At 74.0% G+C, this 55,534-nt stretch carries 52 protein-coding genes (1 of these 52 cut by a window edge); 21 read left to right on the plus strand and 31 right to left on the minus strand.

What is annotated here, in order from left to right; genetic code table 11:
• Positions 1–76 precede the first annotated feature (76 nt).
• Complete coding sequence (locus ACFWJB_RS28405) at positions 77–1,228, minus strand: acyl-CoA dehydrogenase family protein (protein ID WP_386925727.1); 1,152 nt, start codon at positions 1,226–1,228, stop codon at positions 77–79.
• A 103-nt stretch (positions 1,229–1,331) separates the two neighbouring features.
• On the opposite strand from ACFWJB_RS28405, the gene ACFWJB_RS28410 reads away from it, so the two are divergent.
• From ACFWJB_RS28410 to ACFWJB_RS28420, 3 genes are all read left to right on the plus strand, one after another.
• Positions 1,332–1,973, plus strand: a complete 642-nt coding sequence (locus ACFWJB_RS28410) for a TetR/AcrR family transcriptional regulator (RefSeq protein ID WP_385470726.1) — start codon at positions 1,332–1,334, stop codon at positions 1,971–1,973.
• A gap of 46 nt (positions 1,974–2,019) precedes the next feature.
• On the plus strand, positions 2,020–2,733 hold the full coding sequence (locus ACFWJB_RS28415) for an ArsR/SmtB family transcription factor (RefSeq protein ID WP_386925730.1): 714 nt from the start codon (positions 2,020–2,022) through the stop codon (positions 2,731–2,733).
• Positions 2,734–2,796: 63 nt separating this feature from the next.
• Entirely contained in the window at positions 2,797–3,759 is a 963-nt protein-coding gene (locus ACFWJB_RS28420) for a DMT family transporter (protein WP_386925791.1), read from the plus strand.
• On the opposite strand, the gene ACFWJB_RS28425 is transcribed toward ACFWJB_RS28420, so the two are convergent.
• The 9 genes from ACFWJB_RS28425 to ACFWJB_RS28465 form a co-directional block, all read right to left on the minus strand.
• Positions 3,756–4,853, minus strand: coding sequence for a Zn-dependent alcohol dehydrogenase (locus ACFWJB_RS28425; RefSeq protein WP_386925732.1), 1,098 nt, complete (start codon positions 4,851–4,853; stop codon positions 3,756–3,758). The genes ACFWJB_RS28420 and ACFWJB_RS28425 overlap by 4 nt on opposite strands.
• Before the next feature lie 20 nt (positions 4,854–4,873).
• Positions 4,874–6,262, minus strand: a complete 1,389-nt coding sequence (locus ACFWJB_RS28430) for an aldehyde dehydrogenase family protein (protein ID WP_385470721.1) — start codon at positions 6,260–6,262, stop codon at positions 4,874–4,876.
• 122 nt (positions 6,263–6,384) lie between these two features.
• The gene (locus tag ACFWJB_RS28435; RefSeq protein WP_386925734.1) at positions 6,385–7,722 is read right to left on the minus strand and encodes an ABC transporter ATP-binding protein; all 1,338 of its coding nucleotides are present in this window, start codon (positions 7,720–7,722) and stop codon (positions 6,385–6,387) included.
• 445 nt (positions 7,723–8,167) lie between these two features.
• Entirely contained in the window at positions 8,168–8,359 is a 192-nt protein-coding gene (locus ACFWJB_RS28440; RefSeq protein ID WP_386925736.1) for a hypothetical protein, read from the minus strand.
• A 33-nt stretch (positions 8,360–8,392) separates the two neighbouring features.
• Positions 8,393–9,670, minus strand: coding sequence for an MFS transporter (locus ACFWJB_RS28445; RefSeq protein WP_386925738.1), 1,278 nt, complete (start codon positions 9,668–9,670; stop codon positions 8,393–8,395).
• 60 nt (positions 9,671–9,730) lie between these two features.
• Entirely contained in the window at positions 9,731–11,173 is a 1,443-nt protein-coding gene (locus tag ACFWJB_RS28450) for a CitMHS family transporter (protein ID WP_385469008.1), read from the minus strand.
• Between the two features lie 151 nt (positions 11,174–11,324).
• The gene (locus ACFWJB_RS28455; protein ID WP_386925740.1) at positions 11,325–13,562 is read right to left on the minus strand and encodes a molybdopterin oxidoreductase family protein; all 2,238 of its coding nucleotides are present in this window, start codon (positions 13,560–13,562) and stop codon (positions 11,325–11,327) included.
• 121 nt (positions 13,563–13,683) lie between these two features.
• A complete protein-coding gene (locus ACFWJB_RS28460) occupies positions 13,684–14,301 on the minus strand; it encodes a TetR family transcriptional regulator (RefSeq protein WP_385469002.1) in 618 nt (205 codons plus the stop codon).
• Complete coding sequence (locus tag ACFWJB_RS28465; RefSeq protein WP_386925743.1) at positions 14,298–14,909, minus strand: hypothetical protein; 612 nt, start codon at positions 14,907–14,909, stop codon at positions 14,298–14,300. The genes ACFWJB_RS28460 and ACFWJB_RS28465 overlap by 4 nt, the downstream gene beginning before the upstream one ends.
• Positions 14,910–15,070: 161 nt before the next feature.
• Between ACFWJB_RS28465 and hmgA the strand changes: the two genes are divergently transcribed.
• From hmgA to ACFWJB_RS28480, 3 genes are read left to right on the plus strand one after another with little or no spacing between them, the layout of a single operon-like run.
• Complete coding sequence (gene hmgA / locus ACFWJB_RS28470) at positions 15,071–16,387, plus strand: homogentisate 1,2-dioxygenase (protein ID WP_386925745.1); 1,317 nt, start codon at positions 15,071–15,073, stop codon at positions 16,385–16,387.
• 27 nt (positions 16,388–16,414) lie between these two features.
• On the plus strand, positions 16,415–17,164 hold the full coding sequence (locus ACFWJB_RS28475; protein ID WP_385468993.1) for a GntR family transcriptional regulator: 750 nt from the start codon (positions 16,415–16,417) through the stop codon (positions 17,162–17,164).
• Positions 17,165–17,186: 22 nt separating this feature from the next.
• Entirely contained in the window at positions 17,187–18,344 is a 1,158-nt protein-coding gene (locus tag ACFWJB_RS28480; RefSeq protein ID WP_385468990.1) for a type ISP restriction/modification enzyme, read from the plus strand.
• 149 nt (positions 18,345–18,493) lie between these two features.
• On the opposite strand, the gene ACFWJB_RS28485 is transcribed toward ACFWJB_RS28480, so the two are convergent.
• The gene (locus tag ACFWJB_RS28485; protein ID WP_385468987.1) at positions 18,494–19,198 is read right to left on the minus strand and encodes a TetR/AcrR family transcriptional regulator; all 705 of its coding nucleotides are present in this window, start codon (positions 19,196–19,198) and stop codon (positions 18,494–18,496) included.
• Positions 19,199–19,261: 63 nt separating this feature from the next.
• Between ACFWJB_RS28485 and ACFWJB_RS28490 the strand changes: the two genes are divergently transcribed.
• Positions 19,262–20,206, plus strand: coding sequence for an ATP-binding cassette domain-containing protein (locus ACFWJB_RS28490; RefSeq protein WP_386925748.1), 945 nt, complete (start codon positions 19,262–19,264; stop codon positions 20,204–20,206).
• Positions 20,203–21,012 (plus strand): ABC transporter permease, encoded by an 810-nt coding sequence (locus ACFWJB_RS28495; RefSeq protein ID WP_385468981.1) that lies wholly within the window; start codon positions 20,203–20,205, stop codon positions 21,010–21,012. The genes ACFWJB_RS28490 and ACFWJB_RS28495 overlap by 4 nt, the downstream gene beginning before the upstream one ends.
• Positions 21,013–21,169: 157 nt before the next feature.
• Here ACFWJB_RS28495 and ACFWJB_RS28500 read toward each other — a convergent pair whose 3' ends face one another.
• The 3 genes from ACFWJB_RS28500 to ACFWJB_RS28510 form a co-directional block, all read right to left on the minus strand.
• Positions 21,170–21,436, minus strand: a complete 267-nt coding sequence (locus tag ACFWJB_RS28500; RefSeq protein ID WP_385468978.1) for a hypothetical protein — start codon at positions 21,434–21,436, stop codon at positions 21,170–21,172.
• A 115-nt stretch (positions 21,437–21,551) separates the two neighbouring features.
• The gene (locus tag ACFWJB_RS28505; protein WP_386925751.1) at positions 21,552–22,364 is read right to left on the minus strand and encodes an anti-sigma factor domain-containing protein; all 813 of its coding nucleotides are present in this window, start codon (positions 22,362–22,364) and stop codon (positions 21,552–21,554) included.
• Positions 22,361–22,903: a sigma-70 family RNA polymerase sigma factor gene (locus ACFWJB_RS28510; protein ID WP_386925753.1), complete on the minus strand. Its 543-nt coding sequence runs from the start codon at positions 22,901–22,903 to the stop codon at positions 22,361–22,363. The genes ACFWJB_RS28505 and ACFWJB_RS28510 overlap by 4 nt, the downstream gene beginning before the upstream one ends.
• 223 nt (positions 22,904–23,126) lie before the next feature.
• Here ACFWJB_RS28510 and ACFWJB_RS28515 point away from each other — a divergent pair, with 223 nt between their 5' ends.
• Positions 23,127–24,779 carry a serine/threonine-protein kinase gene (locus tag ACFWJB_RS28515; protein ID WP_386925755.1) on the plus strand — a complete coding sequence of 551 codons (1,653 nt, stop codon included), beginning with the start codon at positions 23,127–23,129 and terminating at the stop codon, positions 24,777–24,779.
• Here the strand turns inward: ACFWJB_RS28515 and ACFWJB_RS28520 are convergent.
• Positions 24,749–25,555 (minus strand): SGNH/GDSL hydrolase family protein, encoded by an 807-nt coding sequence (locus ACFWJB_RS28520; RefSeq protein ID WP_385468967.1) that lies wholly within the window; start codon positions 25,553–25,555, stop codon positions 24,749–24,751. The two genes, ACFWJB_RS28515 and ACFWJB_RS28520, sit on opposite strands and share 31 nt — an antisense overlap.
• A gap of 619 nt (positions 25,556–26,174) precedes the next feature.
• Here ACFWJB_RS28520 and ACFWJB_RS28525 point away from each other — a divergent pair.
• From ACFWJB_RS28525 to ACFWJB_RS28545, 5 genes are all read left to right on the plus strand, one after another.
• On the plus strand, positions 26,175–27,002 hold the full coding sequence (locus ACFWJB_RS28525; RefSeq protein ID WP_386925757.1) for a glycosyltransferase family 2 protein: 828 nt from the start codon (positions 26,175–26,177) through the stop codon (positions 27,000–27,002).
• On the plus strand, positions 26,999–28,009 hold the full coding sequence (locus ACFWJB_RS28530) for a glycosyltransferase family 2 protein (protein WP_385468961.1): 1,011 nt from the start codon (positions 26,999–27,001) through the stop codon (positions 28,007–28,009). Before ACFWJB_RS28525 ends, ACFWJB_RS28530 begins: the two co-directional genes overlap by 4 nt.
• 7 nt (positions 28,010–28,016) lie before the next feature.
• Positions 28,017–28,817, plus strand: a complete 801-nt coding sequence (locus tag ACFWJB_RS28535; RefSeq protein WP_386925793.1) for a polysaccharide deacetylase family protein — start codon at positions 28,017–28,019, stop codon at positions 28,815–28,817.
• A gap of 84 nt (positions 28,818–28,901) precedes the next feature.
• Positions 28,902–29,996 carry a DUF5925 domain-containing protein gene (locus ACFWJB_RS28540; protein ID WP_385468955.1) on the plus strand — a complete coding sequence of 365 codons (1,095 nt, stop codon included), beginning with the start codon at positions 28,902–28,904 and terminating at the stop codon, positions 29,994–29,996.
• 16 nt (positions 29,997–30,012) lie between these two features.
• A complete protein-coding gene (locus ACFWJB_RS28545; RefSeq protein ID WP_386925760.1) occupies positions 30,013–30,801 on the plus strand; it encodes a DUF72 domain-containing protein in 789 nt (262 codons plus the stop codon).
• Positions 30,802–30,879: 78 nt separating this feature from the next.
• Here ACFWJB_RS28545 and ACFWJB_RS28550 read toward each other — a convergent pair whose 3' ends face one another.
• Positions 30,880–31,248 carry a GntR family transcriptional regulator gene (locus ACFWJB_RS28550; RefSeq protein WP_385468949.1) on the minus strand — a complete coding sequence of 123 codons (369 nt, stop codon included), beginning with the start codon at positions 31,246–31,248 and terminating at the stop codon, positions 30,880–30,882.
• Between the two features lie 164 nt (positions 31,249–31,412).
• Between ACFWJB_RS28550 and ACFWJB_RS28555 the strand changes: the two genes are divergently transcribed.
• A complete protein-coding gene (locus ACFWJB_RS28555) occupies positions 31,413–31,913 on the plus strand; it encodes a DUF402 domain-containing protein (RefSeq protein WP_385469014.1) in 501 nt (166 codons plus the stop codon).
• Here the strand turns inward: ACFWJB_RS28555 and ACFWJB_RS28560 are convergent.
• Positions 31,894–32,541 carry a class I SAM-dependent methyltransferase gene (locus ACFWJB_RS28560; protein ID WP_386925762.1) on the minus strand — a complete coding sequence of 216 codons (648 nt, stop codon included), beginning with the start codon at positions 32,539–32,541 and terminating at the stop codon, positions 31,894–31,896. The genes ACFWJB_RS28555 and ACFWJB_RS28560 overlap by 20 nt on opposite strands.
• Before the next feature lie 112 nt (positions 32,542–32,653).
• Here ACFWJB_RS28560 and ACFWJB_RS28565 point away from each other — a divergent pair, with 112 nt between their 5' ends.
• Positions 32,654–32,788 carry a hypothetical protein gene (locus ACFWJB_RS28565; RefSeq protein WP_385468943.1) on the plus strand — a complete coding sequence of 45 codons (135 nt, stop codon included), beginning with the start codon at positions 32,654–32,656 and terminating at the stop codon, positions 32,786–32,788.
• A 277-nt stretch (positions 32,789–33,065) separates the two neighbouring features.
• Positions 33,066–34,082 carry a lytic polysaccharide monooxygenase gene (locus ACFWJB_RS28570; protein ID WP_386925765.1) on the plus strand — a complete coding sequence of 339 codons (1,017 nt, stop codon included), beginning with the start codon at positions 33,066–33,068 and terminating at the stop codon, positions 34,080–34,082.
• A gap of 80 nt (positions 34,083–34,162) precedes the next feature.
• Here ACFWJB_RS28570 and ACFWJB_RS28575 read toward each other — a convergent pair whose 3' ends face one another.
• Together ACFWJB_RS28575 and ACFWJB_RS28580 are read right to left on the minus strand one after the other, a co-directional pair.
• Entirely contained in the window at positions 34,163–35,026 is an 864-nt protein-coding gene (locus ACFWJB_RS28575) for an esterase/lipase family protein (RefSeq protein ID WP_385467930.1), read from the minus strand.
• A 172-nt stretch (positions 35,027–35,198) separates the two neighbouring features.
• Positions 35,199–35,645, minus strand: coding sequence for a MarR family winged helix-turn-helix transcriptional regulator (locus tag ACFWJB_RS28580; RefSeq protein ID WP_385467933.1), 447 nt, complete (start codon positions 35,643–35,645; stop codon positions 35,199–35,201).
• Between the two features lie 99 nt (positions 35,646–35,744).
• Between ACFWJB_RS28580 and ACFWJB_RS28585 the strand changes: the two genes are divergently transcribed.
• Positions 35,745–36,119, plus strand: coding sequence for a cupin domain-containing protein (locus ACFWJB_RS28585; protein ID WP_386925768.1), 375 nt, complete (start codon positions 35,745–35,747; stop codon positions 36,117–36,119).
• Between the two features lie 12 nt (positions 36,120–36,131).
• Here the strand turns inward: ACFWJB_RS28585 and ACFWJB_RS28590 are convergent, their stop codons facing one another.
• Positions 36,132–37,100 (minus strand): hypothetical protein, encoded by a 969-nt coding sequence (locus tag ACFWJB_RS28590; RefSeq protein WP_385467940.1) that lies wholly within the window; start codon positions 37,098–37,100, stop codon positions 36,132–36,134.
• A complete protein-coding gene (locus tag ACFWJB_RS28595; RefSeq protein WP_385467942.1) occupies positions 37,097–40,636 on the minus strand; it encodes a DNA polymerase III subunit alpha in 3,540 nt (1,179 codons plus the stop codon). The genes ACFWJB_RS28590 and ACFWJB_RS28595 overlap by 4 nt, the downstream gene beginning before the upstream one ends.
• A gap of 165 nt (positions 40,637–40,801) precedes the next feature.
• Here ACFWJB_RS28595 and ACFWJB_RS28600 point away from each other — a divergent pair, with 165 nt between their 5' ends.
• Entirely contained in the window at positions 40,802–41,860 is a 1,059-nt protein-coding gene (locus ACFWJB_RS28600) for a DUF3533 domain-containing protein (RefSeq protein ID WP_385467944.1), read from the plus strand.
• Between the two features lie 66 nt (positions 41,861–41,926).
• On the opposite strand, the gene ACFWJB_RS28605 is transcribed toward ACFWJB_RS28600, so the two are convergent.
• From ACFWJB_RS28605 to ACFWJB_RS28640, 8 genes are all read right to left on the minus strand, one after another.
• Complete coding sequence (locus ACFWJB_RS28605; protein WP_385467946.1) at positions 41,927–43,009, minus strand: S1 family peptidase; 1,083 nt, start codon at positions 43,007–43,009, stop codon at positions 41,927–41,929.
• Between the two features lie 390 nt (positions 43,010–43,399).
• Complete coding sequence (locus tag ACFWJB_RS28610) at positions 43,400–44,311, minus strand: S1 family peptidase (protein ID WP_385467949.1); 912 nt, start codon at positions 44,309–44,311, stop codon at positions 43,400–43,402.
• A gap of 210 nt (positions 44,312–44,521) precedes the next feature.
• Positions 44,522–45,307 (minus strand): DUF1684 domain-containing protein, encoded by a 786-nt coding sequence (locus ACFWJB_RS28615; RefSeq protein WP_385467952.1) that lies wholly within the window; start codon positions 45,305–45,307, stop codon positions 44,522–44,524.
• Between the two features lie 4 nt (positions 45,308–45,311).
• The gene (locus ACFWJB_RS28620) at positions 45,312–46,628 is read right to left on the minus strand and encodes an NtaA/DmoA family FMN-dependent monooxygenase (protein ID WP_386925772.1); all 1,317 of its coding nucleotides are present in this window, start codon (positions 46,626–46,628) and stop codon (positions 45,312–45,314) included.
• On the minus strand, positions 46,625–47,713 hold the full coding sequence (locus tag ACFWJB_RS28625) for an LLM class flavin-dependent oxidoreductase (RefSeq protein WP_385467960.1): 1,089 nt from the start codon (positions 47,711–47,713) through the stop codon (positions 46,625–46,627). The genes ACFWJB_RS28620 and ACFWJB_RS28625 overlap by 4 nt, the downstream gene beginning before the upstream one ends.
• 62 nt (positions 47,714–47,775) lie before the next feature.
• Positions 47,776–48,537, minus strand: coding sequence for an amino acid ABC transporter ATP-binding protein (locus ACFWJB_RS28630; protein WP_385467963.1), 762 nt, complete (start codon positions 48,535–48,537; stop codon positions 47,776–47,778).
• Positions 48,534–50,321, minus strand: coding sequence for an FAD/NAD(P)-binding protein (locus ACFWJB_RS28635; RefSeq protein WP_386925775.1), 1,788 nt, complete (start codon positions 50,319–50,321; stop codon positions 48,534–48,536). Before ACFWJB_RS28635 ends, ACFWJB_RS28630 begins: the two co-directional genes overlap by 4 nt.
• The gene (locus ACFWJB_RS28640) at positions 50,318–51,175 is read right to left on the minus strand and encodes an amino acid ABC transporter permease (protein WP_386925777.1); all 858 of its coding nucleotides are present in this window, start codon (positions 51,173–51,175) and stop codon (positions 50,318–50,320) included. Before ACFWJB_RS28640 ends, ACFWJB_RS28635 begins: the two co-directional genes overlap by 4 nt.
• Positions 51,176–51,574: 399 nt before the next feature.
• Here ACFWJB_RS28640 and ACFWJB_RS28645 point away from each other — a divergent pair, with 399 nt between their 5' ends.
• Complete coding sequence (locus tag ACFWJB_RS28645; protein ID WP_386925779.1) at positions 51,575–52,522, plus strand: ABC transporter substrate-binding protein; 948 nt, start codon at positions 51,575–51,577, stop codon at positions 52,520–52,522.
• 7 nt (positions 52,523–52,529) lie between these two features.
• On the opposite strand, the gene ACFWJB_RS28650 is transcribed toward ACFWJB_RS28645, so the two are convergent.
• Entirely contained in the window at positions 52,530–53,696 is a 1,167-nt protein-coding gene (locus ACFWJB_RS28650; protein ID WP_386925781.1) for a DUF5685 family protein, read from the minus strand.
• A 293-nt stretch (positions 53,697–53,989) separates the two neighbouring features.
• On the opposite strand from ACFWJB_RS28650, the gene ACFWJB_RS28655 reads away from it, so the two are divergent.
• Positions 53,990–54,427 (plus strand): cell division protein SepF, encoded by a 438-nt coding sequence (locus ACFWJB_RS28655; protein ID WP_385467977.1) that lies wholly within the window; start codon positions 53,990–53,992, stop codon positions 54,425–54,427.
• A gap of 39 nt (positions 54,428–54,466) precedes the next feature.
• On the opposite strand, the gene ACFWJB_RS28660 is transcribed toward ACFWJB_RS28655, so the two are convergent.
• On the minus strand, positions 54,467–55,534 hold the 3' portion of the coding sequence (locus ACFWJB_RS28660) for an acyl-CoA dehydrogenase family protein (RefSeq protein ID WP_385467979.1). The gene runs 123 nt beyond the window's last position; 1,068 of the gene's 1,191 nt are visible here — the last part of the coding sequence; its start codon lies beyond the right edge, outside the window; its stop codon occupies positions 54,467–54,469.

The raw sequence follows: 55,534 nt of genomic DNA on the forward strand, positions 1-55,534 counted from the left end.
TATATTACACCGGTGGGGCACCCGGGGGGGCGTTTGGGCCGCCGCCCACATCCGCCGACGTACTCAGGTCGGGTACTCAGAAGGCCGAGACGCCCGTCAGCGCGCGCCCGATGACCAGTTTCTGGATCTGGCTGGTGCCCTCGTAGAGGGTCATCACGCGGGCGTCGCGCAGCAGCTTGCCGGCCGGGTACTCGTCGATGTAGCCGTAGCCGCCGAAGACCTGGAGCGCGTTGTTGGCGGCGCGGACGGCGGCCTCCGAGGCGAAGAGCTTGGCCTTGGAGGACTCGACGGCGAAGGGCCGCCCCCGGTCGATCAGGTCGGCGACCCGCCAGGTCAGCAGCCGGGCCGCGTCCACGTCGAGGGCGATGTCGCTGATCAGTTCCTGCACCAGCTGGTGGTGGGCGATGGTCCTGCCGAACTGCTCGCGTTCGCCCGCGTACCGCACGGCCGCGTCCAGGGCGGCCTGGGCGATGCCGACGCAGCCGGCCGCGACCGACATCCGCCCCTTGGCGAGCGCCGACATCGCGACCGAGAAGCCCTTGCCCTCGGGGGCCAGCATCGCGGAGGCGGGGACGCGGACGTCCTCCAGGACCAGTTCCGCGGTGGCCTGTCCGCGCAGCCCCAGCTTGCCGTGGATGGTGCGGCGGGTCAGGCCGGGGGTGTCGGTGGGCACCAGGAAGGCGGAGACGCCCTTGTGGCCGGGGGCGTCCGTGGAGCGGGCGAAGAGCAGGACGACGTCGGCCCAGGTGCCGTTGGTGATGAACATCTTGGTGCCGTTGACGACGTAGTCGTCGCCGTCGCGGACCGCGCGGGTGGACAGGTTCCCGGCGTCCGACCCGGTGCCGGGCTCGGTCAGGCCGAAGCAGCCGACGTACTCGCCGGAGGTCAGCCCCGGCAGCCAGCGGCGCTTCTGCTCCTCGTCCCCCCAGGCGGCGATCGTCTTGGCGACCAGCCCGAGGGAGACGGAGACGATGCCGCGCACGGAGCTGTCGCCGCGCCCCAGCTCCTCCGTCACCAGGCAGTACGCGAGGTGGTCGCCGCCGGAACCGCCGTACTCCTCGTCGACGGTGAGCCCGAGGAAGCCGACCTCGCCGAGTTTCCTGACGATGGACCGGTCCACCTCCTCGGCGCGGTCCCAGGCGACGACGTGGGGGGCGATCTCGCGCTCCACGAAGTCCCGGGCGAGCTGCCGCACGGCGGTCTGCTCCTCGCTGAGCTCCAGGTTCATGACGGGTCACCCCACAGAAGACGGATCCGGGCGGCCGTAGCTTGAAAGCCAGACATTTAAATTAGCACTGCTAGTTTACGGCCGCAGCCCTACTATGTGCGCCATGGCCCGACCGCGCAAGCCCCTGCTCAGCACCGACCGGATCGTCGAGACGGCCCGCGCGCTGGTGGACGCGGAGGGCCTCGCCGCCGTCTCCACGCGCCGGCTCGCCGCGGAACTGGGGGTCAGCGGGCCCTCGCTCTACAACCACTTCCGCACCAAGGACGAGATCCTGGAGGCCGTCGCCGACTCGGTCAGCGCGCAGGTCGACCTGTCGATGTTCGAGGACGGCCGGGACTGGCGGACCGCGCTGCACGACTGGGCCGTCTCCTACCGGGCGGCCCTGCGCGACCACCCCAACATCGTCCCGGTGCTGGCCCACGGGCCCGGCCGCCGCCCGGCCGCCCTGCACCTCGCGGACGCCGTCTACGGGGCGATGGTCGCGGCGGGCTGGCCGCCGGCCCAGGCCACGTCCATCGGCGCGCTGATGCGGTACTTCGTCATGGGGTCCGCGCTCGGCTCCTTCGCGCGGGGGTTCCCGGACGACGCCGGCGCCTACGACCCCGCCGACTATCCCCACCTCGGCAAGGCGCACCTCCTGGCCGAGCAGCAGGAGAAGATCGACGAGCGGGCCTTCGAGACCGGTCTGACGGCCCTGCTGGACGGGCTGGCGCGGCAGTACGAGCAGGCGGCGCGGGAGGCGTGAGGACACTTCGGCGCCCGCCGACATGTCCGTGCCGCATCCTGGACGCATGACGGAAAAGGACGGTGAGGCGCCCGGACTCGCGCGGCTGGCCGGGCTCATCGCCGACGAGACCCGGGCCGCCTGCCTGCTGGCGCTGCTCGACGGGCGGGCGTGGACCGCGGGCGAGCTGGCCCGGCATGCGGGCGTCGCCCCGTCGACGCTCAGCGAGCACCTCGGCAAGCTCGTCGCCGGCGGCCTGCTCAGCGAGGAACGCCAGGGACGGCACCGGTACGTCAGGCTGGCCGACGAGCGGATCGCGCACCTCGTCGAGGACCTGGCCGCGCAGGTCGCGCCCGAGGCGGCGGCCCGGCGTCCGCGCACCCTCCGCGCGTCGAGCGCCGGGTCGGCGATGGCCCGCGGGCGCACCTGCTACGACCACCTCGCCGGGCGCCTCGGGATCACGGTCACCGACGCGCTGACCGGGCGCGGGCTGCTGCGCCAGGACACCGGCTTCGCGCTCACCGACGCGGGACTCGGCTGGTTCGACGCCGCCGGGATCCGCCTCGACCGCACGAAGCGCCGCCCACTGGCCCGAGCCTGCCTGGACTGGACCGAACGCCGCCCCCACCTCGCGGGCGTCGCGGGCGCGGCCCTGTGCCGGCACGCCCTGGACGCCGGCTGGTGCGTGCGCATCGGCTCGGAGCGGGCGGTCAGGGTGACGCCGGCCGGCGAGGACGCGCTGTCCGAGCTGCTGGGCATCGACCCGTCGGCGCTGCGCTGAGCGCGCTCCCCGTCCGGAATCCGCCGGTCCCCCGCCTCCCGCCCTCCTAGCCTCTGGAGCATGATGAGCACCGCCCCGTCCCGCCGTGCCGGACTTCTCGCCGCCGGCGCCGCCACGGTCACCGTCGTCCTGTGGGCCTCGGCCTTCGTCTCCATCCGCAGCGCGGGCGAGGCCTACTCGCCGGGCGCGCTGGCGCTCGGGCGGCTGCTGTCGGGCGCGCTGACGCTCGGGGCGATCTGCCTGGTGCGCCGGGAGGGGCTGCCGCCCCGGGCGGCCTGGCGGGGGATCGCGATATCCGGGCTGCTGTGGTTCGGCTTCTACATGGTCGTCCTGAACTGGGGCGAGCAGCGGGTGGACGCCGGTACGGCCGCCCTGGTGGTGAACGTCGGGCCGATCCTCATCGCGCTGCTGGGCGCCCGGCTGCTCGGTGACGCGCTGCCGCCGCGGCTGGTGACGGGGATGGCGGTGTCGTTCGCCGGTGCGGTGACCGTGGGCCTGTCGATGTCCGGCGGGGGCGGTTCCTCGCTCTTCGGGGTGGTGCTGTGCCTGCTGGCGGCCGTGGCGTACGCGGGCGGGGTGGTCGCCCAGAAGCCGGCGCTGGGCCGGGCGAGCGCGCTCCAGGTGACGACGTTCGGGTGCCTGGTCGGGGCGGTGCTCTGCCTGCCGTTCGCCGGGCAGCTGGTGCGGGAGGCGGCGACGGCGCCCGGCTCCGCGACGCTCAACGTGGTCTACCTGGGCGTGTTCCCGACCGCCCTGGCGTTCACGACGTGGGCGTACGCCCTGGCCCGGACGACCGCCGGCCGGATGGGGGCGACGACGTACGCGGTGCCCGCCCTCGTCGTCCTGATGTCGTGGCTGGCGCTCGGCGAGGTGCCGGGGCCGCTGACCCTGGCGGGCGGGGCGCTGTGCCTGGCGGGCGTGGCGGTGTCGCGGTCCAGGAGGCGCGCGGCGGCGGCCCCGGAGCCGGGCGGGGCCCCGGAGCCGGGCGGGACTCCGGAGCCGCGTCCCGCGGACGCGAGGCGTTAGAAGACCACCAGCGCCCGGCCGCCCTTGCCCGCCAGCATGTTCTCGAAGGCCGCCGGGATGCCGTCCAGGGCGATGCGTTCCGTCACCAGGGTTCCCAGGTCCAGCCGGCCGGTGCGGATGTGCTCGGCCAGCACCGGGAGGTCCCGGGCCGGGTCGGCGTTGCCGTAGACGCAGCCGGACAGGGTGCGGCCCCAGTGGAAGATCTCCAGGGCGTTGAAGGTGACCTGCTGGTCCTTGCCGCCGATGCCGACGACCGTGGTGCGGCCGCCGCGCCGGGTGGAGTCCCAGGCCGTCCGGATGGTGACCGCGCGGCCGGCGCACTCGACGGCCACGTCGACGCCCTGCCTGCCGGTGAGGGCGCGGATCTCGCGGGCGGTGTCGTCGGAGGCGACCAGGTAGTCGGTGGCGCCGGCGGCACGGGCCAGTTCCTCCTTCTCCGGGGAGACGTCGACCGCGACGATCGTCGCGGCGCCCGCGATCCGGGCCGCCTGGAGGGCGGCGAGGCCCACTCCCCCGACGCCGAACACGGCGACCGTCTCGCCCTCCCGGACCCGGGCCGAGTGGTGGACGGCGCCGTATCCGGTGAGCACGGCGCAGCCCAGCAGGGCGGCGTCGGTGAGCGGGACACCGTCCGGGCTGGGCAGGACGCAGGACGCGGACACCACCGTCTCCTCGGCGAACGCGGCGACGTTCAGGCCGGGGTGCAGGGCGGTGCCGTCGTCGGCGCGGTGGGCGTGCGTGTTCGCGGCGCCGGCCAGGGCGTCGGCGCACAGCCAGACCTCGCCGAGCGAGCAGGGATGGCAGGTGCCGCAGGACGGGGCCCAGTTGAGGACGACACCGTCGCCGGGCGCGACGTGGGTGACGCCCTCGCCGACAGCGACGACGGTGCCGGCGCCCTCGTGGCCGAGGACGGCGGGGAGCGGCACGCGCATGGTGCCGTTGGACAGGGACAGGTCGGAGTGGCAGACCCCGGCGGCGGCGAGCCTCACCCGGACCTGGCCGGGGCCCGGCTCCGGCAGCTCGATCTCGGTGACCTCCAGCGGGGAGCCTACGGCGGGTACGACGGCGGCGCGGACAGCGGTACGGACGGCCATGAGGTGGGCAACTCCCCTGACTAGAACTGGAGGGACTTGGTCTGGAGGTACTCGGTGAGGCCGTGCGCGCCCAGTTCGCGGCCGACGCCCGACTGCTTGTAGCCGCCGAAGGGGGCCAGCGGGTTGAAGCGGCCGCCGTTGATGTCGACCTGGCCGGTGTCCATGCGGCGGGCGAAGGCGACGGCCTCCGCCTCGTCGGCGGCCCAGACGGCCCCGGCGAGGCCGTAGACCGTGCCGTTTGCGATCCGCAGGGCGTCCTCCTCGTCCTCGTAGCGCAGCACGCACAGGACCGGCCCGAAGATCTCCTCCTGGGCGACGGTCATGTCCTCGGTCACGTCGGCGAGGACGGTCGGGCGGACGTACCAGCCCTGCTCGCGCGGGGCCTCGGGGCCGCCCGCGACGAGGCGCGCGCCCTCGGCCACGCCCTTCTCGATGTAGCCGCGCACCCGCTCCCACTGCCTGGCGTTGACGACCGGGCCGATCCGGTCGCCGTACTTCGCGGCGGCCTCGGCGGCCAGCCCGACGGCCTCGTCGTACTGGTCGCGGTGGACCAGCATGCGCGTCCAGGCGCTGCACGTCTGACCGGAGTTGGACATGACGTTGGCGACGCCGACGTTCACGGCCTTGGCCAGGTCGGCGCTCGGCAGGATCACGTTGGCGGACTTGCCGCCGAGTTCGAGGGCGACCTTCTTGACGGCGGCGCCGGCGATGGCGCCGATCCGGCGGCCGACGGCGGTGGAGCCGGTGAACGAGACCAGGTCGACGTCGGGGTGCTCGGCGAGGGCCTGGCCGGCGACCGGGCCGAGGCCGGTGACCAGGTTGAAGACGCCCGCCGGGACGCCCGCCTCGTGCACCGCCTCGGCGAAGAGCCGGGCGGTGAGCGGGGTGTCCTCGGCTGGCTTCAGGACGACGGTGCACCCGGCCGCGAGCGCCGGGGCGACCTTGGCGACGATCTGGTGGAGGGGGTAGTTCCAGGGGGTGATGGCGCCGACCACGCCGATCGGCTCGTGGTGGACGACGGAGTTGCCGACCTTCTCCTCGAAGGCGTACGTCGCCGCCAGCTCGGCGTAGGAGCCCGCGACCGCGATCGGTGCGCCGGCGTGCACGGCCTGCGAGAACTTCAGCGGTGAGCCGAGTTCCGCGGTGACGGTCCCGGCGATCTCGTCCTTGCGGGCCACCAGCACGTCCCGCAGGGCCGCCAGCCGCGCGGCGCGTTCGGCGGGCGGGGTGGCGGCCCAGCCCGGCAGGGCGGCGCGGGCGGCCCGTACGGCGGCGTCCACGTCCAGGGCGGTGCCGGCGGGGACCGTGCCGATCACCTGCTCGTCGGCCGGGTTCACGACGTCGATCGTGTCCCGTCCGTCGGCGGGGCGCCAGGCTCCGTCGATGTACATGCCGTCGTGTGCCTTCATCGCGTTCCTTCCGGGCGGGCCTCGTCGTCCGGCCCCAAACTAGCGCCGATAGTTTTACGGCACCAGAGGCGGCCGCCATGGTGGCGCGGCTCACCCTCCCGGAGGGCCGGCAGCGGCCGGAATCACTCCTCCAGGTCCGGCAGCCGGGCCGGGTCGGGGCAGATCCGTTCGCCGTACTGGTCGAAGACGAACAGGTGGGCGAGGTCGACGAGGAGAGGCACCTGCATGCCGTGGCGGAGGTGGATGTCGGGGGTGGTCCGGACGATCAGGTCACCGGGCAGACGGCCGTCGGGGGCGGTGACCGCGGGCCCGGGTTCCGGCGGCTCGTCCAGGGCGACCACGGGACCGGCGCGCAGGGCGCCCGCCCGCTCCCTCAGCCGGCCGAGGACCGTGCCGTCGCGGCGGCGGCGGCCCGCGGGGCGTGCGGCGGGCCGCGGGGCCTCCAGGTCGGGGACGACGGCGGGCCGGGAACCGGTGTTGAAGTGGACGAGGACCTCGTGGCCCTGGAACTCGACGTGTTCCACCAGGCCGGTGAGCAGCACCTCGCCGGGGCGGGCGGAGGCGGGGTCGGCGATCCGGACGGCCTCCGACCGCAGGCCCACGATGACCTCCCGGCCCTGCTGGACGCGGAGCAACTGGTGGTCCAGGGAGAGCGGTTCGGGCAGGCGCAGGAACTGCTTGCCCAGGCTGACGGTCATCGCCCCGTCGAGCGGGGCGCGCACGAGACCGCGCAGCAGATTGATGCGGGGGGTGCCGATGAAGGCGGCGACGAAGACGTTGCGCGGCAGGGCGTAGACGGTGCGCGGGGCGTCCACCTGCTGGAGCACGCCGCCGCGCAGCACGGCGACCCGGTCGCCGAGGGACATCGCCTCGGACTGGTCGTGGGTCACGTAGACGGTGGTGACGCCCAGTTCGCGGGTCAGCCCGGTGATCTCGGCGCGCAGGTGGTTGCGGAGTTTGGCGTCGAGGTTGGACAGGGGCTCGTCCATCAGGAAGGCGGTGGGCCGGCGGGAGATGGCCCGGCCCATGGCGACGCGCTGGCGTTCGCCGCCGGAGAGCTGGGCGGGGAAGCGGTCGAGGAGGTCCTCGATGCCCAGCATCCGGGCGGTGGCGTCCACGCGGGGGCCGTGGTCGGCCTGGGGTGCCTCGACGCGCAGCGGGAAGCCGATGTTCCCTCGGGTCGTCATGTTGGGGTACAGGGCGAAGTTCTGGAAGACCATCGCCATGCGCCGTTCGGCGGGGAGCAGGTCGTTGGCGTACGCGCCGTCGAGCAGCAGTCTGCCCTCGGTGATCTCCTCCAGTCCGGCGATCATGCGCAGCAGGGTGGACTTGCCGCAGCCGGAGGGGCCGAGCAGGACGAGGAACTCGCCGGGCGCGATGTCCAGCGACAGCCGGTCCACCACGCGGACGCCTCGCGCGTAGGTCTTGCTCACGTCGTGCAGGGAGATGGCGCGTGTCATGGAGTGCCCCCGGGGGCTCACTGGCGCTGGGACTTCGTGGACGGACACCCCGCACGGGACGCACGGGGCGTGTGAGTCACGGAAGTTAACGGACTGTGCGCGGCCGGGGAAGAGACCGGACCGCATCTCACGCGAGTGTCCGTCCAGTGAGAAAGCGGACGGCCGGATTCGGGGCGGGGGGCGTCTCAGGGAATGATCAGGGCGGAGCCCGTGGGGAGTTGCTCGCGGCGGCCGACACCACCGGGACCGTGCGTCGCGACGGTGCGACGGCGGGCGATCGAGGCTGGCTCGGCACCACCGGGCGGTCGGCGGGCCGGGCCCGCGCCGCGGCAGTGCGCGCCCCGGAGCGGGAGCCGTCCCGGCCCCGCACCACCGGGCGGTCGGGCCCGCCCCGCAGCTGCGGAGCCGTCCGGCGCGGCGCCGACGCCAGTCGTCCGCGCCGACGCTAGTCGTCCGCGCCGCCGCTCCGGCCCGGGCCGGCGCCCGGGCGCCGCGAGGTGCGGACCAGCTCGCCCGCCGCCAGGGTCGCCGCGGCGACCACCCCGGTCCAGCGGGGGCCTCCCCGCGCGGCCAGGACGACGCAGACGCATCCTCCGGCGACCAGCAGCAGGACGCCGGTCAGGACGAGTACGGCCATGGTTGCTCCCCGATCCCCTGATGGTGACCGCCATCATCTCCCCCGGTCCGGCGGACCCTCGCACCGGCCACCGCCCCGACCCGCCGTACGGTGCGACGGCCGGCCCCGGTCGGGGCCGTCGGCAGCGGACGCGCGCTCGGGCGCCGGCCCGGCCGGGGAGCGCAGGGCGACGCCCGAGGACAGCAGGAGCAGCGCGCCGAGCATCACGAAGGGCGCGGCCACGCCCGCGACACCGGCGATCAGACCGGCCGCGGCCGGCGCGGCGACCTGGCCGAGGCGGTTGCCGGTCAGGCGCAGGGCGAGGGCGGTGGAGCGGGCCCCGTCGGGGGCGGCCTGGACGACGGTCGTCATGGACAGCGGCTGGCCGACGCCCAGACAGAAGCCGAGGACGGCGAGCATCACACCCAGGGCCCACACCGGCACCGGCAGCGCGACCCCGGCGCACAGCACGGCCGCCACCAGACAGGTCACCGTGAGCAGGACGGTGCGGCCGAGCCACCGCAGGAGGGGCGTCAGCACCAGCCGGCAGGCGATCGTGGCCGCCGCGCGCAGGCTGAGCAGGACGCCGATCACGGCCGGGGAGATGCCCCGGTGCTCGCCGACCACCGGGAGGTAGGCGGTGAGGATGTCGGTCGCGGACAGCACCGACAGGCTGATCAGGATGCCCGCGGGCACGCCCCGGGCCCGCAGGATGCCTCCCACCGGGACGCGCGGCCCCTGCTCCCGGCGGGACCCGGCGGCCGCCGGGTGCTCGATGCGCCACAGCGACGTGAACGCGACCGCCGCGCCCGCGCCCGCGACGACCAGGGCGAGCGCGCTGCTGCCCGCCATGTCCGGGCCGCCGATCAGGGCGCCGGCCGCGACGGGCCCGACCAGCTGGCCGAGCGAGGCGCCGATGGTGAAGTGGCCGAAGTTGCGGTCCTGTTCGTGCGGCGCGGACTGGCGGGCGACCAGCGACTGCGCGCCGATGACGAAGCAGAGGTGGCCGAGGCCCATGACGCCGCTCCACAGCGCCATCGCCCACAGCGACCCGGCGACACCGCTCAGCGCGCAGCCGCCGGCGATGAGCACCACGCCGGCGGGCAGCAGCGGGGCGCAGCGGCCGTGGTCGGTGCGGCGGCCCAGCGGCACGGCCGCGAACAGCGGCAGCAGCGCGTACACGCCGGCGATGACACCGATCGCCCGCTCGTCCGCGCCCAGGGCTAGGGCCCGGTAGGAGACGGCGGGCCGGGCCATCGACACCGCCCCCTGAGCGAAGCCGAAGGCGATGACGAGGCGGAGCAGCCAGCCGCGGTTCCCACCGGGCGTCATGGTCGTGTCCTTCCTGGGCGTCCGGCCCCCGCACACGGTCGGTGGGAGCCGGGCCGGTGATCAGATGATGCCGAACAGGATGCCCGCCGCGAGGATCACCAGGCTGGTCAGGACCGCCCACTTCACGACGAACCGGGTGTGGTCGCCGAACTCGACCTTGGCCATGCCGACCAGGACGTACACGGCGGGGACGAGCGGGCTGGACATGTGCAGCGGCTGGCCGACGATCGAGGCGCGGGCGATCTCCAGCGTCGACACGCCGTGCGCGTGGCCGGCCTCGGCGAGCACCGGCAGGACGCCGAAGTAGAAGCCGTCGTTCGACATGAAGTAGGTCAGGGGCAGGCTCAGCAGGCCGGTGACGAGCCCCATGTGCGGGCCCATGCCGTCGGGGATGGTGTCCACCAGCCAGTTGGCCATGTGGTCGACCATGCCGGTGCCGGTGAGGACGCCGGTGAAGACGGCGGCGGCGAAGACCATGCCGGAGACGTTGAGGACGTTGTCGGCGTGGGCCGCGATCCGGGCCTTCTGGTCGGGGATGTGCGGGAAGTTGACGGTGAGGGCGAGTGCCGCGCCGATCAGGAACAGCACCGGGATCGGCAGCAGCTCCATGATCATGGCGGTCAGCAGGGCGACCGTGAGCAGCGCGTTGAACCAGTACAGCCTGGGACGCAGGGTGGCGCGGTGCGGGTCCAGGCCCTGGAACGTGTCGTCCGCCTCGCCCGCCCCCGCGGCCGGGCCGCCGGCATCCGCGGACGCCCTGCCGACGCCGGTGCCGGCACCGGCACCGGTGCGGGACGCGCCGCCCGGTCCCGTGCCGGCCGCCGCACCCGCGCCGACCAGCACCGTCTCGCTCTCGTCCTCCCGCACCGGCGTCTCGTCCAGCGTCAGGGTGCCGAGCCGCCGGCGCTCGCGCACACCGAGGACGTAGGCCAGGACGACGACCGCGGCCAGGCCCACGGCCAGGGCCGGGATCATCGGCACGAAGATGTCGGTGGCGTCGACCTTCAGCGCGGTGGCGGCGCGGGCGGTGGGGCCGCCCCAGGGCAGGGTGTTCATCACGCCGTTGGCCATCGCGGCGACACCCGTCATCACGACGAGGCTCATCTTCAGCCGCTTGTACAGCGGGTACATGGCCGAGACCGTGATCATGAAGGTGGTCGAGCCGTCGCCGTCCAGGGAGACGATCGCGGCCAGCAGCGCCGTGCCGACGACGATCCGCATCGGATCGGCCTTGCAGAACTTCAGGATCGCCCGGACGATCGGGTCGAACAGCCCGACGTCGATCATCACCCCGAAGTAGACGATCGCGAACATGAGCATCGCCGCGGTGGGGGCGAGGCTGGACACGCCGTCGATGACGTAGTCGCCCAGATGGGCGCCCTTGCCGACGAACACGCAGAACAGCGCGGGGATCAGCACGAGCGCCGCGATCGGCGACATCTTCTTCATCATGATCAGGACCAGGAAGGTCGCGATCATGGCGAAGCCGAGGATGGTCAGCATGAATGGATACCTAACGTTCGCCCTTGAACATCCCACCGGGGCAGGCGGTGCGAGCGACGTTAGGTGGCGCGAAGCCGCGTTAACAAGACGTTGACATGCGAGCAATAAGCGCAAAACTCCAGGTCACAGCTTTGCTCAGGTCGGGGGCGGGTCAGGGCCGGGCCGTCGGGGCGAGCTCGACGGGGATGCCGTTGAGGACCGCGTTGCCCGAGAGCGGGTCCAGCAGGCTGCCGTCGAGGAGCTGGTTGACGTTGACGCCGGGGTCGCCGGCGGCGTGGGCGAGGCGGGTGCCGGGCCGGTCGTGGCCCCAGCCGTGCGGGAGGCTGACCACGCCCGGCCGGACGGTGTCGGTGACCTCGGCGGGGGCGGTCACCTCTCCCCCGGCCCCCTTGACGCGCACCGGCTCCCCGTCCCGCAGGCCGAGCCGGCCGGCGTCGTCGGGGTGGACGTGCAGGGTGCAGCGGTTGGAGCCGCCGGTGAGGGCGGGGACGTTGTGCATCCAGCTGTTGTTCGACCTCAGGTGGCGCCGGCCGACCAGGAGGAGCCCCTCGGGGCGCTCGTCCATGGCGCGCCTCAGACGCGGCAGGTCGCCGACGATGGGCGCGGGGAGCAGCTCCACCTTCCCGCTGCGGGTCCTCAGCGGCTGCGGCAGGCGCGGGCGCAGCGGACCGAGGTCGATGCCGTGCGGGTGGGCGAGCAGCCGGTCCAGCGTCAGCCCGTCGGGGCGGGCGCCGAACCCGTCGCCGTAGGGGCCGAGGCGCAGCATCATGTCCAGCCGCCGCTCGGGGCCGTCGACGCCGGTGAGGCGGGCGGCGAGGTCGCTCGGGTCGCGCCCGTGGACGGGAGAGTGCGGGTCCCGTACGGCCTTGCCGAGGGTCTGCTCGATCACCATGGCGTCGACGGCGGCGGGATCGGCGCCGTGCCCGCCGGAGACGGCGAGCACCAGCCGGGCCAGGATCTCGGTCTCGGCCGTCCGGCCGGGTTCGAGGGGGACGGCGGGCCGGGTGTATCGGACCTGGTTGCGCACGGCGAGGCCGTTGAAGGCGAAGTCGTGGTGCGGGCTCTGGGCCGGCGGGGGCGGCGGCAGGACGACGTGGGCGTGGCGCGAGGTCTCGTTCAGGTACGGGTCGACGCTCACCATGAAGTCCAGCGAGGCCAGCGCCTTGTCGAGCCGGTCGCCGTCGGGAGCGGACAGCACGGGGTTGGCGGCGACCGTGATCAGTGCGCGTACCGGCTCGCCCTCGCCGGTCGCGGTGTCGATCTCCTCGGCGAGGGCGGACAGCGGCAGCTCGCCCTTCGCCTCGGGGTACCCGCTCACCCGGGAGTGCCAGCGGCCGAGCGCGAAGCCCCGGCCGGGCCCTGCGGGGCGCGGGGTCCGGTCGGTGGCGGCCTGCGGGAAGAGGGCACCCCCGGGCCGGTCGAGGTTGCCGGTGAGGACGGTGAGGACGTCCACGAGCCAGCTGGCGAGGGTGCCGTGCGGGACGGTGCAGCTGCCGATGCGGCCGTAGACGGCGGCGGTGGGGGCGGCGGCGAGTTCGCGGGCGAGGGCACGTGTCGTCCCGGCGTCCACGTGGCAGGCGGCGGCGACGGACTCCGGAGTGAAGTCCCGTACGGCGTCGCCCAGTTCAGCGACGCCCTCGACGTGCGGCGCGAGGGCGCCGAGGTCCACCAGGCCCTCCTCGTACAGGACGTTGGCCATCGCGGCGAGGAGCAGGGCGTCCGTGCCGGGGCGGATCGCCACGTGCCGGTCGGCGAGCTTCGCGGTGCGGGTGCGGCGCGGGTCGACGACGGTGAGGGTGCCGCCGCGGGCCCTGAGGGCTTTCAGCCGGCCGGGGAAGTCGGGCGCCGTGCACAGACTGCCGTTGGACTCCAGCGGGTTGGCGCCGATGAGGAGCAGGTGGTCGGTGCGGTCGAGGTCGGGCACCGGGATGGCGCCCGCGTCGCCGTACAGCAGGCCGCTGGAGACGTGCTTGGGCATCTGGTCGAGCGTGGAGGCGGTGAAGAGGCTGCGGGTGCCGAGCGCGCCGAGCAGGACCGGCGGGTAGAGGGCGCCGGCCACGGTGTGCACGTTGGGGTTGCCGAGGACGATGCCGGCGGCGTGCGGGCCGTACCGTTCGACGACGGGGCGGACGCCCTCGGCGACCGCGTCGAACGCCTCCTCCCAGGTGGCCTCGCGCAGCTCGCCGTCCCGGCGCACGAGGGGTGCGCGCAGCCGGTCGGGGTCGGCGTCGAGGGCGCCGAAGGAGGCCCCCTTCGGGCAGATGAACCCGCGGCTGAAGACGTCGTCGCGGTCGCCGCGGGCGGCGGTGACCCTGGTGCCCTCGACGGTCAGGGTCAGGCCGCAGGTGGCCTCGCACAGGGGGCAGATACGCAGGGCGGTGCGGGACACGGGTCCTCCCGGAGGACGGCGGCGGTGGCGCGCGGACGTGGAACCTCGGGGCGAGCATACCGACCGGTAGGCATGGCGGGGAGACCTTGGCGGAACCCGGCGGCGACGGCCTTGCCGCGCGTCAGTCGAGCACGCGCCCCAGATACGCCGCCAGCAGCTCCCGGGCCTCGCCGATGATCGCCTCGTCGCCGTCCGGCGCCATCCGGAAGGCGAGCTGGACGAGGGTGTCGGCGGTCTCCACGGCGACCAGGAAGGCGCGGCGCAGGTCGTCGTCGGGGTGGCGGCCGAGGTAGCCGGCGAGCAGTTCGGTGACCCGGTCGGCGACGCGGTGGTTGGGCTCGGCCTGGCGTCCGCCGACCGGTATCTGGTTGCCGAAGTCGACCAGCGAGAAGCCGGGCGCGGTCCGCTTCATCGCCAGGTACTCGTCGAGCACGGCGTCGAGGGCGTCCCGCCAGCCCCCGTCACCGGCCTCCGTCAGCCGCTCGGTCACGCGCTCGGCGTAGCGCTCGAGGTTGCGCTGCGCCAGCGCGTCGGCCATCTGCCGCTTGTTGCCGAAGAAGCGGTACACCGAGCCGATGGGGACGCCGGCGCGCTGGGCCACGGCCCGGGTGCTCAGCCCGTCGTAGCCGACCTCGTCGAGGAGGGCGGCGCAGGCGTCGAGGATCCGGGTCAGCCGTTCGGCGCTGCGCCGCTGCACGGGGGCACGACGGAGCGGGGTCGCGTGGGGCACGTGCATCATGATGCCTTTCCGCCACGGTCCGGGGAACCGTGGTCTCCGGTACCCGTGCGGACGGCGGCGGGCGGGGCCGCGTCCTCGCGGAGCGCCGGTTCCGTGGCCCCGGTCGGCTCCGCCTCCGAGGCCGTGATGTCCGCCGTGCTCTCCACCGGCTCGCCGTCGACGGCCCAGACGGTGCCGTCGTCGGCGTACAGCCGTGCGGTGACGTGGTGGGTGCCGCGCGGGACGAGTTCGGCGGTCAGGCGGTACCGGGGGCCGCGCAGGACGGTGACGAGGTCCCCGTCGACGAAGAGGTGCGCCACACCGCGGCCGGCCACCGCCGCGGCCTCCGTGCCGGGCGGCGAGAACCGGAAGTGGCGGACGGTCAGCCTGACGTCCCAGGTGTCGTCCGTGTCGGGCTGCACCTCGATGCCGACCTCGGGTGCCTGCCCGGCGTCCGCCTCCCGGTAGCGCCGGCCGCCCTCGTCGGTGTTCTCGAGGAGCCGGCCCGCCGACGTCGGCGACGCCCCGGCCTCCGGCTTTTCCCCGTCACTGGAGCCGCAGCCCGCGGATCCGGTCAGCAACAGGACACAGACCGCGAGCGCGGCGGCTGCTTCCCGCGTCCACGACATGCCGGGAGAGTAGAACACCGGTCCGACAGTCCGGATCCCCCAGAGGTCTGGTTCCGGTCATCGTCCCCCAGGAGGAGGACGAAGGTCCGCTCGCCCTCTTGCGCCCGGGAAACCGCAATCCTACGGTGACGCATAGGAATCAGATTGCGAGGGAGCGATCAATGAGCGGGGACGCGCGGAAGACCGCGGAGGGCCTGACCTACCTGTTCGGCTTCGGCAACGAGCACAGTTCGCAGGCCGTTCCGGGGGCCCTCCCCGAGGGCCGGAACTCGCCGCAGCGGGCGCCCCTGGGGCTGTACGCCGAGCAGCTCAGCGGCTCGGCCTTCACGGAGCCGCGGGCGCACAACCGGCGCTCGTGGCTGTACCGCATCCGCCCGTCGGCCGCGCACCCGGCGTTCACCCGGACCGGCAACGGCGCGCTGCGCACCGCGCCGTTCACCCAGTGCGTGCCGGACCCCAACCGGCTGCGGTGGAACCCGCTGCCCGAGCCCGAGGCCGGGACGGACTTCCTGGCGGGCCTGTGGACCCTCGGGGGCAACGGCGACGCGACCCAGCGCACCGGCATGGCCGTCCACCTGTACCGCGCCGACACCTCCATGGAGCGCGTCTTCAGCGACGCCGACGGCGAGCTGCTGATCGTGCCGGAGCGCGGCGGCCTGCTGCTGCGCACCGAGTTCGGGCTGCTGCACGCCGAGCCGGGCCACGTGGCGCTGATCCCGCGCGGGGTGCGCTTCCGCGTGGAGCTCCTCGACGACGACGCCCGCGGTTACGTCTGCGAGAACTACGGCGCCCCCTTCCGCCTGCCCGACCTCGGCCCGATCGGCGCCAACGGCCTCGCCAACGCCCGGGACTTCCGGGCGCCGGTCGCGGCGTACGAGGACGTGGAGGGCCCGGTGGAGGTGGTCAACAAGTTCTGCGGCAACCTCTGGACGGCCGTCTACGACCACTCCCCGCTCGACGTGGTCGCCTGGCACGGCAACCACGTGCCGTACGTCTACGACCTGCGCCGCTTCAACGTGATCGGCACGATCTCCTACGACCACCCCGACCCGTCGATCTTCACGGTGCTCACCTCCCCGTCCGACACCCCGGGTCTCGCGGGCGTCGACTTCGTGGTCTTCGCGCCGCGCTGGCTGGTGGGCGAGGACACCTTCCGGCCGCCGTACTTCCACCGGAACGTGATGAGCGAGTACATGGGCCTCATCGAGGGCGCCTACGACGCCAAGGCCGAGGGGTTCGTGCCGGGCGGCGGCTCGCTGCACAACATGATGTCGGCGCACGGCCCGGACCGGGAGACCTTCGACCGGGCGAGCGCCGCCGAGCTGAGGCCGCAGAAGATCGACGACGGGCTGGCGTTCATGTTCGAGACCCGGTGGCCGGTGAGCCTGACGCCCCAGGCGACCCGCGCCGAGCACCTCCAGCAGCGCTACGACGACGTCTGGCAGGGACTGGAGCGCCACTTCCGCCCCTTGCACTGAGGATTCCCCTACCGGTACGGATGGCCCGTGACCTCCTTCGCCCCGGACTCCATCGTCCTGAACCGCAAGCTGCCGCTCTGGTACCAGGTGTCGCAGTCCCTGCGCGCCTCGATACTCGGCCGCTCGCCCCGGGACCCGCTGCGCCTGCCCACGGAGGAGCAGCTGGCCGGGCACTACGGGGTGAGCGTGCTGACCATGCGGCAGGCGCTCAAGGAGCTGGAGGACGAGGGCCTGATCACCCGCCACCGGCGGCGCGGCACGTTCATCGAGCCGCACGCCCGGCGGGGCGCCCCCGTGCGGCTGCTGGGCTCGGTGGACGCCATCGTGGCCCAGCAGTCCGGCATGAAGGCCGAGCTGCTGGGCCACGGCACCGCTCCCGTGCCGCCCGAACTCGCCGAGTACTTCCCGGACCTGGCCGATGCGGCGACGTACCACCGGCTGCGCTGCGACGAGAAGACCGGCGAGCCCACCAACCACGCACGCAACTACATCCGTCCCGAACTGGCCGCCCGCATCGACCCGGACGACCTCGCGCGGTGGCCGATGACCAAGGTGCTGCGGGACGTGGTCGGCATGGACATCAGCCGGATCACGGACACCGTCGAGGCCCGGCTCGCGGACCCGGAGACGGCGCGGCTGCTCGAGGTGCCGCTGCTCAGCCCGATCCTGCACTACACGGGCATCACCTACGACACGGCGGGACGGGTGCTGGACGTGGCCGTCATCCACTACCGGGGGGACCGCTTCTCCTTCACGGTCACCCTGGACGCCACGTGAGGACGCGGCGCGCCGTCGTACGATGCCCGGCGTGACGCACGACGACGCTCCGCCGCTGGCGGACCTCATGCCGTGGTCCGTCGCACCGCCGCGGCTCGGCCGGGGGTGGCCGGCGGCCCCCGACCCGGCGTCCCCGAGGGCCCGCTGGGACGCCCTGGTGAAGGCGGAGGGACCCGACCGCGAGGCCCTGTTCCAGCCGACGCGCTCGCGCACGCCGCACACGGCGGTCGGGCAGCTGCCGGGCACGTCGGGCGGCACGGAACGGCTGGCGCGCGCCTCGGGCCCCTGCCCGGAGCCCGTACGGGTGCTGCGGGCGCCCTTCGACGAGCAGTGGCTGATTCCCGACCACCGGCTGATCGACGCGGCCCGTCCCGAGCTGTGGCGGGTGGCCGACGAGCGGCAGGTCTTCGTCGTGGAGACGTCCGACGCCGCCGGCCCCCTCCTGCTCGCGACCTCGCTCCTGCCCCTGTTCGGTCCGGCCCGCGTCCGCCCGCTGCACCGGCGTCCCGGCGGGGCCGAGCCGAACCTGGCCCCCGGGCTGCTGGACCACCTGGCCGGCCGGCTCGGGCTGCGCCCCGGTCCGCTGGACGTGCTGGCGTGGATGGTGGCGGCCGTCCGTCCCGGCCCCGTGGTGCCGCTGACCGCCGACCCCGCGCAGTGGGAGCACGGCGTCTCGCTGGGCCGCCGCGCGCTGTGGCTGATGCGCCGCGACGGCGAGCGCCCCAAACTGCCCGGCGGACGCCGCCCCTACGTCCGCGCCCCGCTGCCCGCGCGCCCGCTGACCCTTCACTACGACCGGGACGAGGAGGCCCTGCACCTCGACGGGGGCCGCGTCTCCCCCGTGCCGTCCGGCGCCTGGGACTTCGAAGTGGGCGGGGTGCGGGTCCTGGAGCAGTGGTTCGCGGCCCGCACCGCCGAGGGCGAACCGGGCACGCTGGCGGCGATCCGCCCGGCCGGCTGGCCGCAGGCCTGGACGTCCGAGCTGCTGGAGCTGATCACGGTCCTCGCCCTGCTCGCAGAGCTGCGCCCGCGCTGTGCGGAGCTGACGGTGACGGATCCGGTCACGGCCACGGAACTGCACGCCGCGGGCGTGCTGCCGGCCCCCGGGACCGCCCGTGGACCGGCCTCGGTCCTGGACGGACCGGAGGAGGGCCCGGAGGGTCAACTGGCTCTGCTGTAGGGATCGGTCACCGCTCCGGCAGGGCGGTCTCCTCGTCGGTGAGCCGCTCGAAGCAGGCCTCCTCGGCGAGTTGCCGAGACCCCGCCCGAAAGACCCTGATTCGCGACGGGCGGGCCCCGTCGGAGGCCCGGCCGCAGGCCAGTTGGGGTTCATTCGAACCCGTTCAGCACCCGCTGAAGCGCCCGCTCGAACACCGCCTCCATGTCGATGGGGCCGGCGTCCTGGGCGAAGGAGGCGGCCAGGCGCGGGTAGGCGCCGCTGGCCAGCCGGCTGCCCAGGTACGCGATCCGCGCCGCGTTCTCCTGCTCCTGGGACCAGGGCAGCGAGCGGGTGCGCTCGACGGTGGCGAGTTCGCTGCCGACGTAGGTCGTCACGACGCCGTTCACCATCGCCACCAGCTCCATCTTCGTGCCGTAGGGCGCGTCGAAGGGGTCGAGGCAGGCCAGGCAGTGCTCCAGGTAGCGCAGGGCGTTGGGGCTGAAGCCGTGGACCGCGGACATCAGCCGGGGCAGCCAGGGGTGGCGGTGCATCAGCGCGCGGGTCTGGTGGGCGACCCGGAGCATGTCGGCGCGCCAGTCGCCGCTCGGCTCCCACAGCTCGTGCTCGCCGCTGACGGCGTCCATCATCAGCTCGTGCAGGTCCTCCTTACGGGGGACGTAGTTGTACAGCGACATGGTGCCGCAGCCCAGTTCGGAGGCGACGCGGCGCATCGAGACCGCGTCCAGGCCCTCGGCGTCGGCGATCCGCACCGATGCCGCGGCGATGTCGGCGCGGGTGTACGCCGGTCTCGGTCCCCGGCCGGTGCGCTCGGGGCGCGCCCAGATCACTTCGGGTTCGGCCGCTCGGCCCGCCATCTGTCATCACCTCGGCCTCCATCGTAGTTACGTACACCGTACGTAGTGCGCTATGGTCGACCCATGACTACTACGTACGCTGTACTTAGTGAAGGTCTGGAGAAGCGTTTCGGCGACGTGCGCGCCCTGCGCGGGCTGGACCTCGCGGTGGCCGAGGGCACCGTGTGCGGACTGCTCGGGCCGAACGGGGCGGGCAAGACCACGGCCGTGCGGCTCCTGACCACGCTGCTGCGACCGGACGCCGGCTCGGCGCGGATCGCCGGGCACGACCTCGTGCGGGAGGCCGCGGCCGTCCGGCGCCGGATCGGCGTGACCGGGCAGTACGCCTCGGTCGACGGGGACCTCACCGGACGCCAGAACCTGCGATTGTTCGCCCGGCTGCACCGGGTGCGGGACGCCTCCGCGCGGACCGCCGAACTGCTCGACCGGTTCGGCCTCGCCGAGGCCGCCGACCGGCCCGCGTCGACCCTGTCGGGCGGCATGCGGCGCCGTCTCGACCTGGCCGCGAGCCTGATCCGCCGGCCCGAGGTGCTCTTCCTGGACGAGCCGACGACCGGGCTGGACCCGGCCAGCCGGAACCAGATCTGGGAAGCGGTGCGCGCCCTGAAGGAGGACGGCACGACCGTGGTGCTGACCACGCAGTACCTGGAGGAGGCCGACCGCCTCGCCGACGACATCGCCCTGGTGGACCGGGGCCGGGTGGCGCACACGGGATCGCCTGCCGAGCTGAAGGCGCTGGTCGGGGCGCACGCGGAGGCCGTCGTCGCGGACGCGGACGCCATGGAGAGGGCGGCCGCCGTCCTCGACCGGCTCACCGGGGCGGCACCGGTGCTCGACCACGAACGCCGGACGGTCGGCGCGGCGAGCACCGACCCGACCCTGACACTCCCGCGCCTGGTGCGCGAACTCGACGCGGCGGGCGTGCCGCTGGTGGACGCGAGTCTGCGCCCGCCGACCCTGGACGACGTCTTCCTCCGCCTGACCGGCAGCAAGGAGCTCGCGGCATGAGCGCGACGACGGGAACGACCACGCCGTACGACCTGGCGTACGACGGCACGGCGATGCTGGGCCGGCAGTTGCGGCGGCTCCGGAACAATCCGGGGCTGCTGATCCTCACCCAGTCGATGCCGGTCACGATGCTGCTGTTCTTCGGCTACGTGTTCGGCAGCGCGCTGGCGATGCCGGGCGCGGAGTACCGGTCCTTCCTCGTGCCGGGCCTGCTGGTGGCGACGGCGGCGAACGGGATCATGACGGGCATGTTCCAGGCCGCCCAGGACACGCACCGGGGCGTGACGGACCGGCTGCGCACCCTGCCGGTGAGCCGGGCGGCGGTGCCGCTGGGGCAGTCGGTCGCGGACGTGCTCGTCACGGCCGCCGGGACGGTGCCCCTCCTGCTGGTCGGGCTCGCGGTGGGCTGGCGGGTGGAGGGCGGTGCGCTCGGCGCGGCGGGCGCCGTGGGGCTGCTGCTGCTGTTCCGGTTCGCGACGACGTGGATCGGGATCTTCCTGGGACTGCTCACCCGCAGCGAGGAGGCCGCCGGCCAGCTGGGCGGGGCGACCTTCGTCCTGCCGCTGCTGTCCAACGCGTACATCCCGACCGAGGGGCTGCCCGGGTGGCTGCGCACGGTCGCCGAGTGGAATCCGATCAGCGCGGTGACCACGGCGCTGCGCGATCTCTTCGGCAACGCACCCGTGCCGGAGGGGGCCGCCTGGCCGGTGGCGCACCCCGTCGCCGGATCACTGGCCTGGTGTGCGGTGCTGCTCGCGGTGTTCGCGCCGCTCGCCGTGCGCCGGTACGCGCACGGGGAGCGCTGAGCGGGCGGGTTCCCGGGTCGTCGCCGGGCGGGGACACGGCGGGACAGGGGACGTGCCCGCGCCGCGGATCACACCGGGGGCGCCACCGCGGGCCGTGGGGACGACGGGCGGGTGAGCGGCGCCGCGCCGGGACGGTGTGACCGCCGTGGCGCGGGCCTCAGTTGCCGAACAGCGAGCGGCGCAGCCGGCGCAGTGGCGCGAAGAGCGAGACCCGGCGGACCCGGGCGCCCCTGCTGCTGTGCCGGTGCGCGGGCTCACGCGCGGTCAGCTCGCGCATCAGCGACGTCGCCTCCAGCGTCTCCCGCTGCGGAAGCGCGGGGCCTCCGAGCACCGCGAGATGGCGGTCGAGGCGCGAACTGGTCGCGCTGCTCCCGCAGGTGATCGCGGGCACCCTCGCCCTGCTGCGCATCGTTATCTGTTCCATGTCACTCCCCACCCGTACGAGTCCACCCGGCCCGGGCAGGGTAACCCTATCGCCCCGGTGAGGCAGCCGTGTATCGCGGTCACAGGATTCACCTTCCCCGTAAGGGTGTTGACGATCACTCTCCGAATCCGACAGATTCCAGGGCGAGTTGGACAACAGGCCCGCTCGTCGGCCGGGCCGAGCCCCCGCCGGGCTCGACGGTCACGGCCAGTGACGTCGCGGAGCGCTCCAGGTTCGACGCGATCAAGGGCGTGTCGCCGTCGAGGAGCCCGAGGGAGCGCGGGCCGGCGCCGGGGCGCACGAGCCACAGCTGGTGCACGCGGCCCCGGGGCGGCTCGCCGTACCCGAGCAGGGTGACGACCGCGCGCCCCTCGGCGGCCGAGGCGACCACCGCGACGCCCCGGCCCCGGCCGTCCAGGCCGCTCGTGGCGCGGGCGTCCGGAGCCGCGAGGACATGGGCGATCTCACGCGCCCGGTCCCGCGCGGTGTCCAGCTCGTCCTGGGCCCGGCCGGCCTGCACGGCGAAGAGCGCGGCGACGACGAGGGCCGCGGCGGCGGTCACGGTGGCGAACGGCACCGGGAGGCGCGGTCGGGCGGCGCGGGAGCGCGCCGGGGGCGGCTGGACGCCCCGGACGCGCCGCGGCGACCGGCGCGCGGACCGCCGTACGGGCGCGGGGTCCTGGGGGGTGGCGCGCACCGCGGCCAGGACCCGGTCGCGCAGGGCGGCGGGCGCGGGGGCGGCCGTGGACCGGGCCAGGCGCACGGCGTCCTCGGACAGGTCCCGCACCTCGGCCGCGCAGCGGTCGCAGGTCCCGAGGTGCTTCTCGAAGCGGACCCGTTCGGGCCCCTCCAGGGCGTCGAGCGCGTGGGGCGCGGCGAGCGAGTGCAGGTCGCCGCGGCGCGCGGGCATCCGGCCGAGGAGGCTCATGCGGCTCCTCGCAGGCAGTCGCGCAGGCGGTTGAGTCCGTCCCTCATCCGTGTCTTCACCGTGCCCAGGGGGAGGGAGAGCCGTTCGGCCACTTCCCGGTAGGTGTAGCCGTCGTAGTAGGCGAGCGTGACCGACTGGCGCTGGAGGGCGGTCAGCCGGTCCAGGCAGCGGCGCACCCACTCGCGTTCGAGACCGGCCTCGACCTCCTCCAGGACCTGGTCGAAGGCGGGGTGGTGGGCACGCCGCGCCTCGCGCTCGTCGCGTTCACCGGCGGCGCGGGCGCTGCGCACCCGGTCGACGGCGCGGCGGTGGGCGAGGGTGAGGACCCAGGACAGGGCGCTGCCCCGGGCCGGGTCGAACCGCGCGGCGGACCGCCACAGTTCGAGCAGCGCCTCCTGGGCCACCTCCTCCGACTGGGCGGGGTCGCGCACCACACGGCGGACGAGTCCGAACACGGGCCCGGACACCAGTCCGTACAGCTCCTCGAACGCCTTCTGGTCACCGTCCGCCACGAGCACCAGCAGCTCGTCCGCCGTCACCCGGCCCCCTTTCCTCCGCGGGCCGCGCCGGCCCGCCCACGTCGGCCGGTCGCGCGCAACGCCCGGGCCCTTCGGAGGAATTACGGATCAGCGGGCGGAAAACGCGGGTCCGCCGGCGAGCGACGGCACGGGGGGCGGCATCCGCGCCGGGCTGAGCTACTTTGGGAGGAATCTCCGGGATCGGCGCGGGGCGGGTCCGCGCGAGACGTCAGAGGGGGCGCCGGTGTTCGAAGACCCCGGCAGTGAACGTGTGGTCGCCGGCCGCTACCGGCTCCTGTCCCCTCTCGGCGAGGGCGGCATGGGCACGGTGTGGCGGGCGCGTGACGAGGTGCTGCACCGCGAGGTCGCCGTCAAGGAGGTCCGCGCGCCCGCCGGGCTCCCGGACACCGAGGTGCGGCGGATGTACGCCCGGCTGGAGCGGGAGGCATGGGCCGCCGCCCGCGTCGCCCACCGCAACGTCGTGACGGTGTACGACGTGGCCACCGACGGCGGCCGGCCCTGGATCGTGATGGAGCTGGTGCGCGGACTGTCCCTGGCCGATCTGCTGGACGCGGAGGGACCGCTCGCACCGCGGCGGGCCGCCCTCGTCGGGGCCGAGGTGCTGGCCGCGCTGCGGGCCGCGCACGCGGCGGGCGTGCTGCACCGGGACGTGAAGCCGGGCAACGTGCTGCTGGCCAACGACGGTCGGGTGGTGCTCACCGACTTCGGGATCGCCACGGTCGAGGGCAGCTCCGCGCTGACCATGACCGGCGAGGTCGTCGGCTCCCCCGAGTACCTCGCCCCGGAACGGGCCCTGGGCCGCACACCCGGCCCGGAGGCCGACCTGTGGTCGCTGGGCGTGCTGCTGTACGCGGCGGTCGAGGGCGCCTCGCCGTTCCGTCAGGACACCCCGCTGAGCACCCTGCGGGCGGTCGTCGACGAGGAGCTGCCGCCGCCGCACCGGGCCGGTGCGCTCGCGTCCGTCGTCGAGGGCCTGCTGCGCAAGGACCCGGCGGAGCGGCTGCCGGCCGAGCGGGCCGAGCGGGACCTGAGGCTCGTCGCGGCCGGCGGCACGCCTGCCGGGGAAGGTACGACGCGCGTGGACGTGGCGCCGGCCGGCGCGTACGCCCCGACGGTCGCGGCCCGCTCCGGGCCGCTGCCGCCGACGCCGCCGGTGCCCGTGCCCCCGATGCCGGCGGAACCGGGGCCCGGCGCGCCCGGACACCGGGAGGGCCGCGCACGGGCCGTACTGGTCGTGGGGCTGGCCGTGCTCGCGCTCGCGCTGGCCGGACTGGTGTACGCGCTGCTGCACCGCTCGGACGGCGGTGGCGGGACGGAGGGTGCGGGCGGGGACCGGCCGCGGGGGACGAGTCCGTCGGCGCCGGGCCGGACGGACGGTGCCTCGGGGCCGAGCCCGTCGGCCGGTTCCGGCAGCCACGGCCCGGGGAGCAGTCCCCCGGCGCAGTCGGTGGAAGTCTCCGTGACCGGTGCGCACACCCACTACTCGGGGAGCTGTCCCCCGCCGCACGGCCGGGCGCCCGCCTTCACGGCGACGTTCACGGTGGGGCGGTTGCCGGCGCGGGTCGGCTATCGCTGGGTGACGGAGGACGGGACGGTCTCCGACCCGGGGTGGAGGACGTTGTCCTTCCCCGCGGGCGGCGGCCGCGCGCGACAGGACACCGTCGTCGTGACGACGCGTGCGGACAGCGGCGCGTTCGAGAGCGCCGTCCGCGTGGAGGTGCGGGAGCCGGTGACGGCCACGTCGGACGCGGTGGCGTTCTCGGTGACCTGTGCGACGGAGACGGAGACCCCGACGGGCGGGGCCTCCCCCTCCTCCAGCTCTTCCGCTTCTGCTTCCGCTTCGGGTCAGGCGGCGCTGTTGAGGGTCGGCAGGTAGCCGCCCGACTGACCCGACGCGGTCGGGTGGTACGACTCACCGATGTTGAGCCAGTTCACGCTGTGCAGCCAGGAACTGCTGGAGCAGATCTCGTGTCCGGTGAAGGGGCCCCGCACGTCGCCGAAGGTGAAGCCGTAGCCGGCCGCGCGCTTGGCGATGGTCGTGTTGAGCAGGTCGGAGGCGTCGTTGATCGCCTTCCGCTTGGTCTCGGAGAGGCCGACGCAGGTGGTGCCGAGCTTGTAGAAGCGCGGGTAGCCGATGACGACGACACGGGCGTTCGGGGCCTTGCTGCGGATCGCCGAGTAGACGCCGTCGAGGTTGCCGGGCAGGGTCGATTCGACGTACGTCCGCGCGGTGGCGACCCGGGACAGGCAGGAGCTCTCGGACTGGAGCACACAGGTCGTCATGACGTCGGCGAAGCCGGCGTCGTTGCCGCCGATGCTGATCGAGACGAGACCGGTGGAGGAGCTGAGCGGGCCGAGCTGTCCGGCGAGGACATCACCCGTACGGGCGCCGGAGCAGGCCGTGAAGTCGAACGACGAGGGTGAGTTGGCGGCAGCCCACAGGTACGGGTAGGCCTTCGTGCTGCGCTTGCAGTCACCGCTGGAGCTGAGGTAGCTGCCGGCGCCGACGCCGGAGGAGTAGGAGTCGCCGAGGGCCACATAGCCGCCGGTGGCCGCGGTCGTGGACGCCTGGGCCGTCGCCGCCCCGGTGAGGGCGGCGCCGGCAGCCAGGATGACCGAGGTCAGAAAGCCGACAATTCGGGAACGTCTCATGGAACCTCCCTTAGCAGGATCTCCGCTTGAACGTTGGTATCAGCTACGCGTGTTGACAGGAAGTGTTCATGCCAAGAAAGGGACTGACGGTGATTCAAAATCGGACGAAAGTCAGTGGGAACACCAGTGCCGTCTTGACGCTCTCCGACGGGCTGGGCCACATTGAGCCCGGCATCTTGGGCTTCAGGGGGCAAAGCGGAACGGTCAGAGGACCCATCACCCGCACAGGATCGCCCCTCGAGAAGCACGGATGACGGCAAAACATCAAAAACGTGAGGCCATGTTTCAGGTCTTGCCATAGGGGTTCAATCGTCAATACCGTCATACATCTCCCGCATCGGCACGTCGGCACGCGGCTCAGGGGAGGGCTCGAGGCCGCGGCGGACCGGGCGGGGCGCGGTAGGGGGGTGCCGTGCTCGGTGACCACATCGGTGGCCGGGCCGTGCCGCGCGGTCGGCTGCCGTTTCTCTTTGCCGGCGTCGACAGGCTTTGCCAGCTCGCCTGGCACGTACGGGGGTCCGCTCCGTCGTGCCGTGGGTGAGAACCCCCCTTTCGAACCGGATACAGAGCCGGACCGCCCCTGGGGCGGGCGGTCCGCCGGACGAGAGGGACCAGACTCATGAGCTCAGTTCTGCAGCCGGTGGTGACGGACGACGATCCGTCACCCGCCGGCGCCTACCGGCCCGTTTCCTCGCACCTGGCCATCGCTCCGCCGGTGAGCGTGGTCATTCCCGCCATGAACGAGGCGGAGAACCTTCCCTACGTCTTCAAGACGCTGCCCGACTGGATCCACGAGGTCGTCCTGGTGGACGGCAACTCCACCGACGACACCGTCCGGGTCGCCCGGGAACTGCGGCCGGACGTCAAGGTCGTCGAGCAGCGCGGCAAGGGCAAGGGCGACGCGCTGATCACCGGCTTCAACGCCTGCACCGGCGACATCATCGTCATGGTCGACGCCGACGGCTCGGCCGACGGCCAGGAGATCGTCTCGTACGTCTCGGCGCTCGTCTCGGGCGCCGACTTCGCCAAGGGGTCCCGCTTCGCCAACGGCGGCGGCACCGACGACATGACCTTCGTACGCAAGCTCGGCAACCGCGCCCTGTGCGCGGTCGTCAACCGGAAGTTCGGCGCCCGCTACACCGACCTGTGCTACGGCTACAACGCGTTCTGGCGGCACTGCCTGGACAAGATCGACCTCGACTGCACCGGCTTCGAGGTCGAGACCCTGATGAACATCCGGGTCGTCAAGGCCGGCCTGAAGGTGCAGGAGATACCCAGTCACGAGTACCTGCGCATCCACGGCATGAGCAACCTGCGGGCCGTGCGGGACGGGCTGCGGGTGCTCAGAGTGATCCTCGAGGAGCGCTCCAACCGGCGTGCCCTGCGCAGCCGCAGGCACGCTCCGACGCTCGTGTCGGTCGGCTCGGCCCGGGGGAAGGTGTCTTGAGCACTGCCGGCACCCCGCTCACGGTCTCCGTGGTGGTCTGCGTCTACACCGAGGACCGCTGGGAGGACATCCTCGCGGCGGTCTCCTCGGTGCGGGCGCAGTCCCGTCCGGCCCTGGAGACGCTGCTGGTCGTCGACCACAACGAGGCGCTCCGGGACCGGCTGCTGAAGGAGTACGAGGACGTCCCCGGCGTGCGGGTGCTCGCGAACGCGGGCCCCCGCGGGCTCTCCGCCGGCCGCAACACCGGCATCGCGGCCTCGCGCGGCGAGGTCGTCGCCTTCCTCGACGACGACGCCGTGGCCGAGCGCGACTGGCTGCGGCACCTCGCCGAGGGGTACGCCGACCCGGCGGTCGTCGCCGTCGGCGGGCGCACCGAACCGGTCTGGGCCTCGGGGCGCCGGCCCCACTGGTTCCCGGAGGAGTTCGACTGGGTGGTGGGCTGCACGTACCGCGGCCTGCCGCCCGGCCGAATCCGGGTGCGCAACGTGCTCGGCGGCAACGCCTCCTTCCGGCGCGAGGCGTTCGACGCGGCGGGCGGCTTCGCCACCGGCATCGGACGCGACGGCGACAAGCGTCCGCTGGGCTGCGAGGAGACGGAGCTGTGCATCCGGCTCTCCCGGGCCCGGCCCGACGCGGTGCTGCTGATCGACGACCGGGCGGTGATCCACCACCGGGTGCCCCGGGCGCGCGAGCACTTCGGCTACTTCCGCACCCGCACCTACGCCGAGGGCCTGTCCAAGGCGCTGGTGGCCCGGAGCGTCGGGGCGGGCAAGGGGCTGGAGTCCGAACGCCGGTACGCCACCCGCGTGCTGCCGGCCGGGGTGGTGCGGGGTCTGCGCGACGCCGCGCTGGCCCGGCCGGGCGGTGCGCGCCGGGCGGGGGCGATCGTCGCCGGGGTGCTCACGGCGGCGGGCGGCTACGTGGTGGGCAGCGTACGGGCGCGGCGGGGCGGGGCCGCCTTCTCGGTGGGGCCCGTCGGACCGGACGGAGGGGGTGCGCATGGCTGAGGTGTCCGTGGCGGACGCGCGGGTGCCGATCCTCATGTACCACGCGGTCGCGGCCGACCCGGACGAGGCGACCCGCGCCCTGTCCGTGACCCCGCGGGCCTTCGCCGGGCAGATGGCGGCGATCGCCGACCGCGGCCTCACCCCGGTCGGCACCGCGGAGCTGGCCGCGGCCTGGCGCTCCGGCCGGCCGCTGCCCAGGCGGCCGGTCCTCATCACCTTCGACGACGGCTACGAGGGGGTGCACCGGCACGCGCTGCCCGTGCTCGCCGAGCACGGGTTCCCGGCCACCCTGTTCGTCTCGACCGGCTGGCTGCGCGGCCCGTACGACACCGGGGGCGCCCCGGACACCATGCTCGACTGGGGCCAGGTCCGCGAACTGGCCGCCGCCGGCGTGGAGATCGGCGGGCACAGCCACACGCATCCGCAGCTCGACCAGCTCGGCGAGGACCGGCTGCGGCACGAGCTGATCCACTGCCGGGAGATCCTCACCGACCAACTGGGCGCCGCACCGGCCTCGTTCGCCTACCCGTACGGCTACTCGGACCGCCGGGTGCGGCGGGCGGTGCGCGAGACGGGGTACACCCAGGCGCTCGCCGTCGGCAACGGCCTGGCGCGCCGGCGGCAGGGGCCGTACGCCCTGCGGCGGGTCACCGTGCGCCGCGGCACGGGGCCCGACGAGTTCGCCCGGCTGGTCGAGGGGCGCGCGATCGCCCGTACGTTCGTCCGCGACCGCGCCCTCACCAAGGGGTACGCCGTGCTCCGCGGAGCACGCCGGGCGCGGGCGCGGATGCCGGGGGCCGGTGCCTGAACCACCGGCCGCCAGGTGCCGCGTATGCCGCGTGTGCCCGGGAAACCGGGTGCACGCGGCGTCCGCGTGCCCGATCATGGCGGCATGTCCGTGAACCCGCACGACGCCCTGCCGATCCGGCTCAACGTCGACGACAGCGACTCCCCCTCCGACGTGGTCGACGCGCTGTTCCTCGGCCGTTTCGCCACCGGCGAGCAGCCGTTCGCGCACGCGGCGAACATCGACCGCGTGCGGTCCGGGGCGACGCTGCTGCCGCCCGGCGCGCGCGTGCTGCGCGTGGCCCGCGACGACGACCGCAGCGCGACCCTGGCGGAGGGTGACGGCTGGACCCTGCTCGTCTCCCGCTGGAGCCGGGGCGCCGACATCACGGTGACGGCGACCAGCGCCGGCCTGGCCGAGAAGGTCCTCGGCGACGCGACGGACGGCGCGGCGGACGAGCCGGAACCGCAGCCGGAGAACGTCACGATGGGGTTCTGGTACGTCTCCCCGCGGCGCGGCCCGCACCGCACCACCCGGCAGATCTCGGCCGGCACCTGGGACGAGGTCCGGGCCAACTACACGGCGCCGGTCGCGGAGGCGATGGACGGCCTGATGAAGACGACCCCCGAGGACATCGCGGGCCGGCTGCTGCTCCTGCACGGGCCGCCGGGCACCGGCAAGACGTCGGCGCTGCGGACGCTCGCCCGGTCCTGGCGGGACTGGTGCCAGGTGGACTGCGTGCTGGACCCCGAGCGGCTCTTCTCCGACGTGGGCTATCTGATGGACATCGCCATCGGCGAGGAGGACGCGTCGGGCAGGGACCGCTGGCGGCTGCTGCTGCTGGAGGACTGCGACGAGCTGATCCGCGGCGAGGCCAAGCACACCGCCGGGCAGGCCCTCTCCCGGCTGCTGAACCTCACGGACGGTCTCCTCGGCCAGGGCCGCAACGTCCTGGTCGGGGTGACGACCAACGAGGACCTGGAGCGGCTGCACCCCGCCGTCGTCCGCCCGGGCCGCTGCCTGGCCCGCATCGAGGTGGGCCCGCTCACCCGCCGGGAGGCGGTGAACTGGCTCGGCACCGAGGAGGGCGTCGGCCGGGAGGGCGCGACGCTGGCGGAGCTGTTCGCGCTGCGCCGGGGCACCTCCCCGACGGCCCTGCCCGAGCCGCGGGCCGGCGCGGAGGCGGGGCTGTACCTGTAGCTGTTTTGATGGGGGTATGACCCTGTTCGTGGGTACGTCGGGCTGGCAGTACCGGGACTGGCGGGCCGTCCTGTACCCGCCCGGCCTGCCCGTACGGCTGTGGCTGGAGCGGTACGCGGCCGGCTTCGCGACGGTGGAGATCAACAACGCGTTCTACCGGCTGCCCCCGCGGGAGACCTTCGAGGCGTGGCGCGAGCGGGTGCCGCCGGACTTCGTGGTCGCGGTCAAGGCGAGCCGCTACCTCACCCACATCAAACGCCTGCGGGATCCGGCGGAGCCGGTCGAGCGCCTGATGACCCACGCGGCCGGCCTGGGCGACCGTCTCGGCCCGGTCCTGCTGCAACTGCCGCCCACGCTGCGCGGCGACGCGGGCCTGCTGGACGCCTGTCTGGCGTGCTTCCCGTCCGGCACGCGGGTCGCGGTGGAACCCCGGCACGAGTCGTGGTGGACGCCCGAGGTGCGCGGGGTGCTGGAGTCCCGGGGCGCCGCGCTGTGCTGGGCGGACGTCCTGGCCCGCCCGGCCACTCCCCTGTGGCGCACCGCCGACTGGGGCTACGTCCGCTTCCACCAGGGCCGGGCCGCCGCCTGGCCGCACTACGGCCGGCGGTCGCTGACGACGTGGCTCCACCGCATCGCGACGACGTGGCCGGCCGACCGCGACGTCTACGCCTACTTCAACAACGACCCGAACGCGGCGGCCGTACGGGACGCGGTGGCCTTCGCCCGGCTGGCGCGGAGGCAGGACCTGCCGGTCACGCGCACCCCGGAGAACGGCGGGAGGCGTTCCGGCGGGGCGCGGGACTGAGGACACCGTGCGGCTCGGGCCGTGAGCGCGACCGGCCGCGAGCACCCGTGGGCCGGGACCGTCCTCGCGCGGCGGCGCTCAGTCCTCGTAGGCCGCCCGCAGCGCGTCCCGTACAGCGGCCGCCGCGTCGCTCTCCGCGAGCCCGAGCCGACGCGCCCGCGAGGCGTAGGTCTGCGCCGCCGACGCCAGCTCCCGCTCCGCCGCGGAGCCCGCCGCGGCGACGAACGTGCCGTTGCGGCCCCGCGTCTCGATCACCCCGTCCGCCTCAAGGGCCCGGTACGCCTTGGCGACCGTGTTGGCGGCGAGCCCGAGGGACTCGGCCAGTCCGCGCACGGTCGGCAGCCGGTACCCGACCGGCAGCGCGCCCGACCGCGCCTGTTCGGAGATCTGCGCGCGTACCTGCTCGTAGGGCGGGGCGCCGTCGTCGATGTGGATCTGCAAGGTCACCCGGCGATTGTCCCGCACGCGCCGGAAATTCGGAGGCATCGCACCCGCGGCCCCGCGTAGCGTGCGACACCGTGGAGGACGGCGGGATCACCGGCACCGGCGACGGCCCGGTGCCCGCCATCGGCAAGGGGCTCGGGTACGAGGTCCGTACAACGGAGGTGCGCATGTCCGCGAACTCGGCCGGATCACCGCGGGCGGTGGACGTCGTCCTGGTCAAGGCGGGCCGCACGAAACTCCGTTACCCGGGCGAGCTGCTGGGCGACGACGGCACCCGGGTCGTGGTCCGGGCCCCCTGGGCCGGTGACGGCGTCCGTGACTTCGGTTTCGTGCGCTTCGAGGCCGGTGACGTCTTCACCGAGTACTACTGGCGCGACCGCTGGTACTCGGTGAAGGAGGTCCGCACCGCCACGGGCTCGGTGAAGGGCTGGTACTGCGACGTCGCCCGCCCCGCCGTGCTGACGGGGACGGAACTGGTGTCCGAGGACCTCGACCTGGACCTGTGGCGCTCCGCGGACGGCACGGACGTGCACCGGCTGGACGAGGACGAGTTCGCCGCGAGCGGCCTGGCCGAGCGGGACCCGGGGGCCGCCGCCGCGGCCGTGGCCGCACTGGACGAGCTGGAGCGGCTGGCCCGCGGGAACGGCTTCACGGACCTGCTGGCTTAGGCACCGGGGGGCGTGCGGGCAGCGCGACCACCGCGTACCGCTCGTCGTCGACCTCCTTGCCCCACAGCGACTGGTCGTCCGACAGCCGTTCCACCCGGACCTGCCCGCCGAGCGGGGCGAGGAGTTCCGTGAGCCGGTCCGCCGGTATGCCGACCGGGGTGACGCTCCCCCACACGCCCTCGACGAGGACCAGCCGCCCGCCCGGCCGCAGCAGGTCCCGCCAGCGCGCCAGGACGCGGCCGGGCTCGGGCAGCGTCCACAGCACGTGCCGGACCAGGACGGCGTCGAAGCGCTGCCCGCCCACGGGCGGTGCCCCGGCGTCACCGACGTGGAACACGGCGTCGCGACCGGCGAGTTTGGCCCGGGCCAGCGCCACCATGGCCGGGGACAGGTCCACACCGGTCACCCGGTGTCCCTGCTCGGCCGCGAGGAGCGACAGGCTGCCGGTGCCGCAGCCGGGGTCGAGGACCTCGCCGGGCCGGCCGGGCAGCCAGGAGCGCAGCCGGGCGGCCCAGGCCCGGCGCACGCCGGGGTCGCGCAGCCCGTGGTCGGACTCCTCGTCGAAGGTGGCGGCCCTGGAGTCCCAGTCGATACGGGGTGGAGTCGTGCTGTCACTGGTGCTCGTCATGTGCTCGAGAGTGACATCCACCACTGACAGCGATGCATCGATGAGCAACTCTCAGGGAAGGGGTCTACCTCCGTGAGAACGCGGAACCCGGTGGATCCGTGAGGAGGCAGCCATGCGCCGTCTGACCGTGCAGAAGCCCCTGAAGAAGACCGACGCCCGCCGAGTCCGCGAGGAGGCCGAGGAGCGGCCCGCCGGGCGCCCGGAGGTCCGCAAGGACATCGCACGCACGTGGTGGCCGGACCACTGACCGGGCAGCCGGCCATGAGACGCCTGAGAACAGTCGCGCACGGTGGTGGACGAGGCCGTCGGGCCCGTCCACGCCGCGCTCCACGCTCCCGTACCCGTCGCTTCGGGCAGTTCGCCGAGCGCAGCCTGAGCGCAGTCTGAGCACTCCCTTAACGCGAGCATAAGGATCTTCGGTACCCGCTCCGAGCAGGGGATTCAGCGGATTCCAGGGACTAGCTTGCTGGTCACCCCCACGGGTTCCGGCCCATGTCCCAGTGACCGTTTCCGAGGAGTTCCCCATGCCCGCATCCCGCAGGGCCGCCGTCACCGTCGCGGCCGGCCTCGCTCCGCTCGCCCTGACCGCGCTGGCCGCCGTGCCCGCGTCGGCGCACGGCTCGATGGGCGACCCGGTCAGCCGGGTGTCCCAGTGCTACGCCGAGGGCCCGGAGAGCCCGAAGTCGGCCGCGTGCGCGGCGGCGGTCGCGGCCGGCGGCACCCAGGCGCTCTACGACTGGAACGGCATCCGCATCGGCGACGCCGGCGGACGGCACGAGGAGCTGATCCCGGACGGCAGGCTGTGCAGCGCGGACAGCGAGGAGTTCAAGGGCCTCGACCTGGCCCGCGCCGACTGGCCCGCGACCGCGGTGACCAGCGGTTCGTACACCTTCAAGTACCGGGTGACCGCTCCGCACAAGGGCACGTTCAAGGTCTACGTCACCCGGCCCGGCTACGACCCCGCGAAGCCGCTCGGCTGGGGCGACCTGGATCTGTCGGCCCCGGTGGCGACGGTCACCGACCCGGTGGCCTCGGGGGGCTACTACACCTTCTCCGGCTCCCTGCCCGAGCGCACCGGCAGGCACCTGCTGTACGCGGTCTGGCAGCGCTCGGACAGCCCGGAGGCGTTCTACTCCTGCTCGGACGTGACCTTCGGCGGTGCCGCGCAGGGCGGGTCCGCCCCGGCTCCGTCGGCCTCCGCACCGTCGGAGGAGCAGCTCGCGGCGGCGGCCGGCAGGTCGATGGTCGAGCACCACGGCCACGGTGACCAGGACGCCGCGACGACGGCGGACCCGACTGGTCCGGCCACCGCCCCGGCGGCTCCGGCGGCTCCGGAGCAGACCCCCGTGGCCGCGGCGGGTGCGGAGCCCAACGAGGTCAGGGCCGCCGGTGCCGGCACCGGGAGCCTCGCCGAGACCGGCGGCGACGGCAGCACCCCGTACCTCGCCGTCGGCGGTGCCGCCGCCCTCGCGCTCGGCGCCGCGGCGCTGTTCGCGTCGGTCCGCCGGCGGGCGCCGGTCGGCGGCCGGCCCGGTCGCTGACCGGGGACCACGGGGGGGAACGCGGGGCTTGTCCGGCGGCTCAGGCCGGGCAAGCCCCGCGTGGTGCGCCGGTGCCGGGGTCAGCCGAAGACCGAGGCGCAGGTGGTGGGGGTGGCGTGCGCCGGGTCGAGCGCGTTGGCCACCTCGTGGAAGGCGATCCGGTCGAGCAGCCCGATCGCCAGGTGCTCGGACAGGTCGAGCGGGCACAGGTCCTGCAGCAGGACGTTGCGGACGCCGGGCCCGCTCAGGTACTGGCTTCGGTACGGCGTGACCACCTCGTCGTACCGGGTGGCGAGGACGGTGTAGCGGACGCCGGGCACGGTGTCGCCGCCCTCGTTGAGCCTGGTGAGGACGTCGGAGCCGGCGATCTGGTCGGCGAGGGCCGGGGTGTGCTCGTTCAGCAGGTCCTCGGCGCCGGGGAAGTACGGCAGCAGGTGCGTGAGGCCGGACAGGGTGGTGCCGTGATTGCTGGGCGCGATGCCCACGAGGGCGTTCACCTTGCCGGCCCCGCCGAGGAACTTCAGGTAGTAGCGGGGCATCATGCCGCCCTGCGAGTGGCCGACGACATCGGCCTTGGCGGCGCCGGTCGCGGCGAGCACCTTGTCGACGTGGGCGGAGAGCTGCTCGGCCGACTTGTCGACCGGGCCGAGGCCGTGGAAGAGCGGGACGCCGGGCAGTTGCCCGTAGTCCAGGGAGAAGACGCAGTAGCCGCGGACGGTCAGGTAGGGCGCGAGGCCCAGCCAGTTGTCGACGGAGTTCCCGAAGGTGCCGTGGACCAGGACGACGGGGCGGGGGTGGGCGGCGGACGGCTTGCAGGTGTAGTCGTTCCAGCCGGTGCTGGGGCGCGCGTCGGCGGCGTGGGCGGCGGTGGCGGGGACCAGGGCGGCCGCGGCGGTCAGCAGCAGCGCGGCCAGGGGTCTGAGCACTCGCTTCCAGGGCAGCATCGGGTGATCTCCTTGCGGCTCGGGGAGGTGCGACGGCATGACGCCCTGTGATCCGGATCACGGGATGCTGTTCACTCGTCAAGTTACGGGCGAGTAGCGCACGCGTGAAGTTACGCGTCGGTAAAAACTTTCCGGGACGACCGGCACCGGTCGCGCCACAGGTGATAGAGGGTCACCAGGCGGGCCGCACGGGCCCGTTGGGCGCGACATGGGCCAGCAGGCCGTACAGCGAGCGGACCCCGCCCTCGCCGATCACGTCCGCCCACCCGCGCACGGCCTCGGCCGCCGCCTCCTCGGCGGCCCGCGTGCACGCCCAGCCCCGCTCGGTCAGCACGACCAGCCGGGCCCGCGCGTCGGCGGGATGCGGCCGGCGTTCGACGAACCCCTTGCGGACCAGCTCGTCGACGAGCTGACTGGCGGCCTGCTTGGTCACCCGGAGGTGCGCGGCGAGGTCGGTGACCGTCGCGCCGTCCGGGGCGAGCCTGGTGAACGCGAAGCCGTGGGCGGGCCGCACCCCTTCGAAGCCGCGGGCGACGACGCCCTCGTGGATGCGCTGCGTGAGTCCGCCGGCGGCGGCGAGCAGGGCGGCGGTCAGGGCCATGGCGTCGGAGTTCTGCACGGGGGCAATGAAACACCCTTGACGAATTGGTCAAGCAGCTTGACCATAGGGCGGGTGGAGTTAGTCAAGTTGCTTGACCATTATCACGAGGAGACCGCCATGCCCGTCGTCCGCTCGTCCGAAGGTGTCGTCCACGAGATCCACGGCGTCCGCTTCGTCTCGTACGCCACCCCTCGCACCGGCAGCAGGGAGCTGTGCGCCTGGCGGGGCGAGATCCCCGCGGGCACGAAGGCGCCCGCGCACACCGTCAACCGGGAGGAGATCTTCCACCTGCTCACCGGCGAGCTGCTGATCACCCTCGACGGCCGCACCGAGCCCGTCACCGCGGGCGACACCGTGATCATCGGCGCGGGTGCGACCCTCGCCGTGGAGAACCCCACCGACCGGACCGCGACGTCCTGGGTCACCACCTCCGTCGGCCTGGAGGCCGAGCTCGCCGACGGCAGCCGGATCACTCCCCCGTGGGCCAACTGACCCGCGGGCACCTCAGGCCGCCAGCGACCCCGGCATCAGCGCCCGCGGGCCGAACTTCGCCCGCACGCGGTCCGCGACCTCCTCGATCCGGCGGACCTTCTCGTCCACGGGGTCGAAGGTGAGCTGGTGGGAGGCCTGCTCCATGGGGGCGAGGCCCTCGGCGCGCAGGGCGAGGGAGCGGACCCGGGCGCGCTGGAGGCCGAGCGCCTCGTACATGCCGTACGCGGCACGCGTCAGCGCCGCCGAGTGCGCGGTCGGCTCCTTCAGGGTGCGGGTGCGAGTGGTGGCCGACCGGTCGGTGTAGCGCACGGTGAGGGTCAGAGTGCGGCACACCTTGTCCACGGCACGCAGCCGGGCGCCCAGTTCCTCGGCGGCCGACAGCAGGGCGCGGCGGTGCCGGTCGGGGTCCAGCTCGTCGCGGGTGAAGGGGCGTTCGGCGGCGAGGGAGCGCGAGACGCCGTTCGGGACGACCCGGCCGCGGTCGACGCCCTGCGCCTTCTCGCGCAGCTCGCGGCCGGCCCTCGCGCCGACCAGGCGCTGGAGCGTGGACAGGGGTGCGGCGGCGACCCGGCCGAGGGTGTCGAGGCCGTACTCGCACAGGGTGCGGGCGGTCGCGGTGCCGACGCCGGGCAGGGCGACGACCGGCTTTCCGGCGAGGAACTCCCGCACCTCGTCCTCCGGGACCGCGCGGGTCAGCCCCGGCCGGGCGTCCCGCAGGGCCATGCGGGCCGTCATGGGGCCGGGCCCGGCGCCGATCACGCAGTCGACGCCGTACAGGGCGAGGGCGCGGACACGGATCACCGAGGCCAGCTCCACGGCGTCGCGCCCGAAGTACCGCTCGGCGCCGCGCAGGTCGGCCAGCGCCCCGTCCGGCGGCAGCGCCTCGACGACCGGCGTGAACTCCTCCAGCAGCCCCAGCAACGGGGGCAGGGCCGCCTCGTACATCGGCGGCAGCTGGAAACGTACACAGAGAATCGTCATCCCGCACTCCCCGGACTCTGGTGCCACAACTTCCTTCCCACCGCGGGCCCTTCGCCCGCGGGACGCAGATCGGCCCAGGGGTGCATCTCGTACCCCGTGGACATGCGGATCCTCCGCTGCTCCATCGGGTCCTGGGCCGCGGAGCCGGCCGGCGCGGGCCGCCCGTCCGAACCGGCGAGGCGGCGGCGCGCCGGCCCGTCCTCGGGGTCGTCGCCCCGGCTTCCGCCCGCTCCGGCCAGCCGGGCCGCGACGCCCTCCAGCCCTTCCTCCCGGCGCACTTCCAGCAGGTCGGCGAGGTTCCAGGCGGCGGAGCCGACCACACTGAAGCTGCGCGGGCCGCGCCGCTGCACCACCCCGCGCACCAGCAGCAGCCAGGAGTGGAAGACGGTGTGCGCACAGGTGTCGTGCGAGTCGTCGAAGAAGGCGAGGTCGACCAGGCCGGACCCGTCGTCCAGGGTGGAGAAGATGACCCTGCGCCCGGAGCGGACCGGCGGCGTCTGGGTGGCCGCCTTGGCCCCCGCGACCAGCACCGTCTCCCCGTGCCGGGCCTCGCGCAGCCGCTTGGCCGACACCACGCCCAGTTCGCGCAGGAAGGTGCGGTGGTCGTCCATCAGGTTGCGCGAGGCGTCCATGGACAGCACGCCCAGTTCGGCGCTGAGCTTCTCCGCCGAGGTGAGGTCGGGCAGACCGGCCGACGCCGTCCTCCGTCCGCCGGACAGCGGGAGCTGGCCGCCGCGCCCGCCGCGGGCGCCGCGGTGCAGTTCGGTCAGGTGCAGTTGCAGGTCGCGGCGGTTGGCGCCGAAGGCGTCCAGCGCGCCGACCTGGGCGAGCCGTCCGGCCAGCGGCCTGCTGGGGCGGGCCCGTTCCCAGAAGTCGAGCAGGGAGGCGTACGGCTGCCCCTGCGCGATCCGTTCCGCCTCGGCCTCGCTGATGCCGTGCACGTCCGAGAGGGCCAGGCGCAGGCCCCAGGTCTTCCCCTCGGACCGTGATTCAGACACCAGTTCGATCCTGTGTGCGACCCCCGACTCGTTCACGTCCAGCGGCAGGATCGGCACCCCCCGCCGCCGCGCGTCCGCCAGCAGCAGCCGCTTGGGGTACATGCCGGGGTCGTGCGTGAGCAGGCCGGCGTAGAAGGCGGCCGGGTGGTGGGCCTTCAGCCACGCCGACTGGTACGTCGGCACGGCGAAGGCGACCGCGTGCGCCTTGCAGAAGCCGTAGCTGCCGAAGGCCTCGACGATCTCCCAGGTCCGCCGGATCGTCTCCGCGTCGTAGCCGTTCGCCGTCGCGTGCTGTGCGAACCACACCTTGATCCGCCCCTGCGACTCCGGGTCGGACAGTCCGCGCCGCACCCGGTCCGCCTCGCCGCGCCCGCACCCGGTCATGACGGCCACGATGTCGATGATCTGCTCGTGGAAGACGACGACCCCGTAGGTGCCCTTCAGCGGCTCGGACAGGTCCTCGTGCGGGTAGCGCACCGGTGCCCGCCCGTGCCGGGCCTCGATGAACGGCCGCACCATGTCGGCGGCGACCGGGCCGGGCCGGAAGAGCGAGATGTCGACCACGAGGTCGTGGAAGGTCGACGGCTGGAGCCTGCCGACCAGGTCCCGCTGGCCCGGCGACTCGATCTGGAAGCAGCCCAGCGTCTCGGCGGAGCGGATCAGCCGGTACGTCGCCGGGTCCCCCTCCGGTACGGCGTCCAGGTCGACCTCGGCGCCCGTGGCCCGCTTCACCTCGGCGACCGCGTGCGCCATCGCCGACTGCATCCGCACGCCGAGCACGTCCAGCTTGAGCAGCCCGAGGTCCTCCACGTCGTCCTTGTCGAACTGGGCCATGGGGAAGCCCTCGCCGCTGGTCGGCATGACCGGCGTACGGGAGAGCAGGGAGGCGTCCGACAGCAGCACCCCGCAGGGATGCATGGCGATGCCGCGCGGGAGGGCGTCGAGGCCTTCGACCAGTTCCCAGAGCCTCCCGTACTTCCCCCCGCCCTCCCGCCGGGCCTCCCCCGCCAGCTCCCTCAGCTCGGGCAGCTCCGCCAGCGCCGCGCGGGCGTCGCGGGCGCGGATGTGCGGGAAGGACTTGGCGACGCGGTCGATCTCGGCCGGGTCCATGGACAGGGCGGCGCCCACGTCGCGGATGGCGTGGCGCACCCGGTACGTCTCCGGCATGGCGACCGTGGCGACCCGCTCGGTGCCGAACCGGCCGATGATCGCGCGGTAGACCTCCAGCCGTCGCGCCGACTCCACGTCGATGTCGATGTCGGGCAGCACGACCCGCTCCTTGGACAGGAACCGCTCCATGAGCAGCCCGTGCTCGACCGGGTCGGCGTGGGCGATGCCGAGGAGGTGGTTGACGAGGGAGCCCGCGCCGGAGCCGCGCGCCGCGACCCGGATGCCCATGTGCCGTACGTCGTCCACGACCTGGGCGACGGTGAGGAAGTAGGAGGCGAAGCCGTGGTGGGCGATGATGTCCAGCTCGTGGTGCATCCGCTCCCAGTACGCGCGCCGCCGGTCGTATCCGCGCAGCACCATGCCCGCCGCCGCCCGGGAGGCGAGCGCGCGCTGGGCGGTGCGGCGGCCGGCGCCGACGAGGTGCGGCTCGGGGAAGTGGACGGCGCCCATGCCGAGGTCGTCCTCGGGGTCGACCAGGCACTCGGCGGCCGTGGCCCGGGTCTGCTCCAGCAGGCGGTGGGCGGTGTCGCGCCGGAAGCCCGCGGCCTCGACGATCCGCTCGGCGGCCTGCCGCATGGCGCCGGCGTCCTTGAGCCAGGCCTCGCCGGAGTCCGGTTCCTTGTTGGCGTGGATCGGGACGAGCCGGCGGGCGGCGTCCAGGACGTCGGCGATCTCGCCCTGGCCGGGGTCGGCGTAGCGGACGGCGTTGCTGAGCACGGGCCGGACGCCCTGCTCGGCGGCGAAGCCGACGGTGCGGGCGGCCAGGCGCAGCGAGCCGGGGCCCGTGCCCTCGCGACCGTGCCAGACGGCCTCCAGGCGCAGGGTGTCGCCGTAGACCTCCCGCCAGGGGACGAGCAGCCTCGCCGCGCGGTCGGGGCGGCCGGCGGCGAGGGCGCGGCCGACGTCGGAGTCGGGGCCGAGCAGGACGGTCAGGCCGTCGGCGTGGTTGTCGGGCCAGGACAGCAGCGGGGTGGCCTCGGCGGTGTGGGCGGCGGAGACCAGGCGGCACAGGTCGGCCCAGCCGCGGGCGCCGTCCCGGGCGAGGAAGGTCACCCGGGGGGCCGACTCGTCGACGAAGGCGCCTCCGCGCACGGGGGTACGGCGCCGGTCCCGGCGTACGGAGGTGTCCGTGCGGCCGGTCTCCGGCTCGGGGGCCGCCACCGCCAGCTCCGCGCCGAACAGGGGGCGGACACCCGCCTTCGCGCAGGCCTTGGCGAAGCGGACCGTGCCCGCGAGGGTGTCCCGGTCGGTGAGGGCGAGGGCGTCCATGCCCCGCTCGACGGCACGCTCGGCCAGCCGCTCCGGGTGGGAGGCGCCGTACCGCAGGGAGAACCCGGAGACGGTGCGCAGATGCGTGAAACCCGGCACGCGCACCTCCCGAATCATGAACCCGACGCATGGCCCGAAAGCCATTATCGAACGTCTGTTCCCAGCTACCTCACCCACCATACCCCCATCCTCGAATATGTGTGCGACACCTGTTCGGCCCCGCCCCACCTGCGCAAACGCCCGGCTGCCCGGACCGTGGGGGACATGTCGCACACACCGGGCACCGGCACGCGGAGCGGCTCCTTCCTCGGGGAGGTGCAGGACGCCGTCACCCCGCGGGCCACCCTGCTCGTGCTCGGCGTGCTCGCGCTCCAGCTGCTGTTCATCGCCTCCTACGTGGGAGCGCTGCACGACCCGAAGCCCGAGGACGTGCCCTTCGGGGTCGTCGCCCCCGGGGCCGCCGCCGAACGGACGGTGACCCGGCTGGAGGGGCTGCCAGGGGCGCCGCTGGACCCGCGCACGGTGGCCGACGCGGCGAGCGCCCGGCAGCAGATCATGGACCGGGAGATCGACGGCGCCCTGATCGTGGATCCGGCCGGCGGCACGGACACCCTGCTGGTCGCCTCCGGCGGCGGCACCGTCCTCGCCACCACCCTGGAGGGCATCGTCGGCAGGGTGGAGGCGGCCGAGCGGCGCACGGTGCGCACCGTCGACGTGGCCCCGGCCTCGCCCCGGGACTTCGACGGGCTGTCGTCCTTCTACCTGGTCGTGGGCTGGTGCGTCGGTGGCTACCTGTGCGCCTCGATCCTGGCGATCAGCAGCGGGGCCCGGCCCGCCGACCCGCGCCGGGCGGCGATCCGCCTGATCGTGATGGCCCTGGTCGCGATCGCCGGCGGCCTGGGCGGCGCGGTGATCGTCGGGCCGGTCCTGGGGGCGCTGCCCGGCGGCGTGGTGGACCTGTGGGGGCTGGGCGCCCTGATCACCTTCGCGGTGGGCGCCGCCACGCTCGCGCTCCAGGGTCTCTTCGGGATCGTCGGCATCGGGCTGGCGATCCTGCTGGTGGTGATCGCGGGCAACCCGAGCGCGGGCGGCGCCTTCCCGCTGCCGATGCTGCCGCCGTTCTGGAGGGCGATCGGCCCGGCGCTGCCGCCGGGCGCGGGCACCTGGGCGGCCCGCTCGGTCGCGTACTTCAAGGGCAACGACCAGACCCTCTCCCTGCTGGTGCTGTGGGCGTGGGCGGTCGCGGGAACGGTGATCACGATGCTGGCGGCCGCGCTGCGCCGCGGGCGGCGGGAGGCGGGTCCGCTCCCCCGGGCGGGCTGACCCGCGCGCACGCATGCGGAAGTCCCGCCCCTCGCGCGCGGGACGGGACTCCACAGGTGCGTGTGCTCAGCCGATCTGCGTACCGGTGGCCGACAGGGCCTCCGTCACCGGCTGGAAGAAGGTCTCCCCGCCCGAGGTGCAGTCGCCGCTGCCGCCGGAGGTGAGCCCGACGGCCTTGTCGCCCGAGAAGAGCGAGCCGCCGCTGTCGCCGGGCTCGGCGCAGACGTCGGTCTGGATCAGGCCGTTGACGATGTCGCCGTTGCCGTAGTTCACGGTGGCGTCCAGGCCGGTGACCGTGCCGTCGTGCACCTGGGTGGTGGAGCCGCTGCGGGTCACCTCCATGCCGACGGTGGCCTCGGCCGCGCCCGAGATCGCCTGCGCGGAGCCGTTGTAGAGGTTCACCTCGCTCGGGTGGTCCACGCCGGCGCTGTACTTGACCAGGCCGTAGTCGTTGTCCGGGAAGCTGGAGGCCTCGTTCTGGCCGATCACGGCACCGGAGGAGTCCGACCAGCTCGAGATGGACTCGGTGCAGTGCCCGGCGGTGAGGAAGTACGGCTCGCCGCCCTTGGTCACGTTGAAGCCGAGCGAGCAGCGCCCGCCGCCTCCGGTGATGGCGTCGCCGCCCGCGACGAAGGGCTTGTACTCGCCCTTGGTCCGCTTGAGTTCGGCCTTGGCGCCGAGCCCGTCGACCACCTCGGACAGCTTGGCCCACTCGGCCTCGGAGACCGTGCGGTCGGCGGTGACGACGACCTTGTTGGTGGTCGGGTCGGTCGCCCAGGAGGTGCCCGGGACGGCCGCCTTCTGGGCGAGGGTGGTGCGTGCGCTCTTCAGCTCGGCGAGCGAGTTCTCGACGATTCTCGCCTGGGCGCCGGCCTCCTCGACGGTCTGCGCGGCGGCCTCGTCGAGCACGTTGACGACGAGGCTCTTCGACCGGGCGTCGTAGTACGTGCCCGCCGCGTCGGTGCCGAGGTCGCCGAGCAGCGTCGAGGCGAGCTTTCCGGCCGCCGTGACCGACAGGGTCTCGGGCGCGGGGGCCTTCGGCGCCTCGCTGGCGTTCGCACTCTGGAAGGTGACTCCCGCTGCGACCAGTGCGGTGATGCCCGCACCTACCACGGCTGCACGCCGCCTGGGTATGCGTCGGTGCTTCAACTCACGTCCTCCTGTGGGGGGTCGGCCCGGGAGGTTGTGGGGACCTCGCGGGCCGGAAGGCTGGTTGACGAGCGCCAACTCTTCCCACTCCCCCGGGAGCACACAAGGTCCACTTCAGGACGTGCGCACGACAACTGCCGCGCGGTCACACGACCTTCACCATTCATGTCCTGTCCAGCAGGATTCGCGCAGCACGTCGATCGCAAATATTACGAGTCAGTAACTACGGTCCGTGCAGGGGGATTCGGCCCTGTCCGGAATTCGCCCCTTGCGCGGCACCCTTCGCCCGTGCGTCCGTCCGTCGCGTCCGCCGGTCGGGCACGACGAAGCCCCCGCACGCGGGTCGCGTGCGGGGGCTCTCGGCGCTGCCGGCTACGCCGTGGGACGGTCTCAGTAGACGCTGACGCCGTAGGCGCTCAGGGCCTCCGTGACCGGCTGGAAGAACGTCGTGCCGCCCGAGGAGCAGTCGCCGCTGCCGCCGGAGGTCAGGCCGTACGCGGTGCCGTTGCTGCCGTAGAGCGGGCCGCCGGAGTCACCGGGCTCGGCGCAGACCGTGGTCTGGATCAGCCCGGAGACGATGTCGCCGCCGCCGTAGTTGACGGTGGCGTTCAGGGCGGTGACCCGGCCGCTGTGGGTGCCGCTGGTGGAGCCGTCACGGATGACGGTGGTGCCCACGCTCGGCGTGGCCGCGCGGGTGATGTCCACCCCGTTCGCGGTACCCGGCTTGCTCACGGACGTGTTGGTGTACCGGACGATGCCGTAGTCGTTGCCCGGGAAGCTGGAGCCGGCCGTGGAGCCGAGGACCGTGCTGTGCCCGGAGTTCGACCACCAGGTGCCGGCGCCGTCGGTGCAGTGGCCGGCGGTCAGGAAGTACTCGGTTCCGTTGCTCGCACGGACGTTGAAGCCGAGGGAGCAGCGCCAGCTGCTCGCGTAGATGGCGTCACCGCCCTGGATGAGCTTGTTGAACGTACCGGGGGTGCGCTCGATCTTGAGGGCGCCGGCCTTGTCGCCGGCCTGTTCCTTGATCTTCGCGATCTCGGCCTGGGTGACCGTGCTGTCGACGGTGACGAGCACCCGGCCGGTCTTGCCGTCGACGGCCCAGGCGGTGCCGGGGACGTCGGCCTTGAGCACAGCGCTGCCGGCGCTCTGGAGCTCCGCCCCGCTGAAGGTGGCGGGGGCGCTGTCGGACGCGTTCGCGCTGGGGACCGCGATCGCGGCGGCGGCCACGAGGCCGGCGGACACGGCGATCAGCCGGGTCCGTCTCGTGATGCCGCTGCGGGGGTTGGTGCGCTTGATCCTCACTTTTCGTTCCTCCACAGGGGAAGTAGGGGGCCCTCTCGTGGGGTTGGGGCCCGTGAGGCGCAGCCAGAGGACGGGCGTCCCGGGTTCCGGATACGCCGTGCCCCTGACAAGCGCTGAGGTTGGAGTATTCGGCCGAACGGCCGGTCGGCGCAAGAGTGCCTTTCGGCCTTCAACCATCGACCGGCCGCCTCCGCCAACCCCCGGGAGGCGTCAGCGCAGTTCGCGCTCCCCCGCCTCGACGGCGGTCTCCAGCGTGTTCCCCGGTGGCGGGAAGGGACAGATGAAGTGGTCGGCGAAGGCGCACGGCGGCAGCAGCGCGCGGTTGAAGTCGACCGTCGTGCGCCCCTCGGCGTCCGGCGCGGCCGGGCGCAGGAACCGGAAGCGGTGACTGGTGCTCCCGGCGGTGGTGTCCGCGAACACGGCCCACAGCGAGCCGTCCTCCTCGACGCTCACCTGGAGCGTGTGCCCCCGGCCGCCGAGCTCGAAGGCCAGCTCACCGCCGAGGCCGAGCCCGCGCTCCCGGCCGTCCGCGTTCGGCACCCGCACACTGCGCCGCCCGGTGCCGTACGGCGTGAAGCGCCCGGGCACCGACCAGCGCGGATCGTAGGGGGTGACCGTGATGCCGCGGAACGCGCGCCGGGCCCCGGCGGCCGGGTCGAAGTCGCGCACGCCCCACACGCCTTCACGGACCAGGACGACCAGGCGCCGTTCGCCGTACGCCACCCGGGCCGCGCTCGCCGGCCCCGCGTCGGCCGTGAGCCGCACCCCGCCGTCCAGGGGCCCGCCGTCCAGGGCCAGTCCGTCCGGCCCGGCCGCCGTCAGCACCACGGCGTCGCCGTCCGCCGCCCAGCTCCCCGGAATGTCCGGAAGCCGCCCGTCCGGATAGTCCTCCAGCCAGTGCGTGCCGGTCAGCGCGAGCGGCCCGTAGGGCGCCGAGACCGTCGCCACGCGCCGCTCGTGCCAGCGCCTCCACTCGTCGGATGCGTCCGTCGTCATGGGATCAACCCTTCCAGACCGGCTCGGCCAGACCGAGGTGCGACCGCAGGGTGCCGCCCTCGTACGCGGTACGGAACGCGCCGCGCTCCTGGAGCAACGGCACCACCCGGTCCACGAACTCGTCGAGTCCGCCGGGGGCCGGGTGCGGCACGAGGACGAAGCCGTCGGCGGCGTCCCCCGCCACGAGCGCCTCCAGTTCGGCGGCGACCGCCCCGGGGGTGCCGGCCAGGAACTGCCGGGCGTCCGCCCCGGTCACGGACTGCCGGACGGACGGCCGGACGGACGGCCGGACGGACGGCCCCTTCTCCCGCGCCGGCGCCCGCCGCCTCTCGGCGATCGCCGTGCCGTCGCCCTGCCGGGCCCGCCCCCGGCCGAGCCGCGGGTCCGGCACCGGGTCGGTGCCGGGCGGCCCGTCGGGGCCGTACGCGGACGGGGCGACGCCGCGGATCCGCTCCGGCGTCACGCTCGCGGTCCGCGGGGAGACCCGCTGCCACCGGATCTCCTCGGCCCGCTGCCGCGCCTCGGCGGCGGTGTCCCCGAGGACGACGGTGACACCGGACATGATCCTGAGGTCGTCCGGGCTCCGGCCGTACCTCGCCAGGCGCCGTTTGACGTCGGCGTAGAAGGCCCGGCCCGCCTCCGGGGTGCCGTGCCGCGCGAGGACCACGTCGGCGCAGGACGCGGCGGACTCCCGGCCCTCGTCGGAGCCGTCCGCCTGGATCACCACCGGGCGCCCCTGCGGGGAGCGCGGCAGGGTGAACTCGCCCGCGATGTCGAAGTGCCGCCCGTGATGGGCGAAGGGACGAGGCGTGCCGTCCGGGGCCCAGGAGTCCCACAGCTCCCGTGCGGCGGCCACGAACTCCGCGGCGCGGGTGTGCCCGTCGGCCCGGTCGGGGCCGCCGCGCCGGACGTTCCCGCCGGTGAGGGCGTCGCAGGAGGTCACCGCGTGCCAGGCCCCCCGGCCGCCGCTCAGGTGGTCCAGGGTGGCGAGCCGGCGGGCGAGTTCGAAGGGCTCGTGGCAGCCGGCGTCGACCGTGGCGGCCAGGCCCAGGCGTCCGGTGACGGCGGCGAGCGCGTTCAGCACGGTCAGGGGCTCGGGGCGGCCGGCCACGTCCAGGTCGTCGACGCGGCCCCGGTGCTCGGGCGGCCGCGGCCCGTCGGCCAGGAGGAGGAAGTCGAACAGACCGCGTTCGGCGGTACGGGCGAGGTGCTCGAAGGGGGCGAACTCGATCCGGGAGGCCGAGCGCGGGTCGGCCCGGACGGTGCTGTCGCCGGGGCCGGGGACGTGGACGGCGAGGTGCATCGCCCTCCGTGCGGTCATGACGCTCCTCCTGCCGCGGCCGGGGCGGCGTACCGGTTGGCGGGCCGCTTCAGGCCCAGGTGGTCCCGGAGCGTGCTGCCCGGGTAGAAGGTGCGGAACAGGCCCCGGTGCTGGAGCAGGGGGACGGTGCCGTTGACGAGGCGTTCCAGGTCGCGGCGCGGCTCGGCCGGGGCGAGGTGGAAGCCGTCGACGGTGCCCTCCCGGTGCCAGGCGGCGATGAGTTCCGCCAGGTCGACGGGGCCGCCGCGGTACAGCGGGCCGCGCGGGGTGGGCCGGGGCCCGCCCCCGCCGTGGCCGGGTTCGGCCGCGTACTCGCCGCCCCCGAGGTCGACGTCCAGGGCGGCGAGGACGCGCAGGGTGTCGGGGTCGCGGCCGTGGGCGGCCGCCGAGGCCCGCAGCCCGGCCCGCGCGGCGGCGGCCTCGGCGGGACGCGCGGTGCGGACGAGGGCCACGTCGGCGTACCGGGCGGCGACCGCCCGGGCGGGCTGCCGGGTGGCGTCGACGACCCGGACGGGGTGGCCCTGCGGGGGGCGCGGCACGGCGGAGGGCCCGCCGACCGAGAAGTGGGTGCCGGTGAAGTCGACGCGGTGCAGTCGGTCCCGGTGCGCGGAGCGGCCGGTGGCCATGTCCCGGATGCCGGCGCCGTCCTCCCGGCTGTCCCACAGCCGCGCCGCCACGTCGGCCGCCTCGCCGGCCTTCTCCCACAGGACGCCGGCGGGTGCGGCGGGGTGACGGCCGAAGAGGCGGGCCTCGCCCTCGGTGGCCGACACCCCGATCCGCCAGCCGGCCCGGCCGCCGCTGACCCAGTCGAGGGTCGCCACGGCGGCCTGCACGTCGAAGGGGTCGGTGTGCGTGGTGGTGACGGTGGGGACCAGACCGAGGCGCCGTGTGGCGGGTGCGACGCGGGACAGCACGGCGAGCGCGTCGGGCCCGGGGCGGGCGAAGTCGTCGTCCAGGGTCACGAAGTCGAGCGCGCCGCGTTCGGCGAGCCGCGCCGCGTCCACGTAGGAGCCGGCGTCGTACACCGACCGCTGGTCGAGGGCGGCGGCCAGGTGCAGCCGGCGCCGGCCGTGGGATGAGGTCATGCGGAAGAACCCTTTCCGGCAAGCGGATGCCAGTGGTCCGGTCGGGAGGCGGAGAGCGGCGGTCAGAGCACCTTGGAGAGGAACGCCCGGGTGCGCGCGTGCCGCGGGCGGTCCAGCACCTCGCCGGGCGGGCCCTGCTCGACGATGCGGCCGTCGTCCATGAACACCACGGTGTCGGCGACCTCGCGGGCGAAGCCGATCTCGTGCGTGACGACGATCATGGTGGTGCCCTGCCGCGCCAGGTCCCCGATGACCTCGAGGACCTCTCCGACCAGTTCGGGGTCGAGCGCCGACGTCGGTTCGTCGAACAGGAGCAGCTTCGGCTCCAGGGCCAGCGCCCGCGCGATGGCCACCCGCTGCTGCTGACCGCCCGACAGGTGCCGGGGGTAGGCGTCCGCCTTGTCGGCGAGACCCACCCGGTCCAGCAGGCGGCGCGCGGCCCCGGCGGCCTCGCGGCGGGGCCGTTTCAGCGCGGAGACCGGCGCCTCGGTGATGTTCTCCAGGACCGTGAGGTGCGGGAAGAGGTGGAAGTTCTGGAAGACGAAGCCGATCCGGGTGCGCTGCCTGAGCACCTCGCGCTCGGGCAGCTCGCGCAGCCGGTCGCCGGCGCGCCGGTACCCGATCAGGGCGCCGTCCACGCTGACCGCGCCCCGGTCGGCCTTCTCCAGGTGGTTGACGGTGCGCAGCAGCGTGGACTTGCCGGAGCCGGACGGTCCGAGGATCACGGTGACCTCGCCGCCGCGCACGGTGAGGTCGATGCCCTTGAGCACCTCCAGGTCGCCGAAGCTCTTGTGGACGGACCTGATGTCGACCATGACGCTCATCGCGTGGACTCCTCGAGCCGGGGGCGGGCATCCGCCGCGGGACCGGTGGGGGTGTGCAGGAAGGCCAGCACGGCACGCGCGGTGGCGTCGTTCTGCCGGAACGCCACTCCGCCGGTGCGGGGCCGGGTGAACGCGCCGGAACCGCGCGCGTCGGTGTGCGGGCCGAGCGCGAACCGCCTCGGGTGCGGCCGGCCGGACCGCTCCAGAACCCGCCCGTCAAAGCGGTCCACGGCCAGCAGCCCGTCGGGGGTGGCGGCGGCCCCGTCGGCGTGCAGCGCGCGCAGCAGTGGATCGCGGGCCCGCTCGACGGTGGGGTGCGGCAGCCGCGCCTCGACCAGTGCCCGGGCCTCGACCACGGCGTCCGGCACGCTCGCGCCGGACGCCCGGAACACGCCGTCCCGGGCGGTGACGGTCATGCCGGCGCCCAGGAAGCGCACCACGCCGGCCCGGGACAGCGCGAGCAGTTGCCGCAGCCTGGGGGCGGGCGGGCCGGAGGCGAGGTAGCTGAAGAAGCCGTGCCACCAGCCGCCGACGTCGCCGAGCCGTACCAGTTGCCCGTAGACGGAGAGCAGGGCGAGGAAGACCGCCAGGTCGGGGCTGTGCTCCGGGTCGTGACGGCGCCGCAGGTCGTCCCCGACGTACCGGCGCAGGTCCTCCTGGAGCTCGTCGTGCGTGCCGTGCCGCACCCCGTCCAGTGGGCGGTCGAGGGCGGTGAGGTCGAGCCGGTCGGCGGGGTCGGGCACGGCGGCGGCGACCAGGCGGGCGCGTTCGGCGGGGTCCGCGGCGGCGTACCGGGCCTCGAAGGCGGACCGTTCGAGGGTCACCCGCCCGGGATGGGCGGTGAACAGCCGGTGGTAGTGGGCGAAGCCGAGCTCCTTCTCGATCAGCGGCCACACGTCCCGCCGGAAGTCGAAGCCCTCCGGCCGGGCCAGCAGCGCGTCGACCTCGGGGGGCCCGAAGAACCGCGGCAGCGGGGGCCGGTCGCCCGTCCAGTCGTAGCCGATCTTCGCGTGGTACGGCACGCCGCGCCGCGAGCCGACGTGCAGTACCGGCTCCCGCCCGGACGGCACGTACGTGTCGCCGTCGTACCGTCCGCCCCTGCCCTCGGTCAGCAGCACCATCAGGTCGACGAAGGCCAGCCCGAAGCCGCGGACGAGGACGGGTTCGCCGGGGCGCAGGGCGGACAGGTCACTGTCGGCGGTGAAGTCCGGCGGGAGGTGGACCAGGTCGTGGGCGCGGGCGTACGCCGCCAGGTCCCGCTGCTCGTCGTCGGGTTCGGCGTCGAGGTGGCCGAGGGTGAGGACGACCAGGTCGGCGAGGAGGGGGAGGGTCCGGCCCTGGAGCCACACCCGCTGGCGCCCCTCGCGCGGGCCGTCGACCCGCAGCGCACGCCGGGCGTGGTGGTACACGACGAAGCCCGGCGGCAGGCCGGCCACGGCACGCTGGTACGCCCAGCGCAGGTACGCGCCCTGCACCCGGCGGCCGGCGAAGGCGCGGCCGTCGAGGCCCGCCCACTCGTGCAGTGTGGGGCCGGGACGTACGGGTCCGGCCATCTCCACCGTCTCGTCGGTGAACATGGTGACGTCCTCGGCGTGCGAGTTCATCCACAGCAGCGGCGACTGCTCCTCGCGCCAGACGCGTCCGGCGCCCGGCGGATGCGGGTCCACGAGGTGGATGTCGAGGCCGGTGTCGCCGTACAGCTCGGGCGCGTTGGCGGCGATGCGCTCCAGCAGGCCGGTGCCGCGCGGTCCGGCGCCGACGATCACCAGTGCGGGCCGGGTCATCGGGTGTGCTCCGAGCCGCGCGCGTAGTGCCTCTCGACGTAGTACTGGCCGACGCCCAGGACGGAGGTGACGACGGTGTACCAGACGGTGGCCACCATCAGCAGGGGGATGACCTGGTAGGTGCGGTGGTAGACGAGCTGGACCGAGTAGAGCAGGTCCTGGACGGCGATGACGCTGACGATGGACGTGCCCTTGAGGGTGCCGATCAGCATGTTGCCGGCCGGCGGCACGATGGAGCGCATCGCCTGCGGGAGCACGATCCGCCGCCACCGGCGCCACCGGCCGAGACCGAGGGCCTGCGCGGCCTCGATCTGGCCCCGGTCCACGGAGAGGATGCCGCCGCGCACCACCTCGGCGGCGTACGCGGCCTCGTGCAGGGTCAGGCCGATGATCGCGACGGTGACCGGTCCGAACAGGTCGACGGTCCGCACGCCGAGGATCCGCGGGTAGAGGGCGCCGATGTTGAACCACAGCAGGAGCTGCACCAGGATCGGTATCGACCGGAACAGCCACACGTAGCCCCAGCTCACCGCGCGCAGCACGGGGTTGGCGGAGAGCCGGAACGCGGCGAGCAGCGTGCCGAGCGCGAAGCCGAGGACCATGACGACCGCGGTCAGCCAGAGGGTGAGCCACAGGCCGCGCAGGACGGCGTCGGAGGTGAAGTAGGCGGCGACGACGTCCCACTGGAAGGCGTCGTTGCGCAGGACGGAGTCGACGGCCAGTCCGAGGAGGGCGAGGACGGCGACGGCGGCGGCCCACTGGCCGAGGCGGCGTTGCGGAACGATCCGCGGGACGTCCGCCTCGTCCGGGGCGTCCGGTACGGCGGCGGGTTGGGCGAGGGTGTCGGAGGACATGCGAAGGCTCCGTGACATCGAGTCGGTCGGACACGGTGGGTGGTGCCTTCACACGGCCGAGCCCCTCAGCAGAGCCGTGCGCCGAGACTACGGGGCCAATTCGGGCCGCTGTCAAGGCTGTCCACACTGTGAGCCGTGCGTCTCAAGTCGTTGACGGGGAACCGGATGCCTGTTCCACTTGGCCCATGCATCCGCAGCAGTGGCTGGTCACGCGCTCCCACATCGACTTCGGTCGAGTGTGGTCCTGTTCCTGTTGAGCCGACCCCCCTGCCTGCCCTGATCGCCCGGCCCCGTCGGGCCTTCCCGGGTTTCCCGCGCCTTCTTCTCCGCCTTCTCACGCGCGCCCCTCCCCTCGTGCCGCCCCCTGCCTTTTCTTCCGCTCCCAGGAGACGACTGACCATGCGTACGCCCACGCGTGCCCGAAAAAGGCTTCTTGCACCCTTTGCCCTGATCGCCTCGGCGGCCCTGCTCCTGACCGCGTGCGGATCCGGCGATCCCGCCGGGAACGTCGGGGGCGCGGCGGCCGGCTCCGACGCGGTCCCCACCACGGACGTCGTCTCCGGCGTCCGGGAGAACGCGGCCGCCGTGAGGCTGCTGCCGCCCGGCACCGAGGACGTCACCGTCGCCGTCAGCGTCGGCGGCACCCCGCCCGGCACCACCTACCTGACCGACGGCAAGACGCTGACCGGCCAGGACGTCGACTTCGCGCACGCCGTCGCGCGCGCACTCGGCGTCCGCCTCACCACGCGGCAGGCGTCCTTCGAGGCGATCCTGCCCGCTCTGGACAGCGGCAAGTACGACGTCGGCGCCGCCAACTTCGGTGTGACCGAGGAGCGGCGCGGGGCCATCGACTTCGTCACGTACATCAACGACGGCCAGGGCTTCGCCGCGCGCGAGGACAGCGACCTGTCCGAGGTCACCGACCTCGCGCAGCTGTGCGGGCTCAAGGTGGCGACCGGCGCCGGCACCACCTTCGAGGCCACCCTGGAGGAGAACAGGCACCGGTGCGCGGACGCCGGGAAGGACGCCTACGAAGTGCAGACCTACAGCGAGCCCGGCGCCCTGTGGTCGTCACTCCAGCAGGGCCGCAGCGACGTCGTGATGTCCACGATCAACGGCCTGCGCTACGCGGTCGCCCACCAGCGGGGCCTGAAGTTCCTGAACGAGTTCCACCGCCTGGACGTCGGCTTCGCCCTGAAGAAGGGGTCGAGGCTGGCGCCCGCCCTCCAGGCCGCGGTGAACGGGCTCATCGCCGACGGCACGTACGACAGGATCCTGAGGAAGTGGGGGACGACGCAGTCGGCGATCGCCCGGTCCGAGATCTCGCCCCCCGAGCTGAAGGACTGACGGCCTCTCAGCAGTCGCAGCCGCAGCCGTCGCAGCAGCATCCGTCGCCGCAGCAGTTGCCGCAGTTGCTGCAGCAGTCACAACAGTCGCAGCAGTCACCGCAGCTCTGGAACAGCCCTTCCCTGCGCTGCCTGCTCCAGGGGTCCTCGAACGTGCCGCAGCACATCTGGCACGTGCAGGCCAGCCCCAGCCACACGGCGCACCCCGCGAGCAGGCCCCGCCGGTCGCGGCGCGGTGGCTCCGGCGGCATCGGCGCACCGGGGCCGCCCGGGGCGCCGGGCGGCGCGTAGGGGTGGCTGCCGTGAGCGCAGGAGGGGGTGCCGAAGGCGCGGTCGACGGAGGTGCCCAACTCGTGCACCAGCAGCCGGTGCACGAGCCTGCCGTCGGTGAACTCGGCCTCGCGCAGCGCCAGCCGTATCCCGTGCACGGCGTCGTCGGCCAGCCGGCGGGCCTCCGTGCGCGGGGTGCCGGTGGCGGTGAGCGGGTTCCAGGCGCCCGACGCGGCGTCGGCCTCCTGGTCCTCCACGGCGTCCAGGAGGTGGGCCAGCCGTCCGAACAGGCGCCCCGCCTCGGCGAGCGGCACGGCGTTGCCCGGACGTCCGGCGAGGTGGGCGGTGTGGGCGAAGGCCGCCGCGGTCGCGGTCTCGGTCGGCTCGGTGACCGTGAGGAGAGGCGTCCCGGGCCCCGCGAGCACCTCGAGGCCGACCTGCCGGTCCACGGCGTCGACCAGGACGGTGGTGTCGAACCCGAGGGCACCGCCACCGCGGTGGCCGGCCGCGTCCCAGCCGGCGGCGACCCGGCGGGCGGCGCGGGCCACCGGCCGCCGGGCCAGCAGTCCGTCCCCGTCGGCGACATGGTCGCGCACCTTGGCCGAGGCCAGCACCAGGGAGACGGCCGCCGCGAGCCGGGCGCCCTCACCGTGCGCGACCGACGCGGTACGCATCCCGCGCAGCGGGCACGGTCCCGCCGTTCGCCGGCCGGCGCCCGCGCCGCCCCGGTCGGCCTGAGCCTCCGTCAACACCGATATGAGCAGCCCGTCATAGTTCGTCACGATGCGCGCGAACTGTCCGTGGTCCTTGCGCAGCGCGAGGCACAGCCCGCACAGATGCGCCATCCACTGACTGGTGAGGCTCTCTCCCAGCCGATGCCTGCATGGCCTGACGATTCCGAACACGACACTCCCCCGTTGGTTCGTACGACACGCTGAGCTGCGGCATCGTACCGGCAGCCGGGTTCACCCGTACGCACCCCCGCTCACCCGTCCGCCGGGAAGAATCATATTTCACTCACGGTCAGCGTCCGTTTGGGAAACGGCCCTTGGGACACACGGACTCTCGACGGATCCGCTGTGCACCAGTACCGTCACAAACCCCCCGCGCGGCGTCTATCCACTTGGCGCGACGTCCGCATCATGGATGACCATAGGGATGCGGAAAGCACGAAAGACCGCTGTGAGAGGAGGCGTCCATGGGATCGGTACGCAAGGCGAGTGCGTGGCTCGGCCTCGTCGACGACAACGATGACGAGCGCTACTACGACGACGACTACTCCGAGGGCACCGAGTCCCCGGACGCCTGGGTCACGGACCCGCGGGTGAAGGTGGCCTCGGACGTCGCCGAGGAGAGAGGCCGCCGCATCGGCACGGTCACCCCGGACAGCTTCCGGGACGCGCGTGCCATCGGCGAGCTGTTCCGGGAGGGTGTCCCGGTGATCATGAACCTGACGGCGATGGAGGCCGGCGACGCCAAGCGCGTCGTGGACTTCGCGGCCGGGCTGATCTTCGGCCTGCGGGGTTCGATCGAGCGGGTCTCCACCCGGGTGTTCCTGCTGAGCCCGGCCGACACCGAGGTGATCAGCGGCGACCCGGCCGCGCACCGGTCGGACGGCTTCTTCAACCAGAGCTGAGGCGGGGCCGCGTTCCACGGCCCCGCCCCCGCCCGTGCCTCACCGGAAGGCGTCGAGTCCGGTGAGCGCCTTGCCCAGCACGAGCTGGTGCATCTCGACGGTGCCCTCGTAGGTGAGCACCGATTCCAGATTCGTCGCGTGCCGCATCACGGGGTACTCGAGGGAGATCCCGTTGGCGCCGAGGATCGTGCGGGACGTGCGGCAGATGTCGATCGCCTCGCGCACGTTGTTGAGCTTGCCGAAGCTGACCTGCTCCGGACGCAGGCGGCCGGCGTCCATGCGCCGCCCGAGGTGGTGGGCGAGCAGGATCCCCTTGTGCAGTTCGACCGCCATGTCGGCGAGCTTGGCCTGGGTCAGCTGGAAGCCACCGATGGGCCGCCCGAACTGCTCCCGCGACATCGCGTACTCCCGAGCCGCCTCGAAGGAGCTGCGGGCCGCGCCCATCGCACCCCAGACGATGCCGTAGCGCGCGTGGGAGAGACAGCTGAGCGGTCCGCGCAGCCCGGTGACCTCCGGCAGCACGGCGTCGGCGGGCAGCCGCACGTCGTCGAGGACGAGCTCGCTGGTGACGCTGGCCCGCAGCGACCACTTGTGCTTGATCTCGGGCGCCGAGAAGCCGGGGCTGTCGGTGGGCACGACGAAGCCGCGGATGCCGTCCTCGGTCCGCGCCCAGACGACGGCGACGCCGGCCACCGAACCGTTGGTGATCCACATCTTGCGGCCGTTGAGCACCCAGTCCCCACCGTCGCGCTTGGCGTGGGTGCGCATGTTCGCGGGGTCGGAGCCGTGGTCGGGCTCGGTCAGCCCGAAGCAGCCGATGACCTCGCCGGCGGCCATGCGCGGCAGCCAGGCCTGCTTCTGCTCCTCGCTGCCGAAGCGGTGGATGGCGTACATGGCGAGGGAGCCCTGTACGGAGACCAGGGACCGGATGCCGGAGTCGGCCGCCTCCAGCTCCAGACAGGCCAGCCCGTACTGCACGGCGGTCGCACCGGCGCAGCCGTAGCCCTCCAGCGACATGCCGAGCGCGCCGATGGAGCCGAGCTCGCGGGCGAGGTCCCGGATGCCGGGCAGCTCGCCCCGCTCGTACCAGTCCGCGATGTGCGGCAG

Origin of the sequence: Streptomyces sp. NPDC127100, assembly GCF_042724095.1 — a bacterium.
Classification (GTDB): domain Bacteria; phylum Actinomycetota; class Actinomycetes; order Streptomycetales; family Streptomycetaceae; genus Streptomyces.

Bases quoted from the DNA above. Each gene is read 5' to 3' on its own strand.
- ACFWJB_RS28405 (WP_386925727.1), bottom strand. From the start codon at position 1,228: ATGAACCTGGAGCTCAGCGAGGAGCAGACCGCCGTGCGGCAGCTCGCC.
- ACFWJB_RS28410 (WP_385470726.1), top strand. From the start codon at position 1,332: ATGGCCCGACCGCGCAAGCCCCTGCTCAGCACCGACCGGATCGTCGAG.
- ACFWJB_RS28415 (WP_386925730.1), top strand. From the start codon at position 2,020: ATGACGGAAAAGGACGGTGAGGCGCCCGGACTCGCGCGGCTGGCCGGG.
- ACFWJB_RS28420 (WP_386925791.1), top strand. From the start codon at position 2,797: ATGAGCACCGCCCCGTCCCGCCGTGCCGGACTTCTCGCCGCCGGCGCC.
- ACFWJB_RS28425 (WP_386925732.1), bottom strand. From the start codon at position 4,853: ATGGCCGTCCGTACCGCTGTCCGCGCCGCCGTCGTACCCGCCGTAGGC.
- ACFWJB_RS28430 (WP_385470721.1), bottom strand. From the start codon at position 6,262: ATGAAGGCACACGACGGCATGTACATCGACGGAGCCTGGCGCCCCGCC.
- ACFWJB_RS28435 (WP_386925734.1), bottom strand. From the start codon at position 7,722: ATGACACGCGCCATCTCCCTGCACGACGTGAGCAAGACCTACGCGCGA.
- ACFWJB_RS28440 (WP_386925736.1), bottom strand. From the start codon at position 8,359: ATGGCCGTACTCGTCCTGACCGGCGTCCTGCTGCTGGTCGCCGGAGGA.
- ACFWJB_RS28445 (WP_386925738.1), bottom strand. From the start codon at position 9,670: ATGACGCCCGGTGGGAACCGCGGCTGGCTGCTCCGCCTCGTCATCGCC.
- ACFWJB_RS28450 (WP_385469008.1), bottom strand. From the start codon at position 11,173: ATGCTGACCATCCTCGGCTTCGCCATGATCGCGACCTTCCTGGTCCTG.
- ACFWJB_RS28460 (WP_385469002.1), bottom strand. From the start codon at position 14,301: ATGATGCACGTGCCCCACGCGACCCCGCTCCGTCGTGCCCCCGTGCAG.
- ACFWJB_RS28465 (WP_386925743.1), bottom strand. From the start codon at position 14,909: ATGTCGTGGACGCGGGAAGCAGCCGCCGCGCTCGCGGTCTGTGTCCTG.
- hmgA (WP_386925745.1), top strand. From the start codon at position 15,071: ATGAGCGGGGACGCGCGGAAGACCGCGGAGGGCCTGACCTACCTGTTC.
- ACFWJB_RS28480 (WP_385468990.1), top strand. From the start codon at position 17,187: ATGCCCGGCGTGACGCACGACGACGCTCCGCCGCTGGCGGACCTCATG.
- ACFWJB_RS28485 (WP_385468987.1), bottom strand. From the start codon at position 19,198: ATGGCGGGCCGAGCGGCCGAACCCGAAGTGATCTGGGCGCGCCCCGAG.
- ACFWJB_RS28490 (WP_386925748.1), top strand. From the start codon at position 19,262: ATGACTACTACGTACGCTGTACTTAGTGAAGGTCTGGAGAAGCGTTTC.
- ACFWJB_RS28495 (WP_385468981.1), top strand. From the start codon at position 20,203: ATGAGCGCGACGACGGGAACGACCACGCCGTACGACCTGGCGTACGAC.
- ACFWJB_RS28500 (WP_385468978.1), bottom strand. From the start codon at position 21,436: ATGGAACAGATAACGATGCGCAGCAGGGCGAGGGTGCCCGCGATCACC.
- ACFWJB_RS28505 (WP_386925751.1), bottom strand. From the start codon at position 22,364: ATGAGCCTCCTCGGCCGGATGCCCGCGCGCCGCGGCGACCTGCACTCG.
- ACFWJB_RS28520 (WP_385468967.1), bottom strand. From the start codon at position 25,555: ATGAGACGTTCCCGAATTGTCGGCTTTCTGACCTCGGTCATCCTGGCT.
- ACFWJB_RS28525 (WP_386925757.1), top strand. From the start codon at position 26,175: ATGAGCTCAGTTCTGCAGCCGGTGGTGACGGACGACGATCCGTCACCC.
- ACFWJB_RS28540 (WP_385468955.1), top strand. From the start codon at position 28,902: ATGTCCGTGAACCCGCACGACGCCCTGCCGATCCGGCTCAACGTCGAC.
- ACFWJB_RS28545 (WP_386925760.1), top strand. From the start codon at position 30,013: ATGACCCTGTTCGTGGGTACGTCGGGCTGGCAGTACCGGGACTGGCGG.
- ACFWJB_RS28555 (WP_385469014.1), top strand. From the start codon at position 31,413: ATGTCCGCGAACTCGGCCGGATCACCGCGGGCGGTGGACGTCGTCCTG.
- ACFWJB_RS28560 (WP_386925762.1), bottom strand. From the start codon at position 32,541: ATGACGAGCACCAGTGACAGCACGACTCCACCCCGTATCGACTGGGAC.
- ACFWJB_RS28565 (WP_385468943.1), top strand. From the start codon at position 32,654: ATGCGCCGTCTGACCGTGCAGAAGCCCCTGAAGAAGACCGACGCCCGC.
- ACFWJB_RS28570 (WP_386925765.1), top strand. From the start codon at position 33,066: ATGCCCGCATCCCGCAGGGCCGCCGTCACCGTCGCGGCCGGCCTCGCT.
- ACFWJB_RS28575 (WP_385467930.1), bottom strand. From the start codon at position 35,026: ATGCTGCCCTGGAAGCGAGTGCTCAGACCCCTGGCCGCGCTGCTGCTG.
- ACFWJB_RS28585 (WP_386925768.1), top strand. From the start codon at position 35,745: ATGCCCGTCGTCCGCTCGTCCGAAGGTGTCGTCCACGAGATCCACGGC.
- ACFWJB_RS28590 (WP_385467940.1), bottom strand. From the start codon at position 37,100: ATGACGATTCTCTGTGTACGTTTCCAGCTGCCGCCGATGTACGAGGCG.
- ACFWJB_RS28600 (WP_385467944.1), top strand. From the start codon at position 40,802: ATGTCGCACACACCGGGCACCGGCACGCGGAGCGGCTCCTTCCTCGGG.
- ACFWJB_RS28615 (WP_385467952.1), bottom strand. From the start codon at position 45,307: ATGACGACGGACGCATCCGACGAGTGGAGGCGCTGGCACGAGCGGCGC.
- ACFWJB_RS28620 (WP_386925772.1), bottom strand. From the start codon at position 46,628: ATGACCGCACGGAGGGCGATGCACCTCGCCGTCCACGTCCCCGGCCCC.
- ACFWJB_RS28625 (WP_385467960.1), bottom strand. From the start codon at position 47,713: ATGACCTCATCCCACGGCCGGCGCCGGCTGCACCTGGCCGCCGCCCTC.
- ACFWJB_RS28630 (WP_385467963.1), bottom strand. From the start codon at position 48,537: ATGAGCGTCATGGTCGACATCAGGTCCGTCCACAAGAGCTTCGGCGAC.
- ACFWJB_RS28635 (WP_386925775.1), bottom strand. From the start codon at position 50,321: ATGACCCGGCCCGCACTGGTGATCGTCGGCGCCGGACCGCGCGGCACC.
- ACFWJB_RS28640 (WP_386925777.1), bottom strand. From the start codon at position 51,175: ATGTCCTCCGACACCCTCGCCCAACCCGCCGCCGTACCGGACGCCCCG.
- ACFWJB_RS28645 (WP_386925779.1), top strand. From the start codon at position 51,575: ATGCGTACGCCCACGCGTGCCCGAAAAAGGCTTCTTGCACCCTTTGCC.
- ACFWJB_RS28655 (WP_385467977.1), top strand. From the start codon at position 53,990: ATGGGATCGGTACGCAAGGCGAGTGCGTGGCTCGGCCTCGTCGACGAC.